60 protein-coding genes and 1 tRNA gene (1 of these 61 running past the window's edge) are annotated in these 57,671 nt (G+C 39.8%); 25 read left to right on the forward strand and 36 right to left on the reverse strand.

Annotated elements, in window-relative coordinates; all coding sequences use genetic code 11:
• Positions 1–57: 57 nt before the first annotated feature.
• A complete protein-coding gene (locus IJS99_07600; GenBank protein ID MBQ7561679.1) occupies positions 58–1,551 on the reverse strand; it encodes a potassium/proton antiporter in 1,494 nt (497 codons plus the stop codon).
• 147 nt (positions 1,552–1,698) lie between these two features.
• The gene (locus IJS99_07605; GenBank protein MBQ7561680.1) at positions 1,699–4,155 is read right to left on the reverse strand and encodes a hypothetical protein; all 2,457 of its coding nucleotides are present in this window, start codon (positions 4,153–4,155) and stop codon (positions 1,699–1,701) included.
• A gap of 659 nt (positions 4,156–4,814) precedes the next feature.
• Between IJS99_07605 and IJS99_07610 the strand changes: the two genes are divergently transcribed.
• The 13 genes from IJS99_07610 to IJS99_07670 all read left to right on the forward strand — a co-directional run bounded on the left by IJS99_07610 (position 4,815) and on the right by IJS99_07670 (position 16,783).
• Positions 4,815–5,105 carry a type II toxin-antitoxin system RelB/DinJ family antitoxin gene (locus IJS99_07610; protein MBQ7561681.1) on the forward strand — a complete coding sequence of 97 codons (291 nt, stop codon included), beginning with the start codon at positions 4,815–4,817 and terminating at the stop codon, positions 5,103–5,105.
• Positions 5,106–5,108: 3 nt separating this feature from the next.
• A complete protein-coding gene (locus tag IJS99_07615; GenBank protein ID MBQ7561682.1) occupies positions 5,109–5,369 on the forward strand; it encodes a Txe/YoeB family addiction module toxin in 261 nt (86 codons plus the stop codon).
• Positions 5,370–5,646: 277 nt separating this feature from the next.
• Positions 5,647–6,534, forward strand: a complete 888-nt coding sequence (locus IJS99_07620; GenBank protein ID MBQ7561683.1) for a 4-hydroxy-tetrahydrodipicolinate synthase — start codon at positions 5,647–5,649, stop codon at positions 6,532–6,534.
• Position 6,535: 1 nt separating this feature from the next.
• Positions 6,536–7,273, forward strand: coding sequence for a 4-hydroxy-tetrahydrodipicolinate reductase (locus tag IJS99_07625; protein ID MBQ7561684.1), 738 nt, complete (start codon positions 6,536–6,538; stop codon positions 7,271–7,273).
• A gap of 104 nt (positions 7,274–7,377) precedes the next feature.
• A complete protein-coding gene (gene dapD / locus IJS99_07630) occupies positions 7,378–8,076 on the forward strand; it encodes a 2,3,4,5-tetrahydropyridine-2,6-dicarboxylate N-acetyltransferase (protein MBQ7561685.1) in 699 nt (232 codons plus the stop codon).
• Between the two features lies 1 nt (position 8,077).
• Positions 8,078–9,223 (forward strand): amidohydrolase, encoded by a 1,146-nt coding sequence (locus tag IJS99_07635; GenBank protein ID MBQ7561686.1) that lies wholly within the window; start codon positions 8,078–8,080, stop codon positions 9,221–9,223.
• An 11-nt stretch (positions 9,224–9,234) separates the two neighbouring features.
• Positions 9,235–10,533, forward strand: coding sequence for an aspartate kinase (locus IJS99_07640; protein ID MBQ7561687.1), 1,299 nt, complete (start codon positions 9,235–9,237; stop codon positions 10,531–10,533).
• Between the two features lie 171 nt (positions 10,534–10,704).
• Entirely contained in the window at positions 10,705–10,944 is a 240-nt protein-coding gene (locus IJS99_07645) for a DUF262 domain-containing protein (protein MBQ7561688.1), read from the forward strand.
• Positions 10,925–12,826, forward strand: a complete 1,902-nt coding sequence (locus IJS99_07650) for a DUF1524 domain-containing protein (protein ID MBQ7561689.1) — start codon at positions 10,925–10,927, stop codon at positions 12,824–12,826. The genes IJS99_07645 and IJS99_07650 overlap by 20 nt, the downstream gene beginning before the upstream one ends.
• 59 nt (positions 12,827–12,885) lie before the next feature.
• On the forward strand, positions 12,886–13,821 hold the full coding sequence (locus tag IJS99_07655; protein ID MBQ7561690.1) for a chemotaxis protein CheV: 936 nt from the start codon (positions 12,886–12,888) through the stop codon (positions 13,819–13,821).
• A 2-nt stretch (positions 13,822–13,823) separates the two neighbouring features.
• Positions 13,824–14,510 (forward strand): hypothetical protein, encoded by a 687-nt coding sequence (locus IJS99_07660; protein MBQ7561691.1) that lies wholly within the window; start codon positions 13,824–13,826, stop codon positions 14,508–14,510.
• A 53-nt stretch (positions 14,511–14,563) separates the two neighbouring features.
• Positions 14,564–15,691: an RNA polymerase sigma factor RpoD gene (rpoD, locus tag IJS99_07665; protein ID MBQ7561692.1), complete on the forward strand. Its 1,128-nt coding sequence runs from the start codon at positions 14,564–14,566 to the stop codon at positions 15,689–15,691.
• A 9-nt stretch (positions 15,692–15,700) separates the two neighbouring features.
• Complete coding sequence (locus tag IJS99_07670; GenBank protein ID MBQ7561693.1) at positions 15,701–16,783, forward strand: potassium channel protein; 1,083 nt, start codon at positions 15,701–15,703, stop codon at positions 16,781–16,783.
• A 66-nt stretch (positions 16,784–16,849) separates the two neighbouring features.
• Here IJS99_07670 and IJS99_07675 read toward each other — a convergent pair whose 3' ends face one another.
• From IJS99_07675 to IJS99_07710, 8 genes are all read right to left on the reverse strand, one after another.
• Complete coding sequence (locus IJS99_07675; protein ID MBQ7561694.1) at positions 16,850–17,836, reverse strand: DUF362 domain-containing protein; 987 nt, start codon at positions 17,834–17,836, stop codon at positions 16,850–16,852.
• Positions 17,837–17,865: 29 nt separating this feature from the next.
• Positions 17,866–17,938, reverse strand: a tRNA-Arg gene (locus IJS99_07680).
• Positions 17,939–17,990: 52 nt separating this feature from the next.
• Positions 17,991–19,463 (reverse strand): hypothetical protein, encoded by a 1,473-nt coding sequence (locus IJS99_07685; GenBank protein MBQ7561695.1) that lies wholly within the window; start codon positions 19,461–19,463, stop codon positions 17,991–17,993.
• Positions 19,464–19,476: 13 nt separating this feature from the next.
• A complete protein-coding gene (locus tag IJS99_07690; GenBank protein MBQ7561696.1) occupies positions 19,477–20,310 on the reverse strand; it encodes an aldo/keto reductase in 834 nt (277 codons plus the stop codon).
• A gap of 287 nt (positions 20,311–20,597) precedes the next feature.
• Positions 20,598–21,050, reverse strand: a complete 453-nt coding sequence (locus tag IJS99_07695) for a GatB/YqeY domain-containing protein (GenBank protein MBQ7561697.1) — start codon at positions 21,048–21,050, stop codon at positions 20,598–20,600.
• A 3-nt stretch (positions 21,051–21,053) separates the two neighbouring features.
• A complete protein-coding gene (locus IJS99_07700; GenBank protein MBQ7561698.1) occupies positions 21,054–21,980 on the reverse strand; it encodes an SEL1-like repeat protein in 927 nt (308 codons plus the stop codon).
• Positions 21,981–22,040: 60 nt separating this feature from the next.
• A complete protein-coding gene (locus IJS99_07705) occupies positions 22,041–22,238 on the reverse strand; it encodes a 30S ribosomal protein S21 (protein ID MBQ7561699.1) in 198 nt (65 codons plus the stop codon).
• Between the two features lie 42 nt (positions 22,239–22,280).
• On the reverse strand, positions 22,281–22,619 hold the full coding sequence (locus IJS99_07710; GenBank protein ID MBQ7561700.1) for a histidine triad nucleotide-binding protein: 339 nt from the start codon (positions 22,617–22,619) through the stop codon (positions 22,281–22,283).
• A 143-nt stretch (positions 22,620–22,762) separates the two neighbouring features.
• Here IJS99_07710 and gltX point away from each other — a divergent pair, with 143 nt between their 5' ends.
• Positions 22,763–24,100: a glutamate--tRNA ligase gene (gltX, locus tag IJS99_07715; protein MBQ7561701.1), complete on the forward strand. Its 1,338-nt coding sequence runs from the start codon at positions 22,763–22,765 to the stop codon at positions 24,098–24,100.
• On the opposite strand, the gene xth is transcribed toward gltX, so the two are convergent.
• From xth to IJS99_07750, 7 genes are read right to left on the reverse strand one after another with little or no spacing between them, the layout of a single operon-like run.
• The gene (gene xth / locus IJS99_07720; protein MBQ7561702.1) at positions 24,097–24,894 is read right to left on the reverse strand and encodes an exodeoxyribonuclease III; all 798 of its coding nucleotides are present in this window, start codon (positions 24,892–24,894) and stop codon (positions 24,097–24,099) included. The genes gltX and xth overlap by 4 nt on opposite strands.
• Before the next feature lie 53 nt (positions 24,895–24,947).
• Positions 24,948–25,766 carry a Jag N-terminal domain-containing protein gene (locus IJS99_07725; GenBank protein MBQ7561703.1) on the reverse strand — a complete coding sequence of 273 codons (819 nt, stop codon included), beginning with the start codon at positions 25,764–25,766 and terminating at the stop codon, positions 24,948–24,950.
• A gap of 28 nt (positions 25,767–25,794) precedes the next feature.
• Positions 25,795–26,625 carry a YidC/Oxa1 family membrane protein insertase gene (locus IJS99_07730; protein ID MBQ7561704.1) on the reverse strand — a complete coding sequence of 277 codons (831 nt, stop codon included), beginning with the start codon at positions 26,623–26,625 and terminating at the stop codon, positions 25,795–25,797.
• A gap of 9 nt (positions 26,626–26,634) precedes the next feature.
• A complete protein-coding gene (yidD, locus tag IJS99_07735) occupies positions 26,635–26,865 on the reverse strand; it encodes a membrane protein insertion efficiency factor YidD (GenBank protein MBQ7561705.1) in 231 nt (76 codons plus the stop codon).
• A complete protein-coding gene (gene rnpA, locus IJS99_07740) occupies positions 26,844–27,200 on the reverse strand; it encodes a ribonuclease P protein component (protein ID MBQ7561706.1) in 357 nt (118 codons plus the stop codon). Before rnpA ends, yidD begins: the two co-directional genes overlap by 22 nt.
• Positions 27,193–27,333 carry a 50S ribosomal protein L34 gene (gene rpmH, locus IJS99_07745; GenBank protein MBQ7561707.1) on the reverse strand — a complete coding sequence of 47 codons (141 nt, stop codon included), beginning with the start codon at positions 27,331–27,333 and terminating at the stop codon, positions 27,193–27,195. Before rpmH ends, rnpA begins: the two co-directional genes overlap by 8 nt.
• A 35-nt stretch (positions 27,334–27,368) precedes the next feature.
• Positions 27,369–27,734 (reverse strand): hypothetical protein, encoded by a 366-nt coding sequence (locus IJS99_07750; protein MBQ7561708.1) that lies wholly within the window; start codon positions 27,732–27,734, stop codon positions 27,369–27,371.
• Positions 27,735–27,877: 143 nt separating this feature from the next.
• Here IJS99_07750 and rapZ point away from each other — a divergent pair, with 143 nt between their 5' ends.
• Together rapZ and yvcK are read left to right on the forward strand one after the other, a co-directional pair.
• Entirely contained in the window at positions 27,878–28,750 is an 873-nt protein-coding gene (gene rapZ / locus IJS99_07755; GenBank protein ID MBQ7561709.1) for an RNase adapter RapZ, read from the forward strand.
• Complete coding sequence (yvcK, locus tag IJS99_07760; GenBank protein MBQ7561710.1) at positions 28,747–29,844, forward strand: uridine diphosphate-N-acetylglucosamine-binding protein YvcK; 1,098 nt, start codon at positions 28,747–28,749, stop codon at positions 29,842–29,844. Before rapZ ends, yvcK begins: the two co-directional genes overlap by 4 nt.
• Here yvcK and aepY read toward each other — a convergent pair.
• The 12 genes from aepY to IJS99_07820 all read right to left on the reverse strand — a co-directional run bounded on the left by aepY (position 29,813) and on the right by IJS99_07820 (position 41,213).
• Complete coding sequence (gene aepY / locus IJS99_07765; protein ID MBQ7561711.1) at positions 29,813–30,931, reverse strand: phosphonopyruvate decarboxylase; 1,119 nt, start codon at positions 30,929–30,931, stop codon at positions 29,813–29,815. The genes yvcK and aepY overlap by 32 nt on opposite strands.
• On the reverse strand, positions 30,931–31,923 hold the full coding sequence (locus tag IJS99_07770; protein MBQ7561712.1) for a phosphonoacetaldehyde reductase: 993 nt from the start codon (positions 31,921–31,923) through the stop codon (positions 30,931–30,933). Before IJS99_07770 ends, aepY begins: the two co-directional genes overlap by 1 nt.
• A gap of 58 nt (positions 31,924–31,981) precedes the next feature.
• Positions 31,982–33,337 carry a radical SAM protein gene (locus IJS99_07775; protein ID MBQ7561713.1) on the reverse strand — a complete coding sequence of 452 codons (1,356 nt, stop codon included), beginning with the start codon at positions 33,335–33,337 and terminating at the stop codon, positions 31,982–31,984.
• A gap of 23 nt (positions 33,338–33,360) precedes the next feature.
• The gene (gene aepX, locus IJS99_07780) at positions 33,361–34,665 is read right to left on the reverse strand and encodes a phosphoenolpyruvate mutase (protein MBQ7561714.1); all 1,305 of its coding nucleotides are present in this window, start codon (positions 34,663–34,665) and stop codon (positions 33,361–33,363) included.
• Positions 34,666–34,799: 134 nt separating this feature from the next.
• Complete coding sequence (locus IJS99_07785) at positions 34,800–35,390, reverse strand: NTP transferase domain-containing protein (GenBank protein MBQ7561715.1); 591 nt, start codon at positions 35,388–35,390, stop codon at positions 34,800–34,802.
• Between the two features lie 2 nt (positions 35,391–35,392).
• Positions 35,393–36,031, reverse strand: coding sequence for a SagB/ThcOx family dehydrogenase (locus IJS99_07790; GenBank protein ID MBQ7561716.1), 639 nt, complete (start codon positions 36,029–36,031; stop codon positions 35,393–35,395).
• 16 nt (positions 36,032–36,047) lie between these two features.
• Entirely contained in the window at positions 36,048–36,593 is a 546-nt protein-coding gene (locus IJS99_07795) for a flavin reductase family protein (GenBank protein MBQ7561717.1), read from the reverse strand.
• Positions 36,594–36,712: 119 nt separating this feature from the next.
• Entirely contained in the window at positions 36,713–37,435 is a 723-nt protein-coding gene (locus IJS99_07800; GenBank protein ID MBQ7561718.1) for a hypothetical protein, read from the reverse strand.
• 62 nt (positions 37,436–37,497) lie between these two features.
• Positions 37,498–38,556 carry a mannose-1-phosphate guanylyltransferase gene (locus tag IJS99_07805; protein ID MBQ7561719.1) on the reverse strand — a complete coding sequence of 353 codons (1,059 nt, stop codon included), beginning with the start codon at positions 38,554–38,556 and terminating at the stop codon, positions 37,498–37,500.
• A 2-nt stretch (positions 38,557–38,558) separates the two neighbouring features.
• Entirely contained in the window at positions 38,559–39,461 is a 903-nt protein-coding gene (locus IJS99_07810) for a M23 family metallopeptidase (GenBank protein ID MBQ7561720.1), read from the reverse strand.
• A 27-nt stretch (positions 39,462–39,488) separates the two neighbouring features.
• Positions 39,489–40,373: a purine-nucleoside phosphorylase gene (locus IJS99_07815; GenBank protein ID MBQ7561721.1), complete on the reverse strand. Its 885-nt coding sequence runs from the start codon at positions 40,371–40,373 to the stop codon at positions 39,489–39,491.
• Positions 40,374–40,394: 21 nt separating this feature from the next.
• The gene (locus tag IJS99_07820) at positions 40,395–41,213 is read right to left on the reverse strand and encodes a purine-nucleoside phosphorylase (protein ID MBQ7561722.1); all 819 of its coding nucleotides are present in this window, start codon (positions 41,211–41,213) and stop codon (positions 40,395–40,397) included.
• Positions 41,214–41,524: 311 nt separating this feature from the next.
• Between IJS99_07820 and IJS99_07825 the strand changes: the two genes are divergently transcribed.
• The 5 genes from IJS99_07825 (at position 41,525) to IJS99_07845 (ending at position 45,678) form a co-directional block, all read left to right on the forward strand.
• Positions 41,525–41,767, forward strand: coding sequence for a hypothetical protein (locus tag IJS99_07825; protein MBQ7561723.1), 243 nt, complete (start codon positions 41,525–41,527; stop codon positions 41,765–41,767).
• 152 nt (positions 41,768–41,919) lie between these two features.
• Positions 41,920–42,315, forward strand: coding sequence for a C_GCAxxG_C_C family protein (locus IJS99_07830; protein ID MBQ7561724.1), 396 nt, complete (start codon positions 41,920–41,922; stop codon positions 42,313–42,315).
• 18 nt (positions 42,316–42,333) lie between these two features.
• Positions 42,334–43,371 carry a nitroreductase family protein gene (locus IJS99_07835; protein MBQ7561725.1) on the forward strand — a complete coding sequence of 346 codons (1,038 nt, stop codon included), beginning with the start codon at positions 42,334–42,336 and terminating at the stop codon, positions 43,369–43,371.
• A 45-nt stretch (positions 43,372–43,416) separates the two neighbouring features.
• Positions 43,417–44,400 (forward strand): acyltransferase family protein, encoded by a 984-nt coding sequence (locus IJS99_07840; protein ID MBQ7561726.1) that lies wholly within the window; start codon positions 43,417–43,419, stop codon positions 44,398–44,400.
• Positions 44,401–44,586: 186 nt separating this feature from the next.
• The gene (locus IJS99_07845; GenBank protein MBQ7561727.1) at positions 44,587–45,678 is read left to right on the forward strand and encodes an acyltransferase; all 1,092 of its coding nucleotides are present in this window, start codon (positions 44,587–44,589) and stop codon (positions 45,676–45,678) included.
• A gap of 68 nt (positions 45,679–45,746) precedes the next feature.
• Here IJS99_07845 and IJS99_07850 read toward each other — a convergent pair whose 3' ends face one another.
• The 5 genes from IJS99_07850 to IJS99_07870 all read right to left on the reverse strand — a co-directional run bounded on the left by IJS99_07850 (position 45,747) and on the right by IJS99_07870 (position 51,311).
• Positions 45,747–47,054 (reverse strand): glucose-6-phosphate isomerase, encoded by a 1,308-nt coding sequence (locus IJS99_07850; GenBank protein ID MBQ7561728.1) that lies wholly within the window; start codon positions 47,052–47,054, stop codon positions 45,747–45,749.
• Positions 47,055–47,111: 57 nt separating this feature from the next.
• Positions 47,112–48,470: a hypothetical protein gene (locus IJS99_07855; protein MBQ7561729.1), complete on the reverse strand. Its 1,359-nt coding sequence runs from the start codon at positions 48,468–48,470 to the stop codon at positions 47,112–47,114.
• A 5-nt stretch (positions 48,471–48,475) separates the two neighbouring features.
• Positions 48,476–49,627 carry a pyridoxal phosphate-dependent aminotransferase gene (locus tag IJS99_07860; GenBank protein ID MBQ7561730.1) on the reverse strand — a complete coding sequence of 384 codons (1,152 nt, stop codon included), beginning with the start codon at positions 49,625–49,627 and terminating at the stop codon, positions 48,476–48,478.
• 138 nt (positions 49,628–49,765) lie between these two features.
• The gene (locus IJS99_07865; protein ID MBQ7561731.1) at positions 49,766–50,446 is read right to left on the reverse strand and encodes a sel1 repeat family protein; all 681 of its coding nucleotides are present in this window, start codon (positions 50,444–50,446) and stop codon (positions 49,766–49,768) included.
• Positions 50,447–50,459: 13 nt separating this feature from the next.
• The gene (locus tag IJS99_07870; protein MBQ7561732.1) at positions 50,460–51,311 is read right to left on the reverse strand and encodes an MBL fold metallo-hydrolase; all 852 of its coding nucleotides are present in this window, start codon (positions 51,309–51,311) and stop codon (positions 50,460–50,462) included.
• A 130-nt stretch (positions 51,312–51,441) separates the two neighbouring features.
• On the opposite strand from IJS99_07870, the gene IJS99_07875 reads away from it, so the two are divergent.
• The 4 genes from IJS99_07875 to IJS99_07890 all read left to right on the forward strand — a co-directional run bounded on the left by IJS99_07875 (position 51,442) and on the right by IJS99_07890 (position 55,904).
• A complete protein-coding gene (locus tag IJS99_07875; protein MBQ7561733.1) occupies positions 51,442–52,332 on the forward strand; it encodes an NTP transferase domain-containing protein in 891 nt (296 codons plus the stop codon).
• A 147-nt stretch (positions 52,333–52,479) separates the two neighbouring features.
• The gene (locus tag IJS99_07880; GenBank protein MBQ7561734.1) at positions 52,480–53,508 is read left to right on the forward strand and encodes an extracellular solute-binding protein; all 1,029 of its coding nucleotides are present in this window, start codon (positions 52,480–52,482) and stop codon (positions 53,506–53,508) included.
• Between the two features lie 54 nt (positions 53,509–53,562).
• The gene (locus IJS99_07885) at positions 53,563–54,342 is read left to right on the forward strand and encodes an ABC transporter ATP-binding protein (protein ID MBQ7561735.1); all 780 of its coding nucleotides are present in this window, start codon (positions 53,563–53,565) and stop codon (positions 54,340–54,342) included.
• Positions 54,339–55,904, forward strand: a complete 1,566-nt coding sequence (locus IJS99_07890; protein ID MBQ7561736.1) for an ABC transporter permease subunit — start codon at positions 54,339–54,341, stop codon at positions 55,902–55,904. Before IJS99_07885 ends, IJS99_07890 begins: the two co-directional genes overlap by 4 nt.
• A 25-nt stretch (positions 55,905–55,929) precedes the next feature.
• On the opposite strand, the gene gltA is transcribed toward IJS99_07890, so the two are convergent.
• A complete protein-coding gene (gltA, locus tag IJS99_07895) occupies positions 55,930–57,306 on the reverse strand; it encodes an NADPH-dependent glutamate synthase (GenBank protein ID MBQ7561737.1) in 1,377 nt (458 codons plus the stop codon).
• A 129-nt stretch (positions 57,307–57,435) separates the two neighbouring features.
• Positions 57,436–57,671, reverse strand: the final stretch of a protein-coding gene (locus IJS99_07900; protein ID MBQ7561738.1) for a sulfide/dihydroorotate dehydrogenase-like FAD/NAD-binding protein. 634 nt of this gene lie beyond the right edge of the window; only the last 236 of its 870 coding nucleotides appear in the window; its start codon lies beyond the right edge, outside the window; its stop codon occupies positions 57,436–57,438.

Raw genomic sequence — 57,671 nt, forward strand, 5'->3', positions numbered from 1 at the left:
AAACGCTGACAAGTTTTTATTTTATTGACTCACTCATCAGCGCAATTTTTGTGTAAATTATTTTGCCTCTATTTTGCCGGGGTCTATTCGCTTTGTTAAATTTTCTATTACGTCCGGCAATTTCTCATGTTCACCGAATAATAAAAGAGTGTCGCCAGCTAGTAATTCAGTATTGCCCTTAGGAATCAAAAATTTTGCCGCTCGATTAATTAATAAAATCGTAACTCCTTCAGGAAATCTCAAATCTTTAACGCACTTCCCGACTATCTCATAATCTTCGAATAAATCGACTTCTTGAGTCTCTTCTGTGCCTGTGCCCGGAGTCCTGTCAAATGCTAAAGGATATGATTTTGTCTCTCTTACTGGCGCGTCAAGTCCTAATAATTTCGCTGCTAATGCTAAAGTTTTGCCCTGAATTAACACTGAAGTCAATACAACGAAAAATATTACATTGAACATATACATTGCGTGAGGGTGTCCGTTAGTTAATGGATAAGTCGCAAGAATAATAGGCACTGCCCCGCGCAAACCTGTCCACGAAATAAATAATTTCTCGCGTATATTAAACTTGCTGAACATTGACCCGACAAAGACAGCAACCGGCCTCGCAACAAACATTAACGCGCATGAAATTAATAAGCCGACAGTTATAATCGAGAAGTCCATTAATTCACTGGGATTCACTAATAAGCCCAACACCAAGAACATTATTATCTGCATGAGCCAAGCGAAACCCTCGTGAAATTTTTGCAGGCTGTATTTATACAAGAATTCGCGCCCTCCCATGACTATCCCGCAAACGTAGACGGCTAAATATCCATTTCCGTAAACTGTCTCAGTGAGCCCAAATGTAATTAATACAATTGCAATTCCCCATACTGGATATAGAGCTTCATTCGTAACTTTCAGGCGTTGAATCATGTAACAAGCAAGCCTGCCCATAATAACTCCCATTAAGCCGCCCGCTAACATTTGAACGACAAATTTTATAGCGAGTTCTCCGACTGGGACATCAGGAGTCGAAATCCATATCATGGCCGTCAAAGTTAAGAATACTGCCATAGGGTCGTTACTGCCTGACTCGAATTCAAGTAATGGCTTTAATTTGCCTTTGACTCCCACTTTTTGAGTACGCAGAATCGAGAACACCGCCGCCGCGTCAGTTGATGATATTATTGATCCCAGCAAGAAAGCATCTTTATACGAGAACATAGGCAGCATAGCAATGGGAATAGCAGCAACTACAGCAGTTAATAACACGCCCAGAGTCGACAGCACTACACCTTGAGTAACTACGGGCTTAATATCTGACCAGTTAGTCATGAATCCGCCCGAAAAAAGTATGAATGCAAGTGCAAATGTTCCTATATTATTAGCCGCGTCTGCATCTGCAAAATTTAATCCGCCGAGTCCGTCATTTCCTGCTAACATTCCTATTGCAAGAAATAATATCAAAGAAGGAATCTTATATTTTTCTGATATAGTACCAGCTACCAGACTCATAAAAAATAATAATCCGCCCACTAAAAAAGGATCTATCGCTTGAAACATGTTTTGTATTAATCCCTCACATAATAAATATATAAATTATTTAACTTGTAATTATCGCACAAAACACGAAAAAATGACTCCCCGTTCTTAAATTATAAATTTTTAAGCCGGGAAGCCAAATTTATATTAATGAAAGGAGTAATTTTATTATTTGCGCAATTTCTTGAGAGTTAATACAAGCCCTAATAAAATTATTGAGCCTGTGAACGAATTGCAGCCGCTTGAGCCTCCTGTAAAACCTAAATTATTATTACTGCTCGTGTGAGTGATATACCATGAAGATTTTATTATGCCGTCATTAAGTCCGTCGCTCATTAGGGGGGATTTCTCAACGCCGATATTTAATAATTCGCCCTCGTTATTCGTAATTTCACGGTCAACAGCTACAGCCCCATAACTCATTAATACGGAGTCGCCCGATATAAATAGCCCGAACTGCATAGAATCCGTAATATCTTTATCAGAAATATTTAAATCAGGATAAGCGGCCATCACTCGAATCCCCGAATCAGTCAAAGCTGTATAATCGCTCGTGTAAAATGTCGGTGAGTTCGCAACAAGTTCATTTACTCGAGTCTTAAGCGTGTTAAAATCTTCTGTGCCTAAATTTGACTCGTTGAACTCAAAAATTTTGCTGAATCCTATAATCGGAGTATAATCGGCAGGGACTGAATTAGAATCTACTTCGACACTGAAAGAAAATCCGCTGTCTCCTGTCAATTGATTATTATAGCCTGAAATTTTTTCGGTAATTGCAGATTTTGCCATATTCCCGTAAATCCACGTTAATTTTTTCTCATTTGCTGAATTATCGGCCTCCGCAAAAAATCCCGGTCTCATGACTTCAAAAGAAATTCCCGCCTGATTGTCAGAATCTTTTATGACTTTCGCGTCCTCGTCTAAAACCTCAAAATAATATGCCGCTTTCAAGTGTGAGTCGTGCCTTCCGTCGCTTAAAAGAGTCTCGCCCTCCGGTGAAAATGGGTAAGTATTGCCCTCATCGTCTGAAGTAATTGCCCTGTCAGCAAGCATGACTCCATAATAAAGCATGATATTATTATCGTCCGAGATCTTTGCGCCCGCTCCTACATAGTCAGTAACATCGCGCAGAGTTCCGTCATCAAGAACTGACCAAATTTTTAAGCCCATTTCTCGAAACATTGAGCCGAATACGCCTTTAAAGCCGCTCGGATAAGTCTCAAGTGAATTTATAGCCGGGTAAATTAAAGCCTCATACATAGAGCCGCAATTTTCAGGAGTCAAATAAAAAATTTTGCCGAATCCCACGACTCCTATTTTATCAGCAGGGACATTATTTAACGTAATATCAAAGCTGAATCCTGAGTCTTTAACTTGATTCTCCCCGCCTGAATAAATAACTGAAAAATTTTTGTCCGGGCTGGTATAATCTGAAGCATTAACGAAATTAGACACCTTCAAGAAATTGTCGACGGAATCACAAGCTCCTGAAGGTGTCAACAAAAAATTTACTGCACCTGCGTTATTATCAAGTGAAATTATTTTGTCTGTTGCATCAGTCGTGAAAATCTCAAAATTTGCGCTTATGTCGATATAATTATCAGTCGTAAATATAACCGTATAATTTCCGGCCGGCACTTGTCCCGTGAGAGTCAATACATTATTTGAATATGTATAATCAGTAATATATTTTCTGTCGCGCCTAGTCCCCGTATAAATTGACGAGATATTATAATTTACTCCGCTGGGAAGATTAGCGAATTCAAATTTTATCGGTGAGCCCATTTCTATAGCATTGAAGCCGCTTTCATAGACTGCTTTGACAGTTGCGCTAGTCTGATTTTTAACGAAAAGATTCAAGTTATCAAGTATTATATCTTCGCCGCCGCTGATTAAATAAGTAATTTTCTTGATCGTCTTACCTGCTAAATCAGAAGTATATTTGCCGTCCCTTGTTACTCCGTGAGGTTCGGTGAAGTCTTTAATGCTCAAAGCTATATCATCAGGAGTCCGCCATAAATTTGTGTCGTGCCTCATTCCGTAAATTTTGCCGTCTGTAGTCTCGACGAGCGCACCCAGCCAGTAACGAGTGTCTCCGCTGCCTATTGTTATATCAAGTCCGGAAATATTTAATACATAATTGCCCCATGTTGCTGAAGCCCCGCTTGAGAGATTTACTTTTGCGGCCGTGTCAGTTTTCTTTTTACTTATCATTGCACCAAATGAGCCGTCGGGATTCACGTTTTTATATTCGTCAAACTCTGAGTCAACAAATTTAAATCTCGCGTTATCCTTCATGAGCTCATAAACTGAGTCTGACATTCTCACGTGAACAGCTTTGACCCCGTAAATTAGAGTCTCGTTTTTTGTCGAGTACTTATCAGATGAGTGTAAATCAAATGATAATTGCGGAAATAATTTTCTTGAACCTGCCGCCGCTATTGTCGGAGTAGATACAGCGTCGAGTCCTTCTGATAATAAATTTGCTGCACTATCGCCGATTTCTCCCGCGTAAAATTCCGCCCACGTCATATCAGTTACAGCGTAGTAATCAGCAAATGCCGGCCAAGCATACAAGAGAATAATACACAAGATAAAGCTAAAAAATTTTCTGTGAATGCTCATAAATAAATGCCTCCTTAAAAAATAAATTTTGTGTAAAAAGTTTTATTGCTAAAACCTGCTAAATTATATCATTTATTTTGCGTGAAAGATTTTATTTCGCGTGTTTATTGATTTATCCTGAAAAATTTTTAGAGTGAGTGTTAATTGCATAAAACTATTTTGCGGGCGTTATCGTGTTGAATTATAAAATTTTTTTCCTGAACCTAATTACGCAGCATTGAGATAATTATATAGCCTAGTGATAAATTTTATTATATATCAGTGCAAAATTTTCATATAGTTATAATAAATCGCAGCATTTAGAAAAATATGTAGCCTCGTGATAAATTTTATATAGTATCATGCACAAAAATTTCATGAGTTATAATAAATCGCAGCATTGAGATAATTATATAGCCTAGTGATAAATTTTATTATATATCAGTGCAAAATTTTCATGAGTTATAATAAATCGCAGCATTGAGGAAAATATATAGTTTCGTGATAAAAATTTTCTTGACACTCTATAATTATATATAAGACAGCGCAAAAATTTCCGGCCTCATTGTATAATAACTCGCTATATTTACTCGCATAATAAAATTTTTTGTTGAGTGATTAATTTATTTTATGTCATGTATAATTTAAGCAAAATTTATATATAAGTGAGGCTTAAAATTATGAATGTTTACGTTGACGATTTGACGGCGGCGAGGGTTAAAGAATTGCTTGATGAGTTCGGGCTTGATATGCAGACAACTGTTAATATTTTCTTAAGGCAAATTATCAGAGATAAAGAAATTCCGTTCAGTATAGGATTTTCTGTTGACGAGAAAGAACGCCTAAATAAAATCGAACATGACGCAGAGTATGACGCATATTTCAGCGGTGAAAATCTTGAGCATATTTTACACAATATACAGCAGGTAAAAGAAGGAAAAGTTATCATTCATGATTTAATCGAGGTATAAAAAATGTATATCAAATGGGCTGAAGACGCGTGGGCAGATTATAATAACTGGCAAATAAAAGATAAAATTATACTCAAGAAAATTAATGATTTAGTCAAAGATATATTGCGTAACGGCTATTATGGAATCGGGAAACCTGAACCGCTGAAAGAAAATTTATCAGGTTTATGGAGCAGGCATATTACAGATAAGCACAGACTAATTTATAGAATTATTGATGATGAAGTAATAATTTATTCTTGTTCGGGGCATTATGAGAAATAAAGGCATTGACAGATTAAATTTTCACGTTTATTATTTCTCGCAAAAGTTAAAAATTAATTTCATTACAGGGAGGAAAATTTTATATTATGTTTACAGCAAATTATTTAATTCATAAAAATTTTAATTATTCTTCCTGTGAGTCATTGCTCAAGATAAAGCGTGATTTTATTTTTGCTTGAGTGGATGACGGACGCATTATTAATTTATTCGCATATAATAGCCGCTCATTCACCGGAGCGGTTTTTTTGTGCAGATTACTATAAGGAGAGATTTATTTATGTCAGCTAAGACAATTTTTAAGGGAGTAGCTACGGCCTTAATTACTCCCACGAATGATAACGGAGTCGATTATGACTCTTTTGCGCGCGTCCTTGATTGGCAGGTCGAACAGGGAATTAATGCACTTGTTATCGCGGGAACAACTGGCGAGGGCTCGACTTTGAACGATTCAGAACACAAACAAGTTGTAAAATTTGCCGTTGAAAGAGTCGCCGGGAAGTGTCCGATTATTGCTGCAACCGGGTCAAATGATACGAGTTATGCCGTTCAGCTTTCAAAATATTGCTGTGATGTCGGAGCAGACGGTTTATTGCTTGTTACGCCGTATTATAATAAATCGACTCAAAACGGACTCGTCAAAATGTACACGACTATAGCCGACGCTGTTAATAAGCCCGTTATTTTATACAATGTCCCGTCAAGAACAGGAGTAAATATTGAGCCTGAGACCTACGCAAAACTCGCAGATCACCCGAATATAGCCGGCATAAAAGAAGCTAACGGGAATATAAGCAAAATAGTTCAGACTTTCGAGCTTGTCGGGAATAAATTAGATATTTACTCCGGAAATGATGATCAGATCGTGCCGATTCTTTCAATGGGAGGGAAGGGCGTTATTTCTGTGTTGTCAAATCCTGCACCTAAACAGACTATGGAAATTTGTAATAAATTCTGGGCCGGCGATGTCGAGACAGCAGCAAAATTACAATGTGAGTTCTTACCGTTGATTAATGCGTTATTCTGTGAAGTGAATCCGATTCCAGTTAAAGCAGCAATGGCCGCTATGGGATTTTGCGAGAATCACGTGAGACTGCCTTTAGTTCAAATGGAAGAATCACACTGGCTGAAATTAAAATCTTTAATGCATGAGAAGGGCTTAATCTAGCATGAATCTAATTATTAACGGTGCAGGCGGGCGAATGGGTCAGATTATTTCTGACATGGCCATAAAATCAGGTGAAAATATTGTCGCCTCTGTTGATGTAATGTTTCAGACGGGCGGAGGAAGATATAATAAACTTGATGATTTCACGGGCTCGGCAGATTGCGTTATAGATTTCTCGAATCACAAGGCAGCAGACTCGCTCGTAAAATATTGCGTAAATAAAAATTTTCCTGTATTAATCGCTTCAACTGGTCATGACGAGTCAGAAATTAATTTGATTCACGATGCAGCGCAAAAAATTCCCGTCTTTATGTCGCCTAATATGTCAATCGGGGTTGCTTTAGTTGCTGACTTGGCCGAAAGAGTCGCAAAAATTTTTACTCCCTGTGATATTGAATTAATAGAAGCCCATCATAATCAAAAATTAGACGTTCCCAGCGGTACGGCTTTAATGCTCGCGAAAAGAATTCAGGAGTCAAAACCTGAAAGCGCATTCAATATCGGCAGGCACGAGAACGGCAAGCGCACTCAAAACGAGATCGGCATACATTCTTTACGTTATGGCTCAGAAGTGGGAACTCATGAAATAATTTTTTCCAATGGACTAGAGACTATAACAATAAAGCATGACGCTAAAAACAGGGCATTATTCGCAAATGGTGCATTATCGGCGGCAAAATGGCTCGTGAAACAGTCAGCGGGATTCTATAGCATGAAGGATTTTCTTAGGGACGCTTAATTTTATGAGTATTCAAGAAAGTAATAATATTTGCGGGATTTTCTCAATGGGCGAAGGGGGACTCGGTGAGACTCGCACAAAAATTTTTTATGGACGGTGATAATATGGACGCTCAAGAAATTATAAAATTTATAGCAAATTCTAAAAAAGTTACTCCCGTAAAAATATATTTGCGCGAAAATGAAAATATTGACTTCTCAGGCACAAACGCAAAAATTTTCGGAGTCGGCGATAAAATTATTTTCGGGGACTGGTCGGAGCTTGAGCCGGTAATTAATGCTAATAAATCAAAAATTTCTGATATAGTAATCGAGAATAATTCAAGAAATAGCGCAATTCCCTTATTAGACATGAAAAATATTCAAGCTAGAATCGAACCCGGCGCAATAATCCGCGATAATGTCTCAATCGGGCAAAACGCAGTAATCATGATGGGAGCTATTATCAATATCGGCGCAGTAATAGGCGATAATACCATGATTGACATGGGAGCAGTACTCGGAGGGCGTGCAACAGTCGGGAAAAATTGCCACGTGGGAGCCGGTGCAGTCCTAGCAGGTGTTATTGAGCCAGCCAGCGCAAAGCCGGTCATAATTGAAGATAACGTATTAATCGGTGCAAATGCAGTTGTAATTGAGGGAGTCCATGTCGGTGAAAATTCCGTAATTGCTGCCGGTGCTGTAGTAATTGAAGACGTTCCCGCAAATAAAGTTGTCGCAGGTTGTCCCGCAAAAATCGTGAAAGATAAGGACTCTAACACGACTCTGAAGACTGCTCTTGAGCCCGCATTAAGGAAAATTTAACATGAATAATTTTTTAGCACAGGCAAATAATCTCAGGGATAAATTACTAGAGATTCGCAAACAATTTCACAGGATTCCAGAAATCGGCAATCATGAATTTAAGACGGCCGGTTTAATCGAGAAATATTTAGACGAGTCGGGAATTTCGCATAAAAGAGTCTTAGACACTGGAATAATAGCAAAACTTGACGGCACTAAACCCGGCAGGAATTCAGCATTAAGAACTGACATTGACGCATTACCCATAAACGAGGCTACTAATTGCGAATTTGCCTCACAAAATCCCGGATTTATGCACGCTTGCGGTCATGATGTTCATATAACGGGCGTATTAGGTGCTGCTATGATTCTTGCTAATAACCGCGAAAATTTATCGGGTTCAGTAACGTTTTTATTTCAGCCTGATGAAGAGGGCGACGGCGGGGCAGAAAGATTAATTAAACTCGGTGCTCTTGATGGGATTGATGCAGTTTTCGGCGCACATGTTGACCCGACATTAAAGGCCGGCGATATAGGCATTAAATACGGAAATTTTTACGCGTCATCGGCAATGTTTAATATTAGGGTAATCGGCAAATCTTCACACGGTGCGCAGAGAAATAAAGGCGTTGACTCAATTGAGGCGGCTTCACACTTGATTATAGAATTATTAAACATGAACGCCCCCGGGCAAGTCGTTACAGTCGGCAAATTCACGGCAGGAACAGCAAGAAATATTTTAGCTGGCGAGTCAGATTTACAGGGAATTATACGCACGTTCGGAGTAAATGAACGCTCAAAAATGTGTGATGAACTCAAAAATTTAACGCGGGAAATTCCGGCCAAGTTCGGCGCAAAATCTGAATGCGAAATAATAAGCAGTGCACCCGGAGTAATTAATGACAATGACAAAATAAATTTATTCGTTGAGAAGATTTCACGGGAGACTCTGGGCTCTGAACACGTCAAAATTATTGATACTCCTACAATGATAAGCGAAGACTTTGGATGTTATATCATGGCAAAAACAGGCTGTTTTTATCACATAGGCGCGGAGTCCGAATATCCTTTACACAGCGATAAATTTTTGCCAAAAGATGACGCAATTATAACGGCTTCGGCTATACATTCGGCCGTCGTAACAAATTTTAATATGGGACTGATTTAAACTTGAACACTATCACAGCAAAATTCGGGGGGACTTCTTTAGCTGATGCCTCACAAATTAAGAAAGCAGCGGCAATTATTAAAGCTAATCCATCACGGCGTTTTGTAGTTGCTTCTGCTCCGGGCAAAAGATTCACGGACGATATAAAGATTACGGATTTATTATATAAGGCTCATGCTCAATATATTAATAATGAAGATTTTGACGGGACTTTAACGCAGATTTCCGAACGTTTTGCGGCAATTATTCAGGATTTAGCGATAAATTTTGATATAAGCTCAGAGATAAACGCAATAAAAGCAAATATTTCAAGTCGTGATTATTTAGCGAGCCGCGGAGAATATATAAATTCTAAGATTATCGCAAAATTTCTCGGCTGGGAATTTGTTGACGCTTCAGAAGTGATTTTCTTTAACGAGTCAGGCTTTCTTGACGAGTCAAAAACTTTTTATATCATGGGCGAAAAGTTAAAATCTCTCAAGTGTGCAGTTATTCCCGGCTTTTATGGGAGTTTACCCGATGGCAGCATTAAAACTTTTTCACGGGGCGGATCTGATATAACGGGTTCAATTGCAGCGCGTGCAGTTAAAGCAGATTTATACGAGAACTGGACGGACGTTTCAGGAATGTTAAGCGCAGATCCCCGAATCGTAAATAATCCGCGAGTAATAGATTATATAACTTATACTGAGTTGCGCGAATTAAGTTACATGGGCGCGAGTGTCTTGCATGAAGATGCAGTATTTCCGGTAAGGCAGGCGGGAATTCCCATTAATATACGCAACACAAATAAACCCGATGACAAAGGCACGTTAATAGCTGCTTCATTACCTGAAGGAATAACAAGAAAACTTGTTACAGGAATTGCAGGACGTAAAGATTTTTGCAGTATCAGAGTCGAAAAAAGTATGATGAACGGTGAAACAGGATTCGGCGCGAAATTGTTATATATTTTCGCAAAAAATGGAGTTCCCTTTGAACATTGCCCGACCGGAATCGATACGATTTCAGTAATAGTGAATGCTAAATTATTTGACTCTCAGCGTGAGAATATTTTGCGCGAGATAAAAAACGAACTCGCCCCGGATTTTATCACGATTGAGAAAAATTTAGCTGTAATTGCTGTAGTCGGGGCAGGAATGGCAGGAACTAAGGGAATAGCGGCGAAAATTTTTGCTTCTCTTGCGTCGGCCGGCATAAATATAAGACTCATAGATCAAGGCTCAGACGAGTTAAATATAATTATCGGCGTTGATGATTCGGATTACAAGAAAGCCATTAACACGCTGTATAAAGCTATTATCGAGTAAATAAATAATTTAGCGGCCTCTCGTTTTATATTATGTAAATGGGAGGCAGATTTTTTTGCTGGAATTAAGAATAATTTTACAAGCTATTCATGAAGCTATAAACTTTATTTCTGCGTGTTATAATCATGACCGCATATATTTTTAATTCACACATAGGAGTATAAATTTGTAATGAAAGCTGAACCCATATTATTAGTCGGTAAAGTTATTCAGCCTGAAGGAACAATTTTCAGAATACCAGTCTATCAGCGCAATTACAGTTGGGACGAAGAGCAGTGCAAAACATTACTTGATGATATTGACAGGATTCTCACGTCGGGTAAAAGCAAAACGCATTTTCTCGGCACTATGGTCTATGTAGAATCTGATGAGAACTCATATTTATTAAATAATGAATTATATCGTAATTGACGGCCAGCAGAGATTAACAACTATAATGATTTTCTTGAAGGCTTTGCAGGATTGCGCAAAAAATTTTAATGATGATCATGATATTGCGGGCACAATTGACGGACTTCTTTATAATACAGGCCATGAGACATCTAAATATTTTAGAATTAAGTTAAAATCTCCCGGCTTGGATTATGAAAAATTTACGGATTTGCTTCAAGATAAGCGCGATAAATTAAAGGAGTCTGACAGGATATTAAAGAATTACCAAATATGTATTAAGCGCATTACTCAATGGATAAATTCAGGTTTTATACCGAAAAAAATTTTATGGGCAGTCAAGCAATTAGAAGTCGTAAAAATTGTAATGGACAAAAACGACAATCAGCACGCAATTTTTGAGAGTCTTAATTCAACAGGTCTGAATCTCTCACAAGCTGATTTAATACGAAATTTTTTGCTCATGAATGAATCACCGGCAGAACAAGAAAAATTATTTGAATATTGGCAAGTAATTGAGCGTAATTTAAAAGCTGACGAATCCAATGAAGATATAAATAATTTTTTCATGCACTACATAACTTTTATTAGCGGCCCGGCTGCTAGAGAAATTAACAAGAAAATTTTATATCGTCGATTTGTAGAATTATTTGACGAGAAAAATTTAACGCGTTCTGTGATACTCGCAGAATTAAAGCATTTATCCGGAATATACAGCGCGTTCGTAAATAAGGACTCTAAGAAAAAATATCCGGCTGACGTAATGAAATATCTTGATAATTTGCGCACTCTTAATCAAACGACTTGTTACCCGTTTTTGCTGCATGTCTTTGACGATTATGAGAATGATATTATTGACTCAAATACTCTTTCTAAAGTAGTAAGATTTATATTTTGCTATATTTTTCGCCGCAGAGTTTGCGAAATTGAAAGCAGAGGATTAAATAAATTATTTGCCTCGTTATATTCAAGAATATTCAAAGTAGCTGACAAGAATACAAAATATTATGAGGCAGTGAATAAATTTATGTCGACACAATTGTCAAAAGATGCTATGCCGACTGACTCAGAATTTGAGAATGCCCTGCTAAATGGTAATATGTACTCTAAGCCGTTTTGTAAATTTTTATTAATGAGCATAGAAAATGGATTCTCTAAAGAAAGAATTATATTACAAGGCGAAAAACTTACGATTGAGCATATTATGCCGCAAAATTTAACCCCTGAATGGAGGCGCATTTTTTCACCTGAAGATCACGCTAAATATTTGCACACTCTAGGCAATCTCACTATAACCGGCTATAATTCGGAGCTGTCTAATAAAAGTTTTGCGGAAAAAGTGAAATTAATTACAAGTTCAGACAATCCCACTAAGGCCGTAAAATTAAATCTTGACGTGATAAATAAAGATTTATGGACAATTAACGAGATTCAATCACGAGCAGAGAGACTCGCAAAAATAGTTATTGACTTATTCAGCGCAGAAAAAATTAATGACCCTGATATACAATTTAATCATCTCACAAAAATTACTCTTGAGGATTTCAGCACGGTAACTTATAAAGTTTTGGATTCATTCGTATTTGACGGTGAAGAATACAAACAAGACACTTTTGCGTTAATGCTCGTTGATGTCGTGAAGATTCTTGACAAGTTAAAGCCGGGTATACTTGACGGACTTGCGCGCGAAAATTACTCTTTTACATCAGGCGGCAAAATCTATATCACTTATGACACTGAAATAATAAATAGGTCTAAAGAAATACGAGATGGCATATTTATAGAATCTAATATGAATCAAAAATTTTTTATGAAATTTATAGCCTCATTATTTGAGAGATTCAATATTGATAAATCACGCTTTTATATTTTCGTGAAAGCAAGCCCGAATAAACAGGATTAAGCCTAAATGTGATAAGATATACGCACATGTCAGCATATTTTTTTGCGGAGGCCATATAAATGCAGGAAGTTAAAAAAGTTACGACTGAGGTCGGCACTAATGAATGGCAGTTAGTAGTTTTCGTGCTGGGTGATCAGTCTTTTGCTATCAACGTTGATAAAACTAGAGAAATTTTGCGCTGGCCGGGTGTGCGTTCGATTCCTGATGCTCCGGTTGCATTAATCGGCATTACTTCAGTCAGGGGAGAAGTCTTGCCTATGGTAGATCTAAGAATATTTCTCGGAATCCCCCCCGTTACTCCGATTGAGCAGAGCAAAGTAATTATCGCAGAATTCAACGAGGTTAAACTCGGCTTTGTTGTTGACGCTGTAGAGAGAATTTATAGAATCAAATCCGAAGACTTAGACGCAAGCATGACAGGAAAATATCTCGGCGACTGGATTCTATATGTCATTAAGCGCGACACAAGAAATGTATTATTACTTGATTATGAGGCAATTGTACAGACTATAAGCCCGCAGCTTGTAATTCAGCATTCAGGAGATCCTGGCAAAGCTGTTACCATGATGGAAGGTGTAGGACACCCCGGCGATTATCATATTATAGTAGCTGAAGACTCGCCCCTTATTCGCAAACAGGTTGAAGACGCATTAATGGCGAGCGGATTCACTGATTTACATATTTGTCCGGACGGTAAAGTCGCTTATGATGCAATTGTCGGAGCCGGTGAACACTGTGATTTATTAATTACGGACGTTGAAATGCCCAGACTCGACGGGTTGACTCTGACTCGGCGCATAAAAGAAAATCCCGAAACGAAAAATATTCCCGTTATAGTTTTCTCGTCTATTATGGCAAATGATATTAAGAATAAAGCCGCTTCAGTCGGTGCAAATTATCAGGTTACAAAGCCGGAAATCACGTTATTAGTCGAGTGCGTCGTCAAAGTCATTCGCGAAAAACAAAATCGCACAAGCGAGGAGGCCGCCGTATAAATTTGTTAATGCCTTTCTGGAACGCTGAATTATACGTAGAAATTTCGTCATGGTTTCCATTTGGGAGGGACTATCAGCCCATTTCAGTTAATAGATTCTATGACTCTGACCTGCAAAAGATCTCGGCTTCATGTATGGACTTAGGCAGCGAATTTTTTTTCATGGCTTCACCGTTAACCGGCTGTGTAGGAAATTTACCCCGTGATAATTTTTTCAAGTATAGCCCTGATAGTGCCTTAAATTTAGGTTTCTTAATGATTCTGGGATATTCTGAAAAAATGGAACGCGCTGTAACTACTTCACTTGCAATGCTTGAGTCTGCTAATGGACTTTATGCGGGCATTACCGGCTGTTCATTCTGGAGTCACGGAATTTTTCAGGGTAATACAAAAGTTATAGCTATCACGAGCGATGACCCGTTTTATAATTGTGATAATTATTTGAAGGGGTTGGCTGGAATATTATATGAAGTAAAAAAATTTTTGAAGTCCGGCGATGATTCGTATTTTGCTGAAAAGTTCGGCTATAATAGGTTCTTTTTTGAGTGGGAAGACGAGAGTCCGCGCGATTTAAGAGTGAGTCAGATTTTGAATGAATTTGAGCTGGACAGCACGCGTGAAATTGTAGGAGGTAATTCAAAAATGGACTTCCCCCCGTTCATAGGTGCTATTATGAGAGCGCAAGAATAAAATTTTTAAGGAGTGTTTAATACTTGGCAAAGACGAAAGATAAAGATTTAGACTTGACAGAAGAAAATTTTGACGTTGACGGCGATCTTGATTTGTCAGACGATAAGGGCGGCGGCGGTGTTGATGATTTAATTGACGAGGGACGCGCGCGGGGTTATGTAACTCCGGGCGATATTGAACGTCATATTCCATTAGAGACATGGGACGCTAACACACTTGACAGCATTCTCACAAATCTTCAGGAAATGGGCATAGACGTTGCCGACCAGTCAAATATTACCAAGATTCCCGCAGGTCAAGAGGCACGAGAAGAATTTATACCGGCAATTGAAAGCGAAATCGGAAAACTTGACGACATTCCCTTAACTGACCCTGTTAGAATGTATTTACGAGAAATCGGCAAGGTCTCATTATTGACAGCGTCTGAAGAAGTCGAACTCGCTCAAAGAATGGAAAAAGGCGACATCGAGGCCAAGAAAAAATTAATTGATGCAAATCTGCGTCTCGTTGTGAGTATCGCAAAAAAATATATAGGCCGCGGAATGTTATTTCTTGATTTAATTCAGGAGGGCAATTTAGGCTTAATTCGAGCTGTTGAAAAATTTGATTATAGACGGGGATTCAAGTTCAGCACTTACGCAACATGGTGGATTCGTCAAGCAATTACACGAGCTATAGCAGATCAAGCACGTACTATCAGAGTCCCCGTTCATATGGTCGAGACTATTAATAAAATGGTCAGGATATCGCGTTTACTAGTTCAGGAATTAGGCCGCGAACCTTCAGACGAGGAAATTGCAGAAAGAATGAATATAGAGCCCTCAAAAGTTGAAGAGATCCGCAGAATTTCGCAATTACCAGTATCTCTTGAGACTCCCATCGGTGAAGAAGAAGACAGCCAGCTCGGTGATTTCATAGAAGATCATGATTTACCCAGTCCCGACGAGGCCGCAGCAGGTCATTTATTGCACGAACAGATAGAAGACATGTTAAATACTCTTTCTGACAGGGAGCGTGAAGTTCTGCATTATAGATTTGGGCTTGAGGACGGGCACTCGTACACGCTTGAAGAGGTCGGCAAGAAATTTAATGTAACGCGCGAAAGAATTAGACAGATAGAAGCTAAGGCACTACGGAAATTACGACAGCCCAGCAAGAAATTAAAAGATTTTCTGGACTAAGTAAATACAATGGCTAATAAATTCACTAAGACAGTAAAGAATGCGAAAAGGGGTATAGCATTCTCGAAAAAATTTAAACATAGGCTCTCTGGTGCGCTCGTATTATTTTTATTGCTGCTATTCTCGTGTGCTTTATTCGTATGGTGGCAGGAAAAAAATTTTACTGGCTCATTCTGGGACTCAGTCTGGAGCGTCTTATTTACCCTGATAGGACAAGGGGAATTTGCTACGTCGCCTCATACTTTCTGGGGCAGAATTATAGTATTTCTGCTTTCAATTTTCGGCGTGGCATTATTCGGAGTAGTCTTTGCTGAAGTTTTGCAGAGATTAATTAATAGCAGAATCAAATTACTTTTAGGGGAGATGATGGGCATTAATAATTGCAAATTTGAGGGACATGTTGTAATTTGCGGCTGGAATAATCGAGGGGTATATATAGCCCGTGAGTTAAAAGCATCAGGAAGGCAGGCGGCTTTAATTGCTCCGGAACGTCCGAAAGATTTAGATCCTGAAATTTTTTACGTTCAAGGCAACCCTTCAGAGCGCGAGTCATTAATCAAAGGCGGTATCGAGAAAGCACAAGGCGCGATAATTTTAGGAGATCCCGAATACGGCAATGATGACTCTCACACGATTTTAACGGGACTCGCCATTGAAGCAATTGCTCCGGACGTTTACACAGTTATGGAGCTGCATAATCCCGAAAATGAACGTTACGCGAGATATGCAAATGTTGATGATATTCTTTATAGTGACAGCTTAATAGCAGGAATTACGGCAATGTGTACTCACAATGAAGGCATATCGGCATTTATTCGGGATATATTATCAAGTGCTGATGACGGCCATAGTTTTGCGTCGTTCGATGCTCCCGACGAGTTCAATAATAAGACAGTCGGAGAATTATTTGACTATTTCAGGAAAAATGACGCGCTCCCGATTGGAATATTGACTCCGCCTGATTTGCCCGGAAAAGTTCCCGCGTCTGAATGGATTTCAACTGTTAATCCGCCGCTCGATAAAATAATAAGCCTTCCCGTTAAAGTTGTCTGTATCGTTAAAGATAATTACTCGGAAATAGTAAATAAATAATAAAATCTCCTGATTCGAGCTTTACGAGTCAGGAGAAATTTTTTAGCTTGCTTTATTATTTATGCTTTATGCTTTGAACGGCTTGACATCTTTCACTGCTTCAGACGTTGAAATTTGAGCGTCGTTATTATCTGAATCAAGTAATTTATATTTAACATTGCCCATTCCCAGCTCATGCATATAAGATAACTGCCTGAAACCGTGCCTTGACTGCATACGTTCAAATAGTGCTGCCTTGTCTGAATCTTTTAATGCGTAAACTAAATCTACTGAAGCCGTATCAATTGCCGCAATATCAAGAGAAGCAAGAATCCCAATATTTGGAGTTACAACAGGTTCGGCGGCTACTCCCTCGCAATCACATGAGACTGACATGTTACGCAATACGTTAATGAAAGCTATATTTTTGCCGAAATGATCAACTGTAGCCTTTGCGGACTCGCTGATTCGTTCCATTAATTCTTCGCCGTCTATGTCCCATTGATTATTTTGTCCCGGTGTAGTGTGAATCATTGCTTTCCCGATTCGGCCGTCAGCACAGCCGATCCCGATATTTTTATTTGAGCCTCCGAATCCTCCCATTACGTGGCCCTTAAAGTGAGTAAGCACTAATAACGAATCATAATTTAATAAATTCTTGCCTACTGACATCTCACTAAAATAATGACCGCCCTTAACTGGTAGCATAGCCGTGCCGTCTTCGTCCATTATATCAACAGGTGCGAAAGTCCAGCCGTTAATTTTTAGAGTCTCTCTATGCTGGGGAGTCGTATATCTGTCGCCCTCGTAATATGCATTAGTCTCGACTATGTGAGCAGCGGGCAATTTTTGCGAGATTAAATCTTTGACCCATTCGCGGGGGATTATATTAGGCCCATGAGGTTCGCCGGTGTGTAATTTTATAGCGACCTTACCTGTTATATTTGTGTTGATTTTCGCGAAAAGTTTTAGCAAGCCTTCAGATGATAAATCACGGGTGAAATAAACAATTGACTCATTGCCTGAACGTTTTTCATATGGAACGTAAATATTTCCGTCTTTTGCTGGGAACATGGAAAATAACACCCTTTCATAAATTTATACGCGCCTGAGGAGATTCGAACCCCTGACCTTCGGCTCCGGAGGCCGACACTCTATCCGCTGAGCTACAGGCGCAATGATTGAATTATATCATGTCTCTATATATGATCAATCAGCACAAAAATTTTTATAATAAACCTTGCGCTATTCGGGTAAAAAATTTTATCAACGGCTCAGAGTACAGCCCATAAACAAACGCTCCCAGTGCAAGAACTCCTAAGGGTGCCAGCATTTGAACGCCGGGATCTCTCACGCCCTGATTAGCCGTCTTGAAATCAAAATTTTTGCCGGGCATTATAAATATACTGAATATCGAGAAAATATACGGCACAGTCAAGACAGCTGAAATCATTAACATAGCAATCCCCGCATGTCCGAGTTCAGTCCCAGCCGCTGAAGCCGTACCGAGCTGCCATTTACCCATAAATCCCGCCGAAGGAGGCAGCCCGCACAAAGCAAGCCCCGAAAATAATAAAGCAATTGAAGTTTTTGGCATTCCCACGACAAGCCCGCGCATGTCAAATAAATATTCCCGTTCAGTCTGGCACAATATAGCACCTGCACAGAAAAATAAATTTATTTTCATGATCGCATGACCGCCCATGTGAGTTAACGCGCCGACAAGCCCTTCAGGAGTCAATAATAACACGCCGATTAATATATAAGAAAGCTGGCTTATAGTCGAATATGCAAATCTCCGCTTTAAATGTTGTGTAGCAAGTGCCATCGATGAGCCGTATACAATCGTAATGCAAGCAAGAATAAACGCCGCCCATTGTGCCCAAGTTCCTGCGAGTACTTCAGGCTCGAAAACGTACCAAGTGAGTCTAATTATCGCAAAAATTCCGGCCTTTACGACTGCTACAGCGTGCAATAATGCAGTAACAGGAGTCGGAGCTACTGACGCAGAAGGCAGCCACCCATGAAACGGAAATATAGCAGCTTTTACCCCAAAGCCGAGAAAGCCAAGAAACCACGCCCATAAAAGCATATTGCTAGGCTCATTAGGCCAAACGCCCAGTGTCCCGCCCAGTGTGAAGAATTCCCCGCCGCCCTGATACATCGTATATGTCAAAGCTATAAACGCACACGCAGCACCTCCGACCGAATAAATTAAATATTTTCTTCCTGCATATCTAGCCCGGCCGTCCATTTCGTGCATAACTAGCGGCAATGTCGTTAAAGTCATAATCTCATAAAATAAATATAATGTCAGCAAATCAGAAGCTAAAGCAATTCCGGCAACTACCCCGTAAGTCAATATAAACCATCCGAAAAAAGTCGTCTCTCTATGCTCGTGAGTCATGTATTCAAAGGCGTATAATGTCGTGAGAGGCCATAATATAGCAATCAAGACAGCAAAGACCATTCCCAGCCCGTCAAGCCTCAAAGCAAATCCCGCCTTCTCTGAAAGTCTGAATAAAGTCAAAGTATTCACAGGCGGATATATTACCAGCAATAAAATTATTAATGTATTCAATAACACTGACGATTCAATAAAAATATTGCGATATTTGCGATCACTAAATTTCAAGAATGGCAGCATTACGGCAGCTACTGCAGGAAGCAATATAGGCAGCAACAAAAATTTTTCATTCATTATAGACTCTCCTTTATAGCATTATTCTAACTCTGTCAGGGTGTTCACCGCCCCAGCCGACCGGGGGCATATTCTCAAGCTGTAAAATGTCATCATTATCAAGAATTATATTTTGCGAGTCAAGATTTTCGCGCATTCTCTCAGGACTTGAAGATTTAGGAATCGACATCACATTTTCTGATAAAATAAAGCTCAAACAAATTTGAACGGTGCTGACGTTATATTTTTTTGCGAGTGAAATAATTAGCTCGTCATTAAGGACTCTCCCCCGCCCAGTCGGACTCCATGCTTGAACGAGTATATTTCTTTCACGATAATAATTTAACGCAAATGCTTGAGTGTGTCCCGGGTGAAATTCTAATTGTGCTACTGAAGGGCGTATCCTGCAATTATTAATAATATTTTCTGCGTGAATGGGTAAAAAGTTGCTGAGTCCAAGTGCCTTAATTCTGCCCTGATTATATAAATCTTCCATAGCGCGCCATGTCTGCAAATCTAAATTTTTCCAGTCTTGACTCTCTAAATCAGGTCTAGGCCAGTGAATCATGTAAATATCAAGATAATCAGTCTGCAAATTCTCAAGAGTTTTATCAAATGCCGCGAGAGTCTCATCATAACCCATGCTAGTTTTCCAGACTTTAGAAGCAATAATAATTTTTCCGCGTGATATATTGCCTTGTGTGAGAGCTTGACCGATAAATTTTTCAGTTCCGTAAAATTCCGCTGTGTCAAAATAAGTGTAACCGGCCTTTATTGCGTCGAGAATAATATTACTTGACTCGGCCTTATAAGTCCCGAATCCCATTACAGGAAGTTCAAGCCCGTTATTGAGAATAAATTTTTTCATGCTGTAAATTCCTCCTGACTCATAAATAAATTTTGCGGATGTCTTTACATATTTTATATTGTTATATTTACTAGCACATAATAGCAAAAAAAAGCAGGTAATTTTTCGGGAATTTGTATCAGGAAATTTGACAGATTTTGAATCTTAGTATAAAATTTCGGCTCAATCAGTTCAATTGAAATATTGCTAATGAAAAACGACAATATCTTTTCGCAAACCACTTTTCAGAATACAACAGCCGGAGTGCAGTACAGACCCCGGCTTGAAATTTTTTGCGGACTCGTTAATTATTTATTCAAGAACGCATTAACTTTGTCTTTAACTCGTGATCCGTCAGCTTGGCCGGCGGTTTTCTTCATTACAGTTTTCATTAATTTGCCCATATCTTTAGGCGAGCTTGCGTTAATTTCACTTGCTGACTCGGCGATTATTTTATCGAGTTCTGAGTCATCAAGCTGCTTAGGCAAATAAGGCTCTAAAATTTTTATTTCTGCAAGTTCTGACTCTGCGCGGTCATTTGCCCCGCCTGATTTATACTGTTCGGCTGCGTCTTTACGTTGCTTAATGAGGCGTTTAATTACCGCGTGAACGTCATCGTCCGTGATTTCTGCTGATTTGCCTTTATCAGCCTGCAATTTCTGTAATTCGGCCTTGAGCATTCTTAGAGTTGAGAGTTTAGGCTCTTCACGTGCTTTCATGGCCTGCACTAAATCTTTTGCGATGTCTTGAGCTAATGACATTATTTATTCAGGCCTCCTGTTTTCGTGTTCGTGTTTAGGCTCGTCGGGGATTCTGGGCTTTTCGGGACGTTCTGGGCGTTCGTGCTCGACTTTATTGGAATCTTGCGCAGGTCTGTGATGTTCAGGCTTTGGCGGTTCGGGGCGTGTTACGTTCGGCGCAGGAGTCGGAGTCGGTGCGGGTTTAGGCGCGTCAGGTTTTGCTACAGGTTTGGGCGGTTCGGGGCGTGTTACATTATTATCATGAGTCGGAGTCGGTGCCGGTTTTGCTGCTTCAGGTCTGGGCGGCTCAGGTCTATGATGTTCAGGAGTCGGCGCAGGCTTTGGCGGTTCTGGTCTTGCTACAGGTGCGGGAGTCGGCGCGGGTTTAGGGGCTGGCACATGATGAACAGGAGCGGGCGCGGGCTTTGGAACTGGACGAGGTTTAACGGGTTCGATTTTTGCGGCTGGTCTGCTCCATGCTGCCTTAAATAAATTTGCTGCTTTCTTATAGTCTTTTGCTCTGAAAGCTGCCATACCTCTTTGGAAGGCTGAGTCTTTCTCTGCGTCATTGCGTTTATTTGATATGCAGGCTCGTCTGAACCAAAAAGCGGCATTATAATAATTCTGATTAGTTCCGTGTCCTGAGTAAAATAATTCCGCGAGTCTGTATTGAGCGTTTGCATCGCCTTTGTTTGCTGCCTTCTCGTACCAGTAATAGGCCTGTTTATAATCGCGTTTGACTCCCTCGCCGTTGTAATAAATTCTGCCGAGTTCAAACTGTGAGCCGACATGACCTTTATCTGCTTCACGTCTTAACTGTTCGATTTTCGGCGAAAGTTTCGGGCGCGGTCTTACCGGGACTCGTCTATGAGCTGCGAAAACTGTTCCGGCTGAAAAGGTTATTACTAGAATAACGAGTAATAATATAGCGCGTTTGTAGTGCTTTAACATTGATACAACCTCCTAATAATATCAGGGAGTCAAAGCGACTCCCTATGTTGATTTCATAAATTAGATAGGATTCCTATGACGCATTGATTTGCGTTTGCGTGCTGCCTCGGCGCGTTTGATTTTCTTAGCGTCGCTGGGTTTCTCGTAATGCTCACGTCTGCGTGCTTCTCTTAATGTGCCTACTCTGGCTACTTCGCGTTTAAATCTTCGGAGCGTATCTTCCAGAGTCTCGCCGTCTTTACGGGTTACTGTAGTCAATTACATTCCCTCCCTTCAGGATTTCTCTGTACAGTCAGAAAGCTAACCGGGTGGCCAGCCGAGATTACGTCCTGCCAGTAAATGCAGGTGAAGATGAGGGACAGTCTGCCCGCCCTGTTCGCCTGTGTTGATTACCATTCTGAAGCCTTTTTCCGCGAGATCAAATTTTTTAGCGATTTTCACTGCAGCATCAAGAAGGCTGTTCCATACGGAAGAATCTTTAACTGCCAGTGCTGAGTCAAAATGTTCTCTGGGAATTACTAGAATATGAACAGGGGCTTGCGGGTTTACATCACGAAATGCAACGACTTTATCATCACTATAGACGAACTCTGTCGGGATTTCTTTATTTGCGATTTTGCAGAAAATACAATCACTCAATTTTTTTATAGCCTCCTTGAATTTGACATGTAAATTTTATAACATATTAGGCTACTTAACAAATCAGAATAATACGTAATTTTTTTAAGTGTATAATTTCACAGTGAAAATAATAATTTATAAATCAGGAGGCAAATTTTTACATGACAGGAAAAAGCGACAAAGTTAGAGTCAGATTCGCACCCAGTCCGACGGGAGCATTACACATCGGGGGCGGCCATACAGCATTATTTAACTGGCTATGGGCGAGACATTGCGGCGGAAAATTTATTTTGCGGATTGAAGACACTGATCTAGAACGCTCAACAAAAGAATACGAGCAAACTATTATGTCGGGCATGGTATGGCTTGGGCTTGACTGGGATGAGGGGCCGGATATAGGCGGAAATTACGGACCTTACAGACAATCTGATAGACTCGATATTTACAGGGACTATGCAGAAAAATTAGTAAACGAGGGCAAAGCATACAGGGACGGTCAAGCAATTATATTTAAAGTTGAGCCCGGTCAAGATATTTCATTTAGAGCTATTGTATACGGTCAAATTGACGTGATGAGCGACGGACTGCGCGAGAAAGATTCAGACAAGTTAAAGGACATTGTTATAATAAAGAGCGACGGAATGCCGACATATAATTATGCCGTAGTAATAGATGATCACTTAATGAATATAACTCACGTAATCAGAGGCGAAGATCATATTTCGAATACTCCTAAACAAATTTTATTATATCGTGCATTAGGCTGGGAAGTTCCCGAATTCGCACATCTGCCCATGATACTGGGACGCGACAAGAAAAAATTAAGCAAGCGGCACGGAGCAACGAGCATTTATGAATATCGCGATATGGGTTATATGCCCGACTCAATGTTTAATTTTCTTGCATTATTGGGCTGGTCGGCTGGCGATGACAAAGAAATTTTTACGCGTGAACAGGCTGCAGAATGGTTCGAGCTTTCACGAGTTACAAAAAAAGCAGCAGTCTTTGATTTCGACAAATTGAATCACATAAATCAGGAACATTTGAAGGCGCTTGATCCGTTCGTGAGACTCTCAATGGTAAAACCCTTCTGGATTGAAGCGGGCTTAAATGTTGATGCACATGATGATAAATATCTTGCTGATTCTTTGACTCTCATGGCCGGACGTGGTCAGACAGCTAAAGAGATGGCCGAGTTCTCGGACTATTTTGTATCGTTTGAGCCAGTTAAATCACGTTGGAACGCTGAAGGAATTGACCGCGAAAAATTAAAGCCTTTCTTTGAAGATTTATTCTCGCATGAATGGAAAGCTGAAATCTTAGAACAGGCCGCGCGCGACTGGGTAAACTCTCAGGAGGGTGCAAAAATGAAGGATTATGCCATGCCTTTGAGATTCGCTTTAACGGGTATGAAAGTAAGTCCCGGCGTTTTTGAGGTCGCCGAGATTCTTGGCCGTGATGAGTGCAGAAAGAGACTCGAATTTTACGGAATGATTTAATAATTATATTGCGCTGTTAAAGGCACATGATCAGAAGGACGCTCCCACGCACGGACTCTCGTATCAGGCTCGCAATTTACAGCAAGTTCAGCCAAATTTTTACTAGCTAACATGTGATCAATCCGCCAGCCTATATTATTTGTGAGAGCGTCTTTAACTCGATAATCATAGAATGTGAAAATATTTGCTTCAGTGTGAAAGAGTCTCAACACGTCAACGAGTCCCGCGCTAGTTTGCTTGAAAACTTCCCGAATCTCATCGCAAAAACAAACGTGATTTTTTTTCGTTTCAGGGTGATTAACGTCAATATTTTCGGGGGCAACGTTCAAATCTCCCAGCCATAAGAATAAATTTTCAGGTTTAGAAATTTCGCGGTTGATAATATTTCTAATTCGGGCAAAAAATTTTTTCTTGACTTCAAAGTCCGGGCTGTCTATGGACTTCCCCTGCGGCACATATGAATTCAGGATAAATAAATTCTTGTAAGTAAGAGTCAATATTCTTGTGTCAAAATTATTCGCGCCCGATTCTGATTCAGAGTCATTAAATCCGAACGAAATTTTTACGTCAAGATTATTTTTTGCGAGAACAGCGACACCGTTATAACTTTTCTCCCCGTGAAAGTAAGATTTATAGCCGAGTTCAGTAAATGCAATATCGGGGAAGAATTCATCTTTAGTCTTTGTTTCCTGCATAAATAACAAATCAGGCCCGCATTCATTGAGCCATTTAACTAATATCGGGAGGCGCGTTCTTACTGAGTTTACATTAAAAGTAGTTATCTTCATAGTTATATATTATACAAATTCCCCCGTTCACTCTTTACAAGCAAAAAGGGGGAATCAAATTATTTGCTGAATCGTCTCATATTGCGATTATTATTTTGTGCTGCCCGGTCTCTCTGTGCTCTGATTCTCATAGTTGCAGGCCCCGGCGGTATATCAGGCTTTGAGTCATAACGAGGCATTATAACAACTTTTCTTAATGGAGGCTCACCTATTGACTCCGTGCTTACGTCGTCGCGATCCTTCAAAGTCGTGTGAATTACCCAGCGTTCCCAGCTTGCCATAGGTTCGAGTCTCACCGGGCGGCCGAATTTTACGGCTTGTCTTGCTGTTGCTTCTGCTAAACGTTCGAGACTCTTTGTCCTGCGTTCACGATAACCGCTGCTATCTATTTTGATTCGGGGTTCTCTTCGCGGGTCTCTTAGAGCCAAATTTACGAGATATTCAAGAGATTTTAACGCGTCCCCGTAACGTCCTACAACATAATCAACAGCATCATCTCCGGTGATTTCTATAGTATTTCTTGCTGACTCGCTTATAACTGCCTCCGCGTTGAAGTCCATGAGCTTTAATGCATTATTCACAAATTCGACTCCGTACAAAATTAAATCAGAACTTGGCCGCATGTCGTTATAATTAGAATTATTTGCGTTCTCGTCATTCTCGTTATCGTCTTCAGGTTCAAAATCTTGAGACTCGCGCGAATAAGTTACTTCAACAGTTAATTTTTTGCTGCCGAATAGTCCCAGAAATCCCCCGCGTTCAAAGCTTATAATTTCTGCCTTGAGTTCTTCACGTGGGACTCCTAATTTTTGCGAGGCCTCTTTTAGTGCTTCGTCAATGTCAGCTGCCTCAATCGTTAATTTTTCCTCCTGAATCAATCATAATACCCCCTTATAAAATTATAATTTATTTATTTTTCGGCTTCTCCTGATATAGAGTAGGTTTCTGCTTCATTTCTTCAGTCGTTTTGCGCGAGATTCTGACCTGATGAATTATTCCCATTAATGACGAGACCCCCCAGTAAAGCAGCACGCCGCCCGGAAGTCCAAAGCATATAAATGTCAAAAATAACGGCATGAACCAGTTCATCATTGACATTTGAGGATTCCCCGCGCTCGTTAAATGCTGTTGATACCATGTGAGCCACGCAATTAATATTAATAATATAAAATTAAATATCCACATGCTTATATTCGAGAATAACAGGCCAAGATTTGTAAATGACGATAAGAATACCATAACGACTCCGAGCTGTTCATCAGGAATCTTGACTCCGGCCTCGTCGACGAGATTCAAAGCGTTTGCAACAGTTGTTAAGACACTCCCGCCGAGATTCACCCCGAAAAATGTAACGTTCGTAAATGCCTCTGTCTTTGTTAAGTCATATAATACTCCGTAAAGTAAAATAAATATCGGCAACTGAATCAATAACGGAAGGCAGCCGCTCGCAGGATTTACTTTATTTTCTTTGTAGAGTGCCATAGTCTCGCGATTTAAAGTGTCCTTATCATCGCCGTATTTTTCCTGCAAAACTTTAATTTGAGGCTGTAATTTCTGCATCTTCTGCATACTCGTCATTTGTTTCTGAGTCAATGGGTGCATAACGAGTCTTACAAGTAAAGTCAGTGCTATAATCGCAAGTCCCCACGCAAAATTTGTGCCGATCCCTATACTTGTTATTGCATTGTGTATAAATTGAAGTAAGCCGAGTAATAATGCCTTAGCTTGTGCCCACATTCTATAATTTCACCTCGTATAAATTTTTTTAGGCGGTAAATCGACTCCGCCCGGATTCCACGCCCCGCACTTAATGAGCCGCTTTAAAGTCAGCCAAGTCCCCCGGAAAAATCCCCATTCTTTATAGACGCTCAGGGCATAATTTGAACATGTCGGATAAAATCTGCAGTGCGCTCCGATAAATGGCGATATAAATATTTGATAAATGCGAATTAATATTATTGCGAGACGGGATAACATGATAATAATAAATTTTTTCGTCTTAATAAATTAAATAATTCCCTGTGAATATCCTGCGTCTTTGAGGCGAGTCCTTTATCCTTGAGACTTAGAACTAACTGCACGCCCGGTATAATTTTATTTGCTAATTGTCTGAATGCCTCACGCAAGATTCTTTTGCCCCTGTTCCTGATATGTGCCTTCCCCTGATGTTTACCGACTGCGAGTCCGATTTTTATCGAGTCCGAGTCTTCCTTCAGATAAAGCAGCCGCACCAGCTCGCCATTAACTTTTATGCCAGTGCGGAAAATCTGATCAAATTCCCATCCTTTTTTCAGCTTATGAACATTAGGCACGGGTCAAACATTTACGTCCTACGCGTCGTCTGTTGCGAAGAATCTTGCGCCCTGATGCTGATGCCGATCTTGCAAGGAAACCTATTTTGCGTCTTCTCGGTAATACATGCGGTTGAAATGTTCCCTTTTTCATGATGTATATATATGCTCCTCTCTTAAAATATTTACTTATTCGCCGGTCGCTGTGCCGTCTTTATTGAGCGTTACTGTATATGTCTTGAATAAATCAAAGTCATGCCACTCTGTATAAGTATTATCTTCAAAATCTGCCCGTAAATCCCAGTGTTCGACATTTTTATTCTTGTTAGGATTGAATTCAACTGTGCAATTTTCACCGGTCGGCAAATCTTTCCAAGGTGTAACTTTATCGACTTCAGGATCCCATTTATTATCTTTGGCAGGACTAACCCAGAAAGCAATTATAGTCTTCCCGGTCTCATTCTTAAGCAGAAAATCTTGACGGCCGGCAAATGCCGTTGATACAGACGATATAACAAGCAAAGCTAATAACAGCCCGCATAAAAATTTTTTCATGAAATAAAATCCTCCTTATAAATATTAAAGCCGCATAAAAATAATTATGAACTCAAGAATTATAACACAGCTGAAAGATAAAGCTATTAATTTTGTCAGGTGCTACAATATTATAATAATTACATAGGAGGTGCAAAATTTAATTGAAAGACTCAAAACAATTTGTAATAGTTACAGGCATGAGCGGAGCAGGCAAAACAATGACTCTAAAAGTTTTAGAAGACTTTGGATTTATCACGATTGACAATTTACCGCCGGAATTACTGCCGCAGTTATTCACTCTCATATCAGAACGCCCGGAGGCAGCAAAGAGTCGCGGAGTCGTGGCCACTGTAGACGTTCGCAATGTAAGCAGCAATTTTGTTAATGTCATCGATACAATTTCGCAGGCATGGGGAGGAGTCGTTAAAGTAATATTTTTGACCGCTTCAGACGAGGAATTATTACGCCGCTATGAACGCACAAGACGAGTTCACCCGTTGAATAAAGGAATGTCGACTCTTGAAGGAATTTTAGCCGAACGTGATTTATTATCGCCAGTGTTAGACCGAGCCGATATAGTAATAGATACTTCAATGATGGATTTACACCAGCATAGAGAGAGATTGCTAAAAGAATTCTTTGAGCTTGACGGCGGAATCTCGATTTTAATCAGCTCATTCGGTTATAAATACGGAGTCCCTCAAGATGCAAGTTTTGTTATTGATGTTCGCTGCCTGCCTAATCCGTATTATCTTGACGAGCTGAAAAATTTGACCGGAACAGATAAGCCCGTTAAAGATTATTTGCTTGAATTTAACGAGACTAATAAATTTATAGAACTTGCAAGAAATTTTCTTGATTTTGCGATTCCTGAATTCCTGAATAATGTACGCGGCCAGCTTCATATTGCAGTAGGCTGTACGGGGGGCCGTCATAGATCCGTAGCAGTTGCTGAATGGCTGTATGAAATCTACTCAAAAATTTATGAAGGAGTCTGCGTTATTCACCGCGATAAGGGGCACGGGCATCAATGAGTTATTTTTTTCTAGGAGTCTTCACGACTCTATTAATATTATTCATGTTCGGGCGGATAAAATTTAAATCGACTCCAGTAATCGAACGCGCAATAAATAAAAGACTCTCAAACGGGCCGTATATTCTAGCAATCGGAGGCGGAACGGGATTATCAACACTTTTGCGGGGTATCAAGGCATTCACGCGAAATATTACAGCAGTTGTAGCAGTAACAGACGAGGGAGGCAGCTCCGGCCGGATTCGCAATGAATGGGGGATGTTACCGCCCGGCGATGTTCGTAACTGTATAGTCGCGCTTGCTGAGAATGATAACGAGCTCAAGAAAATTTTAGACTTCAGATTTGACCGCGGGGAATTATCCGGCCATAGTCTGGGCAATTTATTATTACTTGCTGTTACAGAAATGTGCGGAGATTTCAGTCTGGCAGTCGAAAAAATGAATCACTTGCTGTCAATTAGGGGGCGGGTCTTACCTGTTACAACTGAAGGAATTACTTTAATGGGCAAAACTAAGGACGGCCAGCAGGTTAAAGGCGAGCTCGATATTTCCAAACATGGCGCATCATTGCAAGAAATTTGGCTCGAACCTGTAAACGCAAAGCCCCTCCCTGAAGTTGTCAGTGCAGTTAATGAAGCCGACGTAATTTTATTAGGGCCGGGGAGTCTTTTCACGAGCGTGATTCCGAATTTATTGCTGCCTGATTTTGCCGACAAGATAAAAGATTCAAGAGTTCCTAAAATTTATATCTGCAACTTAATGACTCAGCCTGAAGAGACTCAAGATATGAACGTAGTACAACATTTAGAATGGCTTAGTGCTGCACTCGGCTGCGTACCTGATTTTGTGATAGTGAACAGCGAAAAAATTCCCGATGATATTATTCAAGCATATAAACAGGACGGGGCGACTCCGTTATATCTTGATTATCACCAGCGAGAAATTATAAAGAATATGGGCTGTATTTGCGTTGAGACTCCTACAGTTGCAGTGATAAATACGGAAAAAGGCCGCTTTATCAGGCATGACCCGCAAAAATTGGCCTCGATAGTATTTAAGCTCTTCAGGAAGATTGACGAGCAAGAAATTTCATGAATTCTAGTTTATTATCTAGTGCGCTTGTTGTAGGTCTTCCTAGATTTTCACGCGATTTAATTTGTGATTTTGCCTCAATAAATGCTAACTCGTCTGACTCTCTTGCTATCTTCAAAGCCTGATCAAGGGAGTCGTAATCATTTACGCTGAAAATATTTACATAGCCGCAGGATTTTGCGATTCCGGGCAAATTTATTTTACTTGCTACAGTGGGAAGACCTCCGACACTTTCATGAGCAGAGTTATTTATTACAATGTGAACTAAATTTTTAGGTGCTAGACTGCCTATTACAGCCAGCGAGCCTAAATGCATAAGTGCCGCCCCGTCCCCGTCTATGCAGAAAAATTTTTTTCCGGGCTGATTTAACGCAGCTCCGAGTGCAATACTTGACGCATGACCCATTGAGCCGACTGTCAAGAAATCCCGTTCGTGAGTCTCTCTTAACTCGAATAATTCGCGGCTTGTCTTCCCTGTAGTGCTGATGATGGGAGAATCGCCCGAAAATTTTATAATATGCCTGATAATTTCTTCACGAGTCATAATATAATCATTATTATATAAAACTTTTTCGTCATAAGTTAATGCGTCCTTACGAACTACGAAAGCAACACAGTTATTATTATTTAGCTCGACTCTAAAATCTTTCATGACATTATATAATTCCTGCTGACTCGTATCTTGATTAAGCACAAAAAATTTTATGCCTAAATCGTCTAATAGTTTCAGAGTAATTCTCCCCTGATAAATATGCTGCGGTTCGTCATGGACTCCGGGTTCGCCACGCCAGCCGATTATGAATATAGCGGGAATGTTATAGACTTTAGGATTTAATAAACTTGCTGAAGGATTCACGATATTTCCGAGCCCTGAATTTTGCATGTATACGGCCGCAAATTGCCCGGTTGCCAAATTATAACCTGCTGCTATGGCCGCCGCATTGCCCTCGTTCGCTGCTATTATGTGATGATTGTTATTATTCATTCCATAAGTATTTATTAAATAATTGCACAGTGCTTTTAACTGGCTGTCAGGGACTCCCGTGTAGAAATCGCAATTTATAACCTCAACAAAATTTTTAACGTCCATTAATTCAATATCTCCCTGTATAAATTTTTTATAGTGAATAAATCTAATTTTGCCGGAAAATTCTTTAATCGTTCAGGATTCACGCTTGCTGATAATATATTAATTTCCTGTTCGTTCGCTTCCGGGATCTCTAGGCCAAGACGCATAAATATGGCACTAAATTTTTCGGCTGCTTTTTCCGGACTCCCGCAATTCATGCAAGCTGCTATATCATTCAGGACGGGCAAATTTTCATGTTTTATCAGCCACTTGAATAATACCCGGTTGCACAATGCCGCCGCGTGTCCGTGTGCAATATTATATAACCCCGTGATTTTGTAGCACATTGCGTGTCCTGCCGTAGTCTGAGCTAAATTAATTGCTTGACCTGCTAAATATGAATTCTTTAGCATTTCTTCAGGATTATATGAGCCCGGGTAATTCTCAAGCAAACGAGTTATATTTGTGAGAGCTTCACGAGAAAATTTTTTGCTGGATTCGTCCGCGTTGACTGACCAGAAGGACTCTAAAGAATGCGAGAATGCGTCTAAGGCTGAAGATTTGCGATGATAATCGGGCAGATATTTTAACAATTCCGAGTCAAATAATACAGAGTCAGGGATTATTTTTTCGTCAGTGATTGATAACTTTTTGCCGCCCTCATAGAGCACCGCAAATTTTGTAGCCTCGCTGCCTGATCCTGCCGTCGTAGGAATAACAACAAGCATAGAGTCAGGATTATTCAACTTTACATATTTTGCTGTATCGATTGCAGAACCGCCCCCTACTGCTAATATAATGCCGCATTTATTGAGAGTGAAAAAATTACTTGCTGCCTTTGCGTCTTCTATTATGGGATTAGGTGTAAAGCTCGTAAAGTGAAAGACTCGCTTATCTCTCAAGCACTCATAAACACGTGAAAATTTCTCGGCTGATTTACCATGAATAAATAAAATTGTTTTATCCTGTAAAATTCTTTGAAGTTCGTCATAATTATTTAATATTTGCTGCATTTAGGAGTCCTCCCTAAAAATTTGCTGCTAAAATATTTATTTATAAATCATTGGGAAGTTACTGGAAATTATAAAAATTTTTGTGCCAGTTTTTACCGTGTACCATAAAATTCGCTGGGAAACCCACAACGTGGGCGGGCTTGAGATTTCTTATATTCTCGTCATAGTCCTTAGTTTTCTGCGGTATTATCTCATCGACATATTTAATGCTTTCGAGTACGATTTTACGCTGTTCATAATTCATATATGGCTTAGGCTTATATGACGAGATTGCTTCATCGCTGAACAGTCCGACAATGACTCGGCCATAACGCGCGGCAGTCCTCAAAATATTTATATGTCCCGGGTGAATTATATCAGCTGACATGGGAACATAAACAGTTAAATCTGAATTCTTGAGTCTTTCTCTTACTTGAGAGTCGTCAAAAATATAATCGCCTTTAACGTCCGAACATTCCGGAGTAATTGCTTTTGCCGGGCGATTCTCATGATTCACACAGCCGTCGCAGAGAGTCCCGCCTAAATCATTTTCCATGAATCTCCGGCGCATGTCCTTCATTTTTTCACCGTACCAGCCTTCTTTGAGCGAGACTTTATTTAAATCTGCTACTATTAACATATTCTCGTAATCTGCATTCTCAATCGATAAATAACCTTCTTGAGTTACAGAAATTGCGTCAAATGGCAAATTACAGCGGCGTTTAACCTCGTCATCACAATCACAGCGCAGATATTTATCTATTTCAGGCATATAACCGCCCTGATTATAGACGTATTTAAACACGATTTGATCCGCTAAACCTTTAAAGACTTCAAAATATTTGTCTCGTAAATTTTCAGTGAAGCGAGTCAAGATTCCAGTTACGTAAATTTTGTAATTCTTGCCGGATTCCTGCCTGTATTGATTGAGATAGCGCAAATTATTCATGACAGTGTCAAAATCGTCCCGGCCGTGAATGAACTTGTATAATTTTTTCTGCGGTGCATTGATTGAAAATTTTATACTGTCTAGTCCCGAGTCAATTACAGCGCGAATCTTTTCCGGAGTTGCAAGTGATCCGTTAGAAGTCAAATATACATAAGTATAGCCGATTTCTTTTGCCTTAGCTATAAATTCCGGTAATTCAGGAACTAAAAAGGGTTCGCCGGTCGCATAAAATCCTACTTCACGCGTTCCCAGTTCATAGGCCTGACGCAAAATATCAAAGCCTTTCGCCTTGTCCATCTTTGAGACTTTCCGCCGCATTTTCTGATGAGCACAGAATATACAAGCATGATTACACACATTAGAAAGCTCCATTAAAAAATTAGTTTTCGGGAATGGAGGCTCTAAAGAATAAAGCTCTTCCCGGTCGGCCTTCTTGAGTCTGACTCGCTCCTGAAGGTCTACATCCTTTCCCATTTTGCCGCACATGGTAAATTAATACCTCCTTTATATTATTCAGGGGCAGGAATAAGCCTAATAATGTCCCTGAACGGCATCAAAAATTTGTCGCATTCCTGCGATCTGTGAGAGCGTAAAATTGTCTCGGCTGCTTGAGTTATTGCCGGAACTGCCGCCCGCATTAAGTGATTCGCATAAATGATTATATTTGCGCCCCGTGCCTTGAATTCTTCTTCTTTGACTGAGTTAAAACTTGTAGGCACTAACACAACGGGGGTAGATTTATCTTTTTCTCTGAATCTATCAAGAAACGCAAAAATTTCCGCCGGGTCCTTGCTGCGTGAGTGTATCATAATTGAGTCTGCTCCGGCCTCTGTGAATGCAAATGCCCGAGTCAATGCGTCATCGAGTCCCCGTTCAAGTATAAGACTCTCGATTCTTGCGCAAATCATAAACTCTTTAGTCTTCTGTGCCTTCTTACCTGCCCGGATCTTAGCTGAAAAATTTTCGATTGAGTCCTGAGTCTGTATTACTTCATTGCCGAATAAACTATTTTTCTTGAGTCCCGTCTTATCTTCTATTATTATCATTGAGACTCCGAGTCTTTCAAGAGTCCTGACTGTATATATAAAATGTTCGGGGCGGCCTCCTGTATCACCGTCAAAAATAATCGGCTTTGTAGTAACTTCTATAATATCTTCAATAGTGCGAAATCTGCTCGTCATGTCAACGAGTTCAATATCGGGCTTGCCTTTTGCTGTGCTGTCACATAGAGAACTCACCCACATAGAGTCAAACTGTCTAGGCTGGCCGTCTTGATAAATAACAGTATTCTCGACAATTAAGCCCGTCAAACCGTCATGAGCTTCCATAGCAGTAACAAAATTTTTTATTGCCAGTTCCCGCCGGAGTCTCCCCCGCCTAATATCGGGCATTGCTAAATCTGAACGCGCGCGATTCTCTATTTCTCTAAATCTATCATCTTTTGAGTAGGGGAATTCAACGAGCCGCCCGCCGTAACTTGCAAGAATGCTCACAACTTCATCGCGTATAGGTTTCTGAAAGCCGCTCCGCCAGTCATCACCATGTACAAAAATATCGGGCTTGTAAATCTCTAAATTTTCGCGGTAAGAAAGAGTCTTTTGCTCAACAACTTTATAGACTCCTGAAATATTCTCAAACATTGCGAGCCTGTCTTGATAAGTAACGAGGGGGAATCTCTTAAAACTTGCTACAGCCTCATCTGATAGAATGCCGATAATTAATTTTCCGAGCCTCTTTGCTTTCTTGATTATTGCGATATGCCCGGCGTGAATTATATCCGTTGAGAAGCCTATATATACAGTTCGTGACTCTATTTCTTTTAAGCGTGAACTAATAACTGCTAAATCTTCGGGCGTGTCAATCTCTGAACATAATAGATTCCTTAAGTCGCACCCGTAAATATTGCACCGGCCTTCTAAATCGTTTAGTGCTTTCTCCGCGTAAAAATTTAATGCCCCCCCCCCCCTGCGTAATTTCTGCAATAATCTTCTATTTTATTGAGCCATAAAAGCCAGTCATTTTTTGCGAGCTTATATAAAGGCTGTGCAGTCAGGGCATTATTAAAGAATTCGACTCCGACTTTGAGAATCTTATTATCTGAGTCAATAACGGCCTTAAAATCTTTATCTGGCAGCGGCACACTTGAAGACACGGCCATGACTGAACGGGATTCGCTCAAAATTTTGTCAATTGCTTCATTCTCGAAAACTAAATCACCGTGCATAAATAATAAATCATCGTCCCGCAAAAATTCACGAGCAAGATAAATACTATAAATATAATTAGTCTGCTTATAATCGGGATTATTTACGAATTTAATATTAACGGGTAAATCAAGAGTCCTGCAGTAATTCATCAGGACTCCCTCACAATATCCAGTTGTAATAATTATCTCGTTGATTCCGAGTTCTGCGAGCTGCTTTAATTGACGCGATAAAATTGTCTCACCCGGTTTTATTTCAGTTAAGCATTTAGGCTGTTCACTGGTCAAAACGCCCATTCTTGAGCCGAGCCCGGAATTAAGTATTAACGCTTTCATGATTAATTTTTCGGCCCGATTGAGTGAATTAATAAAATATTTTGTCCTTCTTTGAGCTTGAGAATTTCACCGAGTTTTTTTGCGTCAAATGAGCCTCTTACTACCGCATTCCAACCTTGAGACGCTGCGAATAAATAAGCGTTCTGCATGACCGCCCCGGCGTGTGCATATACCCAGCGCGAGATTAATTCTTTAGGTGCTTTGCTGCCTGACCATAAATTTATGTCGTTCACATAAGCGAGATTTACAGCTGCTTGGCCGACAAATTCCTGCATTCCCGTGTCTTGTCTGTGATCGCCCTTAGTGATTAACTCAAGCGAATGAGTCAAAGCGTCATATTTATAGACTCCTTCACGGTTGAAGACGTAAATAAAAGTGTCTTGAATACCCATAGCGACGGGGTAAACTCTGAGTCCGTTTTCGCGGTTCACTCCGGCAGTGATATATAACAAATTAGATAAGTCCTGCAAAGAAATATCAACATCGGCAAATTCACGCGCTGAATGTCTGTTAGTGATTGCTTCTGTCAAACTCATTCCGCCGGTTTTGACTGGATCAGGGAGCTTTATAATTTCTCCTTCAGCAAATGAACACGAGGCAATTAATATAATAATTAAAGCACTGATTAAAATTTTACGCATAATAAATTATTCCTTCCTACTCTATAATATAACTTGCTAAGATTTCGCCGTAATAACTCACATGAACATCACGATTTGCGCCCGCTGCTGTGCTGTTAATATTTTGCGGATAAAGAGAGTCGCGCAATTTCTCATCATTCAATAAAGGCAGGTCTTGAATCTGTCTATATAAAACGCGGCACTCAAGAGTCAAAGGCAATTGCAGAATTCCGGGAACTGAAATTTTTTCGCTTTCAGTAAGAGTCAACCCTGCGAGCTGAATTTTATCGAGATCCCGCCCCGAACGTGTACCGCAAAATGCAGCAATTTTTTGAGAGTCTTTATTTATATTGACCGGAATATTAACCGTGAATTCAGGATTAGTATCAAGTAAGCTGCGAGTGTAGCGGCCTTCACGAATATACGCCGCAAAAATCGGCCGAGTCCAGTTTATTCCCAGCGTCCCCCAGCCTATAGCCATAGTGTTGACTTTGTCATTTGCCTTAGTTGTGAGTAAAATTCCATGCTGTAAAGAATTTATTATGTGTCCTGCGTACTCGTTTAGATTTATAGCTTTATGCAAAATAATAACTCCTTTCAAGTTTTATGATTTCATGTTTAGCTGAATGAAAGAATTATATCACTCATAAAAACGCCCTCCCGAATAATTTACGAGAAGGCATAAAAATTTTTGCGATAAAATTATTTGCTTAATTCGGCTTTAAGTTGACTAATTTGACTCTCGATTGAACGTAATTCAACACGCAAAGATTCTTTTCTTGATATATCCTGTTCAGTGTTGAGATTTTGGCGGATTCTAGCTCGTTCGAGTTCTAGTGATTCAAGTTCTGACTCGTCATCGCTTGTATCTGAGTCCGAGACTGACTCTTCACTGCCTGCTGATTTTGCCATAGGTGCGCCTGCTTGCTGTGATTTTTGCGAGTCATTAGCGCGGACTGTCATATTATTTGCTTGAGAGTCCTCGTTATTCTCTTTTTCCGGCAATTTCTGACCTAAATTTGAAGCTGGCGACTCTTCTTCTGGAATCGGGGGCAATTCGGGCATTTCTTCGCTTAATTCGCCGTTCTCGCTCTGACCTTCTGTTCGTTCGGGGGGAATTTCTGCGAGCTTGGACTCGTTCATTGCTTCAGGATTAAATGTGTAAGGGTTAAAGCTCACAGACTCGGAATCTTTCTCGTCAAATTCTCCGTCTGCGGTATTATTTGCGTTAATATTTGCGTCCGAATAAATAACGGCGTTTGCTTTTGCTGGTATTACTTCCTGATGTATATATTGATCCTGCTGTTCTTGCTGTGTTACTTGCTGAACCTGCTGATTTTGCTGAGTAGTTCGTGATGAATTGCTGCGAGTTACCTGCTGAAGGTTTGTATTACCCGCTTGTCTCATCATATTTTGAATGTTCATAAATTAAGACCACCTTTCATGATTTTATAATAATAAAATTTGTGAAAAATTTATGAATATTATCAAACTTTTTCATTTAAGCCGCGTTCCTTGAGAATCTTCACGACATTTTTAACGTCCTGAGAGGCTCCCCTGTGAGTTATAAATAATGCGTCAGGAGAGTCTACTATCACTAAATCATTAACGCCGTTTAACACAGCAAGTTTTTCATTTGAGTACACAAAACAATTTTTGCTGTTAAGAATCATGGACGAGCCGACTGTAACATTTTGATTCTCGTCATTGTCAAGAATATCATCGTGCAAAGCGTCCCACGAGCCTACATCTGACCAGCCGGAATTAACAAGAGGCACGACAGCGACTTTTTTTGCACGTTCCATTACGGCATTATCAAACGAGATATTTTTAACATCCGGGAATTCTTCACGCAAATTTTTACGCATAGCAAAGTCATATAATTCGGGGTCAGAGTGTTCAAGCTCGCGATAAAGACTCTCAGGAGTAAATATAAAGATTCCCCCGTTCCATAAATAAATCTTGCTCGCTAAATATTCACGCGCTGTGTTAATGTCGGGTTTCTCCACGAAATTCGCGGCCTCGCAGTAACCGCCCTCGTGAAAGTTGCCTTGCTTGATATAGCCGAATCCAGTTTCAGGCCGAGTCGGTGAAATTCCCAGTGTAGCAATAAAGCCGTCTTTTGCCGCCTGTATAGCAATCTTCAAGGAATCGCAAAAAATTTTGTTATTCTTAATAAATGAGTCGCTCGGTGCGATAATCATAACGTCATTATAATTCGCGCCAGTTCTCAATAATTCGTCAACTGCCAGTAAAATTGCCGGTGCTGTTCCACGTGCGCAGGGTTCTTCTATGATAAAATTTTCGCTCAAATTCTCAAGCCCGAACGTCTCATTAAATTGCTTGACGACGAATTTATGCCACTTTTGACCCGATATAACACGTAAAGATTCAAGCGGCACTATATTAAGCATTCTCAACGCCGTATTTTGCAAAAGTGTTCTATTTCCGTGGAGCTTCAAAAATTGTTTTGGCATGTTCTCACGTGATAGAGGCCATAAACGAGTCCCGCTGCCTCCGCTTAAAATCATCCCGTAAATATTCATGTTTAATTCACCTGTGATTGAGTCCCTTTCTGTAACATTTGATTTATACTCGTTGACAATAACGGAATAGGATCGACAAATTGCCCGCCTAAAATTAAACTATAATGCAAATGAGGTCCAGTTACACGCCCTGTGCTGCCTGATCTCGCAATTAATTGACCCTTTGCAACTTTGTCGCCCTTCTTTACGTCGATTTCTTTTAGGTGAAAGAATGCCGTTATTACTCCGTTCCCAGAGTCAATATAAACGCTGCCCCCTGCGTAATAGTGAAAGCCGGTTAATATAACAGTTCCCGCAAATGGAGCTAAAACTTTTGTGCCGTTCGCTGCTCTCAAATCTGCGCCGTTATGTCCGCTTCTGGGAGTCCCGTTATAGACTCGCTGCAATCCGTAATAACTTGTAAGAGTGATATTATTCAAAGGCGGTTGAGGCGGAGTCGTCCATCGTCTTGAAACTGTCATAGTTTTCAGTGCGGCACCGATTAATTTAGACTCTTCACGGATTCGCTTTAATTCGCGTTTAGGCGGATTTACCATTTTAGGGCTGACTCGTAAATGCTCCTGCGGATATTTGCGTGCTTTGAGCTTGATATTTCCTGATGCTTTATAAATTTTATTTGCTTGAGTGAACTCTATCAAAATGGGATAATCGCCCGGCTTTATATTTCTAACGTCAGAGCCCAGTAACGCGTAAGAGATTCGCCCTGCTCCGCCCTGTTCGACATTAAGAGAAATTTTGCGGTTCATCCATGTTACTACAGGATTTGAATATTCAGCGGTTGAAGTAATAGACACTGCAAATGCTTGGCCTATGTCCCAGCTTTCAGGAAAATTCACCCATGACGAGGCAAAAACGGGACTCGCGAATAAAAAAATTATACTTGCTGCAATAAATATTTTCCTCAAATTTTATCAATCTCCTTTATTTATAAGCTAAATACTTTCTATTAACTTTACTATGATATTTGCGAGATTACTTGCATTTTCTCTCATGACGTTAATAACATCCTGCCCTGTTAAAATTTTATCGCTTTCGATTCCTGCGGCCATGTTAGCAACACAAGAGAGCATACAAACTTTTATTCCCATTGCGTGAGCTGTTACAGCTTCAGGAGCTGACGACATACCGGCAAGATCAGCACCTAATATTCTAAGCATATTAACTTCAGCAGGAGTCTCATAAGAAGGGCCGGGATTTGCGAGATAAACGCCTGTTTTGAGTCCCAGTGATTCAAGAAATGCGAGAAATTTTTTATCATAGACTTGAGTCATATCCGGAAATCTCGTGTTAAATCTTTTGTCATTGCGCCCCCTTAGCGGATTAGGCAATAAATTTATATGATCTCGAATTGCAATAATATCGCCGGCTTTAAAATTTGTATTAATAGCTCCGACTGCATTTGTTATTATTAAATTCTTAACGCCCATAATTCCCAGAACTCTAATCGGAAAAATAACGGCCTCCATAGAATAACCCGAATAATAATGCACGCGGCCTTGAAGTAATATTATATTTTTGCCTGAAATCTGACCGAGAATTATTCTCCCTTCGTGCCCGGGTGCTCTTGAAATCGGCCAGTTTGGTATATCGTGAGTGTCAATAATAATTTGATTCTCGATTATATTTGCTACAGTGCCGAGTCCTGAACCTGTTATTATTGCAATATCGGGCGATACTTTTACGAACTGGCTTATATAATTTAGTGCTTCCTGGGCGTCATCATAGTCATAATCTACTAGTTCTTCAGCGAGTGAAACATTTACTAATAACGCAGCGAGAATAAATAAAGCCGCAAAAAATTTCTTAACTTGTCTCATAATAAATAAATCCCCTAAAAGCTATAAACTTTCTATTAATCTTATAATAATATCAGCGACTTTTGGTGTAATTTTCTTCATATTCATTAATACTTCAGCTTCAGTCAAAATTTTATCGGATTCTATTCCTGCGGCCATATTAGCGACACATGAAAGCACGCAGACTTTAATATCCATAGAATTAGCAGCAACTACTTCGGGGATCGTTGACATTCCGGCCAAGTCAGCACCGAGAAGCCCGGCCATTCTTATTTCAGCAGGAGTCTCAAAAGAAGGTCCCATAAAAGCAGCATAGACTCCAGTACGCAAGCCGAATTTTTTGAGAGTGTCAAGAAATCCCGGATAATAAGCACAGCTCATGTCAGGAAATCGCGAATTCCAGCGGGGTTCATCGGGGCCGACTAAGGGATTAGCTCCCATAAAATTAATATGATCTCTGACTGCGATAATTTCACCGGGCTTGAAATCTTTATTAATTGCTCCGGACGCATTTGTTGCGATCAAAAATTTAACGCCCATCATTCCGAGAACTCGAGTCGGAAAAGTTACAGCTTTCATAGAATAACCCTCATAATAATGCACACGGCCTTGAAGCATGATTATATTTCTCCCGGCGATTTCTCCGAGAATAATCTTCCCTGAATGTCCCGGCGCGGTAGAATTCGGCCAATTCGGTATATTCTTTACATCGATTATAATTTTATTTGCTGCAAAGTCCGCAATATCTCCGAGTCCTGAACCTGTTACTACTGCGATTTCCGGCTGGGCAGAAACTTCTTTTATATATTGCGCGAGATAATTTAGTGATTCCCGTGCGTCCTCGTAAGTGTATTCAGACATTATATTTATTTCACCTCTATATTATATATTCACAAGTTAAGTTATTCTAACATAACATTATTATATTCAGAGAATTTGCGGGAGTTTATTAAGCGTGAGAGATTATAAAATTTTTGTGTGCAGACTCGTTAAATAATATTTTACTGGCTTGTAAGTGTGCAGATCTCATGAAAATATTTTTGCTGTAAACTCGTTATCTATCATGTAAAAATATTTTACTGGCTTGTAAGTGTGCGGGCTTATGAAAATATTTTTACTGCGAACTCATTATTTATCATGGTAAATAAAAATATTTTACTAGCTTGTTAAGTATGTCATCTTATGAAAATTTGCCGGAATTCATGAAAATATTTTTGCTGTGGGCTCGTTATTTATCATGGCAAATAAAAATATTTTACTGGCTTGTAAGTGTATTAGTTAGTGAAAAATTTTGCAGTATTCATGAAAATATTTTTGCTGAGAACTCATTATTTATCGTGAAAAAATTTGCGCGAAAAAATTGCATTGATACGAAAAAATTTTTATTTATAAGTCTTTGCTACCACGTTAATTAAAGCACTTTTTTGTATTAGTAAATGTATTAGTAAAATCTTTGCTTTCTTGAACGGGTTAATAAATATTTTGCGCATTATAACACACATAAATTTGCGCGTATTCTTTCATGTTGCTAAAATTTTTATAAATTATTTTACGGGGGAATTTGTGAATGTCATTAAAACAGGATAAAGCTGTAGAACTCAAGAACAGGACGGGCGACTCACATTATAATTGCTGTCAGGCAGTAGCTTGTGTATTTGCTGAAGAAGTAGGACTCGACGAGAATATTTTGCGAAAACTGGGCGCGGGATTTGGACTCGGAATGGGCTGCACTGAAGGAACTTGCGGGGCTTTGTGCGGTGCTGAGATGATTCTGGGACTCACGAAATATAAAGGCTCACCTATTCGCAATCAGGCGGCAGAACTTCACAAAAAATTTTCGGCCAAGTGCGGAGCTTCAATCTGCAAAGATATTAAAGGAGTAGGCACGGGCAAAATATTATGTTCATGCGATGACTGCGTGAGAAACGGAGTCGAACTCGTTGAAGAATTCATAAACGCGTAAAAATTTTTAGAAAGGGGCTTGACAAAATATCATGAATCGTGTAAAATTGCACATCACATCACATCACATCACTATTATTATGCACTTAAACAATTTGTTAAAAAATTTCTAGGTGCAAAGAATGTCGAACGAGTCAGACGCGTAAAAAGCGCAATTAACGCAGCAAAAAATGACTGGCATAAAACAAAGCATACTCAACAGAACGAACGCGAGCAGAAAATTTATTCAGTGCTTATGTCGGTTCACATGCTTGAGAAGGCTTTAGCTATGAATAACACAAAATATCTTGACGCAATAAATTATAATAACTTAATTCAAAATATTGCTGATTTGCTGGATTCGGGAGTCAGTGCTGATTCATTCGAGACGGCCGGGAGTATAGCTATAATAAAATTTGCGTTAAAGACTCTTTCAGGACATGAGGACTCAAGAAATAAATTAGATTCGTTAATTGCAAAATATAATATTCCTGAAAATTTATTTAAAGGCGGCTGCGAGAGATTCACGAAATCAGAAATCTTGAAATATAATCCTGAAAATTGGCGGGAATTTGTGCGTGCTCGTCATTCTGTCAGGAGATTCAAGAATTCAATAATAAGCAGCGGGATAATTAACGAAATAATTAACGACGCAAAATATTATCCTTCAGCATGTAACAGGCAGCCCTGTAAAGTTTATTACTCAATGAATCCGGAAATCACTGCGAAAATTTTGCGGAACTGCGACGGTTTTGTTACGAATTCCGGCGATATTCATAATTGTTTTATAGTAACTTGCGACAGGTCATTATTAAATCAGGCCGAACTTAACGATCAGGAATTATTAAACTCGGGAATATTTCTCGGCTATCTAGTAATGTCAATACATGCTCACGGGCTGGGGTCGTGCTTATTTCAATTTTTGCAGGTCAACAGCAGGCAGGAATCAATTAAACGCGAATTCGGCATAAAATCAAGTGAGATAATAGCGGCATTTGTAGGATTCGGGGAACTTGAAGACGAGGTTATTACGGCATGTGCAGACAGGAGGCCGAATATAATTAATGTGATAGAATGAATAAAAATTTATGGCAATTTAAAGCAAGGGAGAAATAATTTATATATGACAACAGCCCGGCATGAAAGAAATTCCGCGCTTGAGTTACTGCGAATAATATCGATGTTTGCTATAGTACTGGGACATTTCACGAGGCACGGGGGATTTAAATTTCCGATTGACTCATTAGCATTTAATAGATTATGGCTGCAATTTATACAATTTGGGAATTACGGCAATGATATATTTATCATGTTGACGGGGTATTTTCTCGTGAAGTCTTCAGGCGTAAAGATTCATAAAATATTTAATTTATGGCTGCGGATATTCTTTTATTCAGCGGGTATATTTGCGATATTCTTAGCGTTCGGGCTTGTGAAGTTCTCTCAAGATTTATTATTGCGTTCCTTGCTGCCCACAATCAGGAATCAATACTGGTTCGCTAGTAAATATTTATTATTGTATATAATTCACGGCTGGCTGAATAGATTTCTAGCAATTATCACAAAACTGGGCTATATAGTAATCTTGCTTGCGATAATAATTTACTGCAATTTCTTTATCGACACCAGCAACACTATAAAATTTATATGCTTGTATTCAATCGGCGGTTATGTGAGATTACACGCTGATAATTTAGGCAGTAAAAAATTTATATGGCTGGGACTTGGCCTTGTTATGCTGCACTATTTAGGGGTAATATTTCTTGATATATTTGCTATAGAGTTCGAACATGACGAGATGATGAGGCCGTTAATAATTCTAGCGAGTCTTTGTTTTGTGATAGGCTTTAAACACTTGAATATAAAGCATAATGAGTTAATAAATTTATCAGCGTCTGCAGTGTTCGGAGTGTATTTAATTCATGATAACAAATTAGTATCTCCGTTCTTATGGGAGAAAGTTTTTAATAATTCAGCGTTTCAAGAAAGTAATTATTTAGTGATATATTCATTATTTGCGGCGGGACTCGTGTATATTTCGTGCACTGTTATAGAACTTGCTAGGAGTAAAATTTTTAAGACTCTTTCACACAGTAAATTATCATAATTTGCTCGGCTATATATGCTATATATAATGATAAAATTTTCAAGTGATAATTTATAATAATTTATTGCTATAATTTTCGCTGGTTTGTGTGAGTGTCGCGTTTAATATCGGGTCATTATCGGCAAAAAAATTTTTTATGATTCATGATAAGACACAAAAAAATACGTAAAAAGGGGCTTGATTTTTTTGATATGCGCATATAATGATAATATAGGAGTCAGGAGTCAGGAGTCAGGAGTCAGGAGTCAGGAGTCAGGAGTCAGGGAAAAGAGAAATTCTGCGCTTGAACTCTTAAGAATTGCAGCAATGTTAATGATTGTAGCATGTCATACTAATCACGCTAATTTTAATTTTCCAGTAGATACAATAACAATAAATCATCTTTGGCAGCAATTTTTAGGCATGGGAGGACCTCTCGGCAATAATATATTTGTGCTAATATCGGGATATTTTCTCATTAAATCACCGGGTATAAAATTTCGCAAACTCATAGATTTAGCTTTGAGAATGTTATTTTACTCTATAATATTCTATGCGATTTTCATTATGTGCGGATCTGAAAAATTTTCGATAAAGACTTTGCTGGAAAATATTAGGCCCGGTCGATACTGGTTTGCAAGTGCATATTTAATGATGTATTTACTTCATGGCTGGCTGAATAAATTTCTAACTAATTTGACGCGCGATGACTACAAAAAATTTTTAATGAGCATATTTCTTTACTGGTCAATAATTACTATGCTCACAGGCTTAACATTACACGGCAATCATCTTACAAATTTTATATGCTTATATTCACTGGCCGGGTATGTTAGAATTCATGCTGATAATTTCGGTGCTGGTAAAAGCGCAAAATTTATCTGGCTGGGAATAGGATTTATTGCGCTGAATTATTTAATAATTATTATTACGGATTTACTTGGCATAAGATTATTATTTATTCGTCGATATATAGGATATTTTACGGGAATGATGAGACCGTTTACAATTCTTGCTGGTTTATGTCTGTTAATCGGCTTTAAAAATTTAAATATATCATACAGCAAAATTATAAATATCTTAGGCGCGGCAACATTCGGGGTATATTTGATTCATGAAAATATATTTGTATGGCAATTTTTATGGAGAAGATTATTTCATAACGCCACGTATCAAGACAGCCCGTATTTAATTCCGTATTCGATTCTTGTAATATTGCTTGTGTATGTAACTTGCTCAATAATTGAAATAATACGCTCAAAAATTTTTAAGACTCTTTCACGGGGCTATTTATCATAAAATTTGCAAATAAAAATCTCCCTGCTATATAAATCACAACAGGGAGAAAATATTATTATTTTACTTGCTTACTTGCCTGGTTTGCCGAGTAATTTAAACATGTTGCTCTTGTAGAACTCGACTCCGGGCTGATCAAAGGGGTTAATGCCTCCGATATAGCCTGACACACCGCAAGCGAACTCAAAGAAATAGAATAATTCTCCGAGTGATTTCTCGTCCTGTTCGGGAATGCTTACGAGTAAATTTGCGACTCCTCCGTCAACATGTGCCGCGATAGTGCCTTTCATTGCGCATTGATTTACATAACTCATTTTTTTGCCCGCTAAATAATTGAGTCCGTCTAAATTATTTTCTTCGGATTTGAGCTCGAAATCTTTTCTTGCATTCTCAAGATTTAATACAGTCTCGAACATTATACGCGAGCCGTCTTGAATAAATTGTCCCATTGAGTGCAAATCTGTCGTTAAATCAACGCTTGCCGGCATAATTCCGCGCTGGTCTTTGCCCTCACTCTCGCCGTAAAGCTGCTTCCACCACTCTGAAATATAGTGCATTGAAGGCTCATAATTTGCGAGAATCTCGACCGTTTTGCCTTTATTGCGCATGATATTTCTTAATGCTGCATACTGTAAAGCGGGGTTATCTTCAAATGAGTTATTAAGCGCGATTTCACGACCTGCAGCAGCTCCGGCCATAAGTGCGTCAATGTCTGCTCCACTTACAGCAATGGGCAATAATCCTACAGCAGTCAAAACAGAAAATCTCCCGCCCACGTCATCAGGAATTACAAAAGTTTCGTAGCCTTCATTATCAGCAAGAGTCTTTAAGGCTCCCCGCGCTTTATCGGTTGTTGCGTAGATTCTTTTTGCTGCCTCTGCTTGGCCGTATTTCTTGATTAATAATTCACGGAAGACTCTGAATGCTATAGCCGTCTCTGTTGTAGTGCCTGACTTTGATATAACATTAATAGAGAAGTCCTTACCCTCAAGCAAATCAATTACATCCTGAATATAAGTACTGTTCATGCTGTTACCGATGTAATAAATCTGAGGAGTCTTGCGTGATTCCTTTGTCATCTCGTTATAGAAACCGTGACGGAGAAATTCAATCGCTGCCCTTGCTCCTAAATATGAGCCGCCTATACCAGCAACAAGCAAAACGTCCGAGTCGCCCTGAATTCTTTTCGCCGCTGCCTTGATTCGCGCAAATTCTTCTTTGTCATAATTGACGGGAAGATCTATCCAGCCTAGAAAGTCATTGCCTTCACCTTTGCGGGACTTGAGTCTCTCTGCTGCATTGAGAGTGATAACTTTCATGCTCTCGACTTCATGAGGCCTTACAAATTTTAGCGCGTTCTCGTAATTAAAACTTGTCATTTAATAATTGCCCTCCTGATAAATAAAATAATATAAATTTTCGCGGATGACATTATTTTATTGCGCGACTCCGTTTACGTAAAGAGTATAAGTGCCTTTCTCAATCGTGCCGTTATTTGTAAGTGAACTCAGATAAGAATTTCCTGTTAATGTCCAAGTTGAGCCGGACGCAATATTAACAGCAACTGTTCCTGCAGTGCCGCTTGAGTTAATTGCGCCTTCAAAAGTTGACCCGCTGGAGAGATTCAGATTTAGTGATGACGTAGAATCAATCGTAATATTTCCGGTTATTTCCTGATTCGCAGCGTTAAGAGTAACTGCTCCGCCGTTGCCCCAGTTAGCTTTTGCCGAGTTCAGGAATAAATCGCCGCCGTTATTCGTAATTGTTACGTCTTCAAGATTTATTATTGCCGTCGTGTGAGTTACAAAGAATACTGCTCCGTTTTGATTTATGAATGAGCCGCCCTTCATTGTAAAAGTCCCTGTGCCGTCGCTCGCATCGCCTGAACCTGACTGATAAATCATTACTCCCTGATAGCTTGAGTCTTGACCGTTTAATTTTGTGTGATTCGCTGTCAAATTGCAATCTTCAAGAGTTACAGAGTTCGAGCCTTCAATTACGACTCCCTGTGCTGCTGTTGATTCTAAATCTGCCCCGCTGACTGTGATATTTGCCGTGCTGTAAATTACAGGTGAGCCAGTGCCGCTCGTTGTATAAGTGCCTCCGTCAACTGTAACAGTTCCGCCGCCTCTGTCTGATCTTATTGCCGCCGCACTGCCTCCTGAAGTCGTTATATTTAAATCACTTGCGTTCATAGTTCCGCCGCCTGTTGTCATGATTCCGCCCGAGTTGCTGCTATATGTCTTGATTGTAGTATTAGAGACATTCACAGTCCCATTATAAGCAAACACGGCATTTGCATATCTCGCGTCAGTTGAAATATACGAGTCACTAAGTGTTATAACAGCTCCGTTTGAAGATAAGACAGCCGCATTAGTCCCGTAAAAATCAGCGTTCTCACTGCCTGAACTTGAAGCACCGCTCTTGTAAATCTCAAGATTTGAATATGTTGCGCTCACCCCTGAGCCGGTGTTATAAATCGCGTGAGTATCACTGTCAGTAACTATTATAATTTCGTCTGAAGTTGATTGAGTCTCTTCGCCCGTGTCAGTGCTGCCGGAATCTCCGCCGGGCTGGTCGGGTGGATTCTGGTCTCCGCTGGTGGGTGGACTCGGAGGATTCTGATCGCCGCTTGTCGGGGGTGTCGGTATATTTTGATCTCCGCTTGTCGGATTATCGGGTACTAGTTGCGAATCGTCATAATAAAATGAACTTGACGAGCCGCCGCAGCCTGATAAAGCAAATACTGCCAACGCTAAAACAATTACGCACAATAAAAATTTTTTGTTACTCATTAAAATTATAGCCTCCTTGTTAAATCTTCCATTTTGTCCATTGCCTGAGTCAAAATTTCCATTGATTGAGTGCAGGCGATCCTGATATAGCCCTCTCCAGTCTTCCCGAATGCACTGCCGGGCAATACAGCAACATTAGCATCTTCTAATAATTTCCAAGTAAATGCTTCACTGTCTAAACCCGTCCCCGAAATGTTTGGGAATAAATAGAATGCCCCTTCAGGACTTGAACATTTTACGCCCTTCATAGCGTTGAGTCTAGAAGTTACATACTGCATTCTTTCACCGAAAATTTTTGCGCGTGCTTTGACTTTCTCGTCTTGAGTGTTCATAGCATAGGCTGCTGCTTTCTGTGAGACGGTATTAACTCCGTAAGTTTGGAACGATGACAAAATGCACATTATATTAATTACATGTTTGGGCGCAAAAACATAACCGAGCCGCCAGCCCGTCATGCAGTGAGATTTTGACACACCGGAGGCCAAGAGCGTGTGTTCCTTCATGCCCGGCAAATTAGCGAAACAAATATGTTTACCGTTAAAGATCATTGACTCGTAAATCTCATCGCTTATAACAAATAAATCTTTCTCAAGTACAAATTTTGCTATATCTTCTAATTGCTTGAGAGTCGCGACTCTTCCTGAAGGGTTGCCGGGATAATTTAAGATTATTGCTCGTGTTCTGTCTGTTGAAGCTGCTTTTAATTCGTCAATAGTCGGGGCAAAATTATTTTCTTCTCTAGTCTGAACAGGAACAGGGACTCCGCCGGCGTATCTGATTTGTGCTTCATATGGAGTAAAATAAGGCTCAATTAACATAACTTCATCGCCGGGATTGAGTAAAGCCTCAAAAGCAAGCCACGGAACATGCAAGCCTCCTACAGTGATTAATACTTCATCGGGAGCCGCCTTAAAACCGTGATGACGTTCCCAGTAATTACAAGCTGCTTCACGGACATCAAGAAAGCCTTGTAAAGGGGGGTAATGTGTGAAACCTTCTTTTGCGCCTTGTGCTCCTGCGTCTACTATATCGGGTTCAGTAACAAAATCAGGCTCCCCTATGCTCAAATTTAAAACGTTCTGCATTTCTTCAATGGCCCGGAAAACTCTTACCATTCCGGACGGTCTTGCGCTGCTGAATTTTCTTGCGAGTTCCATAATTTATTAACACTCCTTATAAATTTTAGTCATTAGGCCAAACTCTTTTAGGTAAATTATCAAGAAGTTCTCTTCTGACTTTAGATTGACCTTCTATTGCCGCATGAAGACTATTTTTATACATAAATTCTCCATTTTCTACCATGTTATACAAATAAAGTTCTGATTCTGGTAAAATTTTAGGGCTTCCTTGAGATCTCTATTTGTGCCTTCTCCGTAAAAATAAGCATTTCCGAGTCTGAGACATACAGGGCCTAAAGAATAATTATTTGAAGTCCTGCTTATTATATCAAGACAGCGGGAATAAATAATAAATGCCTCGTTTAAATCTTTCTTGACATAATAACCGTTTTTATACATGTCGCCAATTTTATAGAGTGAAATTACTTCACCTTCAAACGCTCCGACTGCGAAATAATTAAATGCCTTCTCGTAATCAATCGGAACACTGCGGCCGTAATAATAACAATAGCCTAAATTTTCCATTGATAAGCGATTCCCATGAGCAGCAGCCATCTCAAAATAATATACTGCTTTTGCGAAATCCTGATTATATCCCCTGCCGTCATAGTATAAGACTCCTAGATCATTCATTGCGTGATGATTTCCTGTTTTTATTTCTTCCTCGAAACATTCAACAACGAAATTAAATAATTCAGGAGTCATTACGCTTGTTTTATCGCATTCAATAAGATGTGACGCAATACAATACGACGATAAATGATGAGCATGTTTAATGCGCTTTAAAAAGTCTATAGTTTCAGGGAATAGTTCAGGATCAAGTGAAAATTTTATTTGCGCTCGTTTTTCCTTTGTCATTGTGTAATCTTCCTTAGAAATTCAAGATTTCGCCCTCACGAGGGATATTTACCCGGTCAACTAGATTATTTTCTTGAATAAATTTTCTTGCCTGCTCGCTGCTTATAGTCGTATGATTCACTGCGTCCATATGAACGGCTATTAATTTTGCTGCGGGCATTGCTTTATACATTCTCAAAATGTCATCAGTTCCCATTATGAGACTCCCGGCGATTCCGTTTACCATTGCATAGCCTGTATTCATGATTATAATATCGGGCTTGTATTGTTTTAGCGCAATATCTACATAAGGGTGCCAAATAGTATCGCCTACAACGTAAAGAGTCGGGCAATTTTCAGCCTGTAAAATAAATCCCATAGCATCTCCGGCAAATTCAGCTCTGGGAGGGAATGAATAAAGCTCGTCCGGGCCGTGCTGGCCTCCTGTGCGTGAGATTTTAACATTTTTGAACGGGGTATTCTTCCCGACGACCATGACATTTTTAAAACCTTGCTCGCGTATTATCCTAGCGTCCCCGGCATTCTGAACGAAAAAGGGAATATCTTTCGGGAGAATCTTTTGCGCGTAATCGTCCCAGTGATCCAACTGAGTATGAGTCAAAATTACCGCGTCGACTCCTTTAATTAATTTTTCTGCCGGTTCGGCCAAGTCAATCAGCGGGATTCGTTTTTCAGAGTTCGGAGTCCCCTCAAAGCCCGGATAAGCTCCCTTCTCAGCAAGAAAAGGATCAACAAGAAACACGCAATCTGAATAATAAATTTTTGCGGTTGCATTTCTCACGTGCTGATAGCTGACACTCTCGGCAAATGACATTGAAGCAAATAGCAATATAAACGCTGTTACGATGGAAAATTTTTTTGACATTCTTATAAATTATCCTTTCTGTAATTATAATATTTATCGTGAAATAATAGCATAAAATTTATTGTGTCAAGTCGTGTGCTAGAATACTTGTTTATGAATTTTACGAGACTCAAGAAAGGAAATTTTTATAATGTTATTATCCAAGAAACAATTTGATATATTAGACACTCTAGCAGAAGAGGACTCGGCACTGACTCAGCGTCAAATTGAAGAGAAAACCGGATTATCGCTCGGACTGATTAACAAGACAGTTAAAGAACTCACAGAGCTTGAATTTATCGACAAAGGCAAAATCACTCTTTCAGGACTTGACTCGCTTGAAAGTTATCGGGTAAAACGGGCTGTAATTCTCGCTGCAGGATTCGGGTCCCGCATGATTCCTTTGACATTCAACACTCCCAAGCCGCTTATACGAGTTCACGGACAAAGAATCATAGACGGACAAATTGACGCGTGTCTTGCTGCAGGTATCGACGAAATTTATATAGTACGCGGTTATCTCGGTGAACAGTTTGACCAGCTTCTATATAAATATCCCATGATAAAATTTATCGAGAATCCCGCATATAACGACGCTAATAATATAAGTTCCATAATGTGCGCAAGATATTTACTTCAAAATAGTTATGTCTTTGAGGCCGATATATTAATTAACTCGCCTGAATTAATTAAACGCTATCAGTATCAATCTAATATACTGGGATTCTTTTGTGAACGGACTGATGACTGGTGTCTTGAGGTCGAGAACGGATTTATAACGAGTCAGCAAGTCGGCGGGCTTAATTGTTATCAGCAAGTCGGAATATCTTATTGGAATTCATTTGACGGCTCAAAACTTTCTGAAGACATTAACAAAGCTTATTTATCCCCCGGCGGTAAAGAACTTTTCTGGGAGCAGACGGCATTTAAAATTTTCAGGGAACATTACAGCGTTGCTATACGTGAATGCAAGAAAGAAGATTTTACGGAAATTGACAGCTTCAAAGAGTTAAAGGCAATTGACTCGACTTATGATATTTAGCGTTCACTCACAGGAAAATTTTTATATAACTTGAACAAAAAATTATGATATTCACGTTAATAATTCTTGCTAAATGTTCACGGCAATGATAAACTTGCTGAGTTCATGAACAAAACACGAAAAATTTTTAACGGAGGACTTAATATCATGAAGAAGTCATTAATTACCCTCGTTGTGATTGCGGCAGTAATTTTATCTGTCAGTATTTCTGCTTACGGGGGGGGGGGCATAAGATTTAAAGCTACTGAACCTGCTCAAAATTTAGATACAACTAGCAGCAAAGTTATAATTTATTCCGGTGCTGAAGAGTACAGGAACGAATATTTTATCAAGCGTCTAAAACAAGAATTCCCCGATTATGACATAACTATTCAATATATGCCGACCGGAAATTTAGCGGCAAAACTCGCAGCAGAAGGCATAAATACGGACATGGATATTTTTTATGATTTAGATTTTAGTTATGCCGGACTCGTTAAAAAATTTCTAGCTGACTTGTCAAATTACGATCAATCAATTTATGTAGACGACTGCAAAGTGAAAGATGCTCATTATTTAGCCGCGACTCGTAACGGAGGAGCAATAATAATAAATCCTGCTGTTCTCGCTGAAAAGGGAATTAACGAGCCTAAATCCTATGAAGATTTATTAAAGCCTGAATATAAGGGGCTTATCTCAATGCCTGCGCCTAAATCATCAGGGACGGGCTATATGTTCGTTAAAAATTTAGTAAACGCATGGGGAGAAGAGAAGGCACTAAAATATTTCGAGAAATTAGCGGATAATATTTTGCAGTTCACTTCTTCAGGGTCTGGGCCGGTTAATGCGCTGGTTCAGGGAGAAGCCGCTATCGGTCTAGGCATGACAGCTCAAGCAGTTACAGCAATCAATAACGGCGCAAATCTCAAAATAGTATTCTTTAAAGAAGGATCGCCCTATTCTCTTTACGGGTTCGCAATTCCTGAAGGTAAGCAGCATAGAAAAGCAGTTATCGATGTATTTAACTTTTTCTATACAACTCTAATAATGGAAGATAAAGAGTTATATTATCCTGAAAAAGTTTATATAAATCAGGTCAACAATATCCCGAATTATCCTAAGAATATACCCTACGGCGATATGAGCGGCAACACGACCGAAGAGAAAACAAGATTATTAGACAAGTGGGAATACTAAAATTTTACTGGAGAGGGGAGTCAAATTCTCTTCTCCAGTTTTATATTACACGACATGAATAATAAATTAACAATCACGAATCTTTCTAAATCATTCGGCGCGAGAAAAGTATTTAATAATTTGAGCTTTACTGTTAAAGACGGTGAATTTCTCTCTATACTTGGCCCATCAGGCTGCGGAAAGACAACAATTTTGCGGATTCTAATCGGACTAGAGAGTCCAGACTCCGGGCAAATCCTGAAGGACGGCGAAAATATTACGGTTCTCAATCCTGCTTTAAGGAAAATGGGAATAGTTTTCCAGAATTACGCGCTATTCGAGAATATGACAGTCTTCAAAAATGTAGAGTACGCGTTATTAAAGAGTTCAGCGACAAAAAATTTATACACTCGTGAACAGGCACGCGAGAAATCAAGAGAAATGCTAAATCTTGTAGGACTGGGCGAATATTTTGACCGCAAACCCCGCGAGCTTTCAGGAGGCCAGCAGCAAAGAGTCGCAATCGCACGCACTCTAGCATTGAATCCGGAAATAATATTATTTGATGAGCCTATGTCAGCACTTGACGTTGATACAAGATTGACTCTGCGTTTGGAACTCAAGGAATTACAAAAAAAGTTCGGCACTACAATGATATATATAACTCACGATCAAGAAGAAGCCTTTGCAATGTCAGACCGCATTATGGTAATGGATTCGGGAGTTATTCACCAGCTCGACACGCCTAATAATATAATAGACAAGCCCGCAGATAATTATATAACTCAATTTGTAATCAAGAATATAAATATCAAGATTAACAGCTTAATACAATTTGCGAGGACTCGGCCATGAATAAGACCCGCGCGATAAAAATATTTCTGTGTATATTCTGGCTTGCTGCGGTAATTTTGCCGTTAATTCAAATGCTGTCGACTGCTGCGGGCGTAAATATTATTGATATAATAACAGCGAGAAAATTTTTTAGAGCCCTGACTCAATCTCTAACAGTGAGTACAACAGCTGCGGGGATTTCTATAATACTTGCGGGGATTCTTGCGTGGTCAATAGCTCGGACTAACATAAAGCATAAAACTATCTTGAACACTATTATAATTATTCCCATGTTGATTCCGTCAATTTCTCACGGAATGGGATTAATTACTATTTTAGGAGCAAACGGCTGGCTTTCTCGATTAGTCGGACTTAGGGGCGGAATTTATGGATTCTGGGGTATTGTTATAGGCTCTGTGATGTATTCTTTTCCTGTGGCGTATTTAATGCTGTATGATATTTTGCGCTATGAAGACGGGACTCCATACGAGGCCGCAGAAGTTATGGGAATGAGCACGGGAGATAAATTTTTTGCTGTAACTCTGCCATATTTAAGAAAGCCGTTAATTTCTGTAATATTTGCGGTGTTCACAATGATAATTACTGATTATGGAGTGCCGCTCATGGTAGGAGGAAAATATATCACGCTTCCCGTCATGATGTATCAGGATGTAATAGGAATGCTTGAATTCGGCAAAGGGTCAGTTATAGGGATGATTTTATTGATTCCGGCGTTAATTGCGTGTGTGCTTGACATTATGAACAGGGACAAGGGGAATTCAGAATTTATCAGTAAATCATATAGAATCAAGCAAAATAATTTACGAGACAACGCGGCAAAGTTTATAATTTGTGTTATATTGCTGATGATTTTGACTCCGATTGCGTCATTTTCCGTGCTGGGCTTTATCAATAAATACCCGATTGACATGACATTTTCACTTGAGAATATAAAGCAGGCTATTAACATGGGAGCGATAAAATATTTAATGAATTCTATAATTATAGCCTCTCTTACTGCAATAATAGGGACGGCCTTAGCACTTGTTAATTCATACATGACAGCTCGAAACAGGACGAGATCAAATTATATTTTGCATTTAATGTCAATAACTTCACTTGCTATACCGGGAATAGTGCTCGGACTGAGTTATATAATGTTCTTCAAAGCGAGTATTATTTACGGGACATTTGCGATATTAATTTTAGTGAACATAACACACTTTTTTGCGTCCCCGTATCTTATGGCATATAACACATTCGGGAAGATTAACGAGAATCTTGAGTCAGTCGGCGCGACACTGGGAATCAAAAAATTTGACGTGATAAAAGATGTAATACTGCCTCAATCAATCGGGACAATTTTAGAAATGGCAGGATATTTTTTCGTGAACTCAATGATGACGATCTCTGCGGTGTCGTTCCTAGCAAATGCAAATAATAAACCTGCGGCACTGATGATTACTCAATTTGAAGGTCAAATGCAATTAGAGTGTGCGGCATTCGTGAGTCTTGCTATATTGCTTGTAAATATTTTAATGAAATTTCTTAGTGCGATAATAAAGCGGACAAGGATTCAATAAAAGCTCCCTATCCGCCTAAAAATTTTTATTTGCCTGCTAAATATTCATTCATGCTGGCTGCTGCTCTGCGTCCTTCACCCATTGCGAGAATAACTGTAGCAGCTCCGAGAACTATATCACCGCCCGCCCATACTCTGGGAATGCTGGTTTTCTGATTCTCGTCGACGATAATATTTCCGCGTTTAGTAACGTTGAGTCCCTCTGTAGTCTGAGCCATTAACGGATTTGACTCATTGCCCAGTGCTACAACGGCCGCGTCAATCTCTAAAACGTGTTCAGTTCCGGGCTTGGCTACGGGTTTGCGTCTTCCTGATTCGTCAGGTTCGCCGAGTTCATACGTCAATAATTCGACTCCGGTTAATCTGCCCTTGTCATCGCCGATAAATTTCGTCGGATTCTCTAAGAAATGGAAATCGACTCCCTCTTCAATTGCGTGGGCGACTTCTTCAGCTCTTGCCGGCATTTCTGCGCGTGTTCTTCTGTAGACGCAATAAACTTTTTCAGCTCCGAGTCTTAATGCAGTCCTTGCGCCGTCCATTGCAACATTACCGCCTCCGAAAACTGCGACTCTTTTTGCCTCGAATAAAGGCGTGTCAGCGTGTTCACGGTCATAAGCCTTCATTAAATTTGAACGCGTTAAATACTCATTTGCGCTGAATACTCCGATTAAGTTTTCGCCCTCAATGCCTAAAAATTTAGGAAGTCCTGCGCCCGTTCCTATAAATGCCGCGTCGTAGCCTTCTTTGTCTAAAAGCTGCTCTAAAGTTTCAGTGCGTCCGACAAGAAAACTTGTTTTGAATTCAACGCCCATTTTCTTGAGATTCTCGACTTCTTTAGCGACTATTTCTTTAGGGAGTCTGAATTCGGGAATGCCGTAGACCATAACACCGCCGGTTTTCTGGAATGCTTCAAAGACTGTAACGCTATGTCCTGCGCGCCTAATATCAGCAGCAACTGTGAGACCTGCAGGGCCTGAACCGATTACAGCAACTTTTTTGCCGGTCTCAGGAGCAGGAGTCGGGACTGTGATTTGATTATTTGCGCGTTCCCAGTCAGCTACGAATCTTTCAAGACGGCCGATTGCTACAGCTTTTTCCGGAGTCTTTAACATTTTACCGACTGTGCAGAAACTTTGACACTGTTTTTCTTGAGGACATACACGGCCGCAAATTGCAGGAAGTAAATTTGTCTGCTTTATAGTGTCAACAGCTCCCTTGAAATCACCTTTTTGAATATGCGAGATAAATTCAGGAATGGGAACAGCAACGGGGCAGCCTTTTTTGCAGGGAGCTCCGGGACATTGTATACAGCGTTCGGCCTCGACTCTTGCTTGAGTCTCAGTATAACCGAGTGCGACTTCTCCCATTTCGTGAGCTCGTTTAATCGGATCTCTTGAGGGCATTTCCTGCGGGGGGATTGCTGTTCTGTCTTTATTAGTGATTGTGCCTGCTGATTTCTTTGGCTCTAAGTCTGCCCAGAGTTTGGCGGCTTCTTCCTGTAAAATTTCTGTTGTCTTGTGTTCGCTCATAATTTAGGCCTTCTTTCCTGCGTCGAGTCCGACTCGGCATTTGTGATCTGCTTCACGTTCTTTGTCCTTAAAAGCTGTCATTCTCTGCATCATGTTGTCAAAATCGACTTCATAACCGTTGAATTCGGGGCCGTCAACACAGACAAATTTTGTTTGATCTCCTACTTTGACTCTGCAGCATCCGCACATGCCAGTGCCGTCTATCATAATAGTATTTAATGATGTAGTAATAGGAACTC

The organism is Synergistaceae bacterium, from assembly GCA_017444345.1.
Taxonomy (GTDB): domain Bacteria; phylum Synergistota; class Synergistia; order Synergistales; family Aminobacteriaceae; genus JAFUXM01.

Excerpts from the sequence above, each read along its gene's own strand:
- IJS99_07870 (MBQ7561732.1), bottom strand. The coding sequence starts at position 51,311 with ATGTCAAAAAAATTTTCCATCGTAACAGCGTTTATATTGCTATTTGCT.
- IJS99_07685 (MBQ7561695.1), bottom strand. The coding sequence starts at position 19,463 with ATGAATGAAAAATTTTTGTTGCTGCCTATATTGCTTCCTGCAGTAGCT.
- aepY (MBQ7561711.1), bottom strand. The coding sequence starts at position 30,931 with ATGGACGTTAAAAATTTTGTTGAGGTTATAAATTGCGATTTCTACACG.
- IJS99_07730 (MBQ7561704.1), bottom strand. The coding sequence starts at position 26,625 with ATGTGGGCACAAGCTAAGGCATTATTACTCGGCTTACTTCAATTTATA.
- IJS99_07815 (MBQ7561721.1), bottom strand. The coding sequence starts at position 40,373 with ATGAGACAAGTTAAGAAATTTTTTGCGGCTTTATTTATTCTCGCTGCG.
- IJS99_07885 (MBQ7561735.1), top strand. The coding sequence starts at position 53,563 with ATGAATAATAAATTAACAATCACGAATCTTTCTAAATCATTCGGCGCG.
- IJS99_07605 (MBQ7561680.1), bottom strand. The coding sequence starts at position 4,155 with ATGAGCATTCACAGAAAATTTTTTAGCTTTATCTTGTGTATTATTCTC.
- yidD (MBQ7561705.1), bottom strand. The coding sequence starts at position 26,865 with ATGTTATCCCGTCTCGCAATAATATTAATTCGCATTTATCAAATATTT.
- IJS99_07695 (MBQ7561697.1), bottom strand. The coding sequence starts at position 21,050 with ATGTCATTAGCTCAAGACATCGCAAAAGATTTAGTGCAGGCCATGAAA.
- IJS99_07670 (MBQ7561693.1), top strand. The coding sequence starts at position 15,701 with ATGGCTAATAAATTCACTAAGACAGTAAAGAATGCGAAAAGGGGTATA.
- dapD (MBQ7561685.1), top strand. The coding sequence starts at position 7,378 with ATGGACGCTCAAGAAATTATAAAATTTATAGCAAATTCTAAAAAAGTT.
- IJS99_07635 (MBQ7561686.1), top strand. The coding sequence starts at position 8,078 with ATGAATAATTTTTTAGCACAGGCAAATAATCTCAGGGATAAATTACTA.
- IJS99_07690 (MBQ7561696.1), bottom strand. The coding sequence starts at position 20,310 with ATGAAAAAATTTATTCTCAATAACGGGCTTGAACTTCCTGTAATGGGA.
- IJS99_07615 (MBQ7561682.1), top strand. The coding sequence starts at position 5,109 with ATGTATATCAAATGGGCTGAAGACGCGTGGGCAGATTATAATAACTGG.
- IJS99_07610 (MBQ7561681.1), top strand. The coding sequence starts at position 4,815 with ATGAATGTTTACGTTGACGATTTGACGGCGGCGAGGGTTAAAGAATTG.
- IJS99_07840 (MBQ7561726.1), top strand. The coding sequence starts at position 43,417 with ATGACAACAGCCCGGCATGAAAGAAATTCCGCGCTTGAGTTACTGCGA.
- gltA (MBQ7561737.1), bottom strand. The coding sequence starts at position 57,306 with ATGCCCTCAAGAGATCCGATTAAACGAGCTCACGAAATGGGAGAAGTC.
- IJS99_07625 (MBQ7561684.1), top strand. The coding sequence starts at position 6,536 with ATGAATCTAATTATTAACGGTGCAGGCGGGCGAATGGGTCAGATTATT.
- IJS99_07750 (MBQ7561708.1), bottom strand. The coding sequence starts at position 27,734 with ATGAAAAAATTTTTATGCGGGCTGTTATTAGCTTTGCTTGTTATATCG.
- yvcK (MBQ7561710.1), top strand. The coding sequence starts at position 28,747 with ATGAGTTATTTTTTTCTAGGAGTCTTCACGACTCTATTAATATTATTC.
- IJS99_07860 (MBQ7561730.1), bottom strand. The coding sequence starts at position 49,627 with ATGGAACTCGCAAGAAAATTCAGCAGCGCAAGACCGTCCGGAATGGTA.
- rpmH (MBQ7561707.1), bottom strand. The coding sequence starts at position 27,333 with ATGAAAAAGGGAACATTTCAACCGCATGTATTACCGAGAAGACGCAAA.
- IJS99_07785 (MBQ7561715.1), bottom strand. The coding sequence starts at position 35,390 with ATGAAAGCGTTAATACTTAATTCCGGGCTCGGCTCAAGAATGGGCGTT.
- IJS99_07645 (MBQ7561688.1), top strand. The coding sequence starts at position 10,705 with ATGAAAGCTGAACCCATATTATTAGTCGGTAAAGTTATTCAGCCTGAA.
- IJS99_07890 (MBQ7561736.1), top strand. The coding sequence starts at position 54,339 with ATGAATAAGACCCGCGCGATAAAAATATTTCTGTGTATATTCTGGCTT.
- IJS99_07830 (MBQ7561724.1), top strand. The coding sequence starts at position 41,920 with ATGTCATTAAAACAGGATAAAGCTGTAGAACTCAAGAACAGGACGGGC.
- IJS99_07700 (MBQ7561698.1), bottom strand. The coding sequence starts at position 21,980 with ATGTTAAAGCACTACAAACGCGCTATATTATTACTCGTTATTCTAGTA.
- IJS99_07800 (MBQ7561718.1), bottom strand. The coding sequence starts at position 37,435 with ATGAACATTCAAAATATGATGAGACAAGCGGGTAATACAAACCTTCAG.
- IJS99_07770 (MBQ7561712.1), bottom strand. The coding sequence starts at position 31,923 with ATGCAGCAAATATTAAATAATTATGACGAACTTCAAAGAATTTTACAG.
- IJS99_07850 (MBQ7561728.1), bottom strand. The coding sequence starts at position 47,054 with ATGACAAGTTTTAATTACGAGAACGCGCTAAAATTTGTAAGGCCTCAT.
- IJS99_07865 (MBQ7561731.1), bottom strand. The coding sequence starts at position 50,446 with ATGACAAAGGAAAAACGAGCGCAAATAAAATTTTCACTTGATCCTGAA.
- IJS99_07775 (MBQ7561713.1), bottom strand. The coding sequence starts at position 33,337 with ATGTGCGGCAAAATGGGAAAGGATGTAGACCTTCAGGAGCGAGTCAGA.
- IJS99_07650 (MBQ7561689.1), top strand. The coding sequence starts at position 10,925 with ATGAATTATATCGTAATTGACGGCCAGCAGAGATTAACAACTATAATG.
- IJS99_07820 (MBQ7561722.1), bottom strand. The coding sequence starts at position 41,213 with ATGTCTGAATACACTTACGAGGACGCACGGGAATCACTAAATTATCTC.
- IJS99_07880 (MBQ7561734.1), top strand. The coding sequence starts at position 52,480 with ATGAAGAAGTCATTAATTACCCTCGTTGTGATTGCGGCAGTAATTTTA.
- IJS99_07825 (MBQ7561723.1), top strand. The coding sequence starts at position 41,525 with ATGTCATCTTATGAAAATTTGCCGGAATTCATGAAAATATTTTTGCTG.
- gltX (MBQ7561701.1), top strand. The coding sequence starts at position 22,763 with ATGACAGGAAAAAGCGACAAAGTTAGAGTCAGATTCGCACCCAGTCCG.
- IJS99_07790 (MBQ7561716.1), bottom strand. The coding sequence starts at position 36,031 with ATGCGTAAAATTTTAATCAGTGCTTTAATTATTATATTAATTGCCTCG.
- IJS99_07655 (MBQ7561690.1), top strand. The coding sequence starts at position 12,886 with ATGCAGGAAGTTAAAAAAGTTACGACTGAGGTCGGCACTAATGAATGG.
- IJS99_07855 (MBQ7561729.1), bottom strand. The coding sequence starts at position 48,470 with ATGAGTAACAAAAAATTTTTATTGTGCGTAATTGTTTTAGCGTTGGCA.
- IJS99_07805 (MBQ7561719.1), bottom strand. The coding sequence starts at position 38,556 with ATGAATATTTACGGGATGATTTTAAGCGGAGGCAGCGGGACTCGTTTA.
- IJS99_07675 (MBQ7561694.1), bottom strand. The coding sequence starts at position 17,836 with ATGTTCCCAGCAAAAGACGGAAATATTTACGTTCCATATGAAAAACGT.
- IJS99_07600 (MBQ7561679.1), bottom strand. The coding sequence starts at position 1,551 with ATGTTTCAAGCGATAGATCCTTTTTTAGTGGGCGGATTATTATTTTTT.
- IJS99_07875 (MBQ7561733.1), top strand. The coding sequence starts at position 51,442 with ATGTTATTATCCAAGAAACAATTTGATATATTAGACACTCTAGCAGAA.
- IJS99_07620 (MBQ7561683.1), top strand. The coding sequence starts at position 5,647 with ATGTCAGCTAAGACAATTTTTAAGGGAGTAGCTACGGCCTTAATTACT.